Here is a 56,255-nt window from a genome sequence, read left to right on the forward strand (position 1 = left end):
AGATAGCAGCTGTTGGTGTGGCGGATCACCTTGTCGCGGATATTCTCGGCCACCACCTTGATGCCGATTTCCATCGACGAGCGTCCGACGTGGTTGACCATGGCCAGGAAAGTGACCAGCTCGCCGACGTGGATCGGCTGCTTGAACAGCACCTGGTCCACCGAGAGGGTCACCACATAGCTGCCCGAGTAGCGGCTGGCACAGGCGTAGGCCACCTCGTCGAGCTTCTTGAGAATCGCCCCGCCGTGCACCTTGCCGCTGAAATTGGCCATGTCCGGGGTCATCAGCACGGTCATGGAGAGTTCATGCTGGCCGGAAAGCGCGTGTTCGTCCATCAATAGTGTCCTTGCGAGGGTGGCTTACAGCATAACGCCTAGCTATGGCCTCACTGTAGGTTGATCATCAAGAAATCAACAGCGTTGAGAAGGAGATAGCGCTGCGACTGAAGACAAGAGGGATGGCCAGGACGTGGCTGGAGTGAAGTGGTTTTTTTTGGAACGTATATTGAATAGGCACACCCCTCTTAATCTATAGAGAAGCAAGATGGTCAATCTTCGTCAAATTGAAGCATTTCGGGCGGTCATAGAGCACAAGACGGTGACGCGTGCGGCACAGACGCTGCATGTTTCGCAGCCTGCTGTCAGCCGCCTAATTGCCGACCTTGAGTATCATGTTGGTTTCGCGCTCTTTAAACGCGTGAAGGGACGCTTGGTGCCGACCCCAGAGGCGCGGGCACTCTACGAGGATGTCGAGCGGGCCTTCGTGGGACTCAATAAAATCACCGAAACCGCAAGAGAAATTCGTGAGTTTCGTACCGGGCGCCTGTTTATTAGCTGCATGCCAGCACTGGCATTGAGCATGCTGCCAGGCATGGTTCATGACTTCTCCGCGCGGCATCCAGGCATCACCATCTCGCTTCAGGCACACAGTTCTCAGCGGGTCCTGGAGTGGGTAGGTACTCAGCAGTGCGATCTGGGCTTCATCGGTATGCACATCGACGATCCGTCAGTCACCATTCTACCCCTGGCAACAGGCTATCTTCGACTGATGATGCTGCCCTCACACCCCTTGGCGAGGAAGCGGGTGGTAGATATTCAGGACTTGGAGGATCAACCATTCGTTTCCTTGGGCCAGCAACAGGATGTCAGGCCCATCATCGATCAAGCCTTTCAAGCGGCGGGTGTCAAACGACGCATGCGCATAGAGACGCAGCTGTCCGGCGTAGCGTGCGAGTTGGTGAAAGCTGGGGCCGGTGTATCGCTGATCGATCCAGTCGCGGCAAGTTTCTACTGCGAGCAAGGGTTGGTATCGAAACCTTTTCTCCCTGCGATCGAGTTTCACTACAGCGCGGTCCTTCCTGCCTATCGACCTCCTGCACGCCTGGCAATGGAATTCCTGGAGGGAATCCAGAGACAGATAGGGCAGGTCATCGATGCACAAGACGCTCCTTCCCATAATATTAATGAATAGGCTGTCCAACAAAAGGCATTAGTCTGCATGGCTATGGGGTGCTAGCTTCAGAGGCGTGGTGTTGATATCGCAGCGCAGCAATCGCAATGAGGCTATAGCGCTGTGGGTATTGACGGGCCTCTACAACAACAAACGTAAGGACCTCAAGCATGAATAGACGGGTACTACTCACTGCATCCATGACTGGCGTGATGGGACTATCATCAGCATTGGTACAGGCAGATACCCTGTACATCGGTGCTTATGGCGGCTCTTCGGAATACGCAATGAAGGAATCAATCATTCCGGCCTTCCAAGAGAAGCATGATGTCGATGTTGTGTACGTTGCAGGTAATTCCACCGACACACTGGCGCGACTTCAAGCCCAGGCGGGACAGCAGGAACTGAACGTCGTACTGCTCGATGATGGACCCATGTATCAGGCAGTCAATCTTGGGTTTTGTGCACCAATGAATGGTCTGGCGGCGCTGGACGATGTCTATGATATCGCTCGCTTTCCGAATGATGACGCCGTAGGCGTTGGCGTGGTGGCATCTGGTTTTGCCTACAATGCTGAAATGTTCGAGCGAAATGGATGGGATGCCCCCTCATCGTGGCGTGATCTGGCCGACGAAAAGTTCCAGGGTAAAATTGTTGTTCCATCGGTCAGCAATACCTATGGGCTGCATACCTTGGTGATGGCGGCCAGGCTAAACGGGGGAGGAGAGAACGATATAGACCCAGGCTTCGAATATATTCAGGAGTCAGTCGTTCCGAATATCCTCAGCTTCGAAACGTCTGCCGGTGGAATGTCACAGCTTTTCCAGAATGAGGAAATTGCACTCTCGGTTTGGGGAAGCGGTCGTGTCCAGGCATTGGCAGATACTGGATTTCCGGTTGAATTTTCCTATCCAGAAGAGGGCGCCGTTGCCTTGATGGTGGCAGGGTGTGTTGTTGATGGAAGTGCTGAAGATGAGCTCTCCAGAGCCTTCATGGAACATCTTCTTTCTCCCGAGATTCAGGCACTCCTAGCCGACACTCAAGGTTGGGGACCCTCAAACCGATATACTGAGCTTGATGATGAACTGGCGGAGAGCTTGCCCTACGGTGAGCGAATCGATCAGCTGACCTCAGTGGACTGGGACACCATTAATCCACAGCGCATGGAATGGACAAACCGCTGGAATCGTCGCGTCGAGCGTTGATCCACGGCAAACCATCAATTCCATGACCGGTGACCCCTGCCTGGCGGCTATTGGCAGGCAGGGGAGTTGGGAGAGTCCTACCATGAGCTATCTGAGCCTGACGTCATTGACAAAATGCTATGGGCCCACCACTGCTGCTGAAGATATTTCACTGGAGATCGAGAAGGGTGAGTTCGTCTCACTTCTTGGGCCCTCCGGCTGCGGCAAGACGACCACCCTCCAGATGATCGCCGGGTTCGTAGAGCCGACCCGGGGGCGCATCCTCATGGACGGTGAAGATATCACTCACCGCAAGCCGAATGAGCGAGGTATCGGGATCGTTTTCCAATCCTATGCCCTTTTCCCGCACATGACAGTGGTCGATAACGTGCGTTTTGGGCTGGAGATGCGGCGTGTCGCTGCAGCTGAAAGTCGGCAGCGTGTTAAGGAGGTGCTGGAGCTTGTCCATCTCGAACAACTCAAGGACCGCTATCCAAGGGAGCTCTCCGGCGGACAGCGTCAACGGGTGGCACTTGCGCGTGCCCTGGTGATTCAGCCACCGCTTCTACTACTCGATGAGCCGCTGTCCAATCTTGATGCCAAGCTTCGCGAGGACATGCAGATCGAGCTGCGCAATATTCAACAGCAGGTCGGTACAACGACACTCATGGTCACCCATGACCAGTCCGAAGCCCTTTCTCTCAGTGACCGTGTCGTGGTCATGAACCAAGGGCGTGTGGTGCAGGTCGATGAACCTTTCAATGCCTATGAACGACCCAGTGACGCCTTCGTCAGCTCATTCGTCGGCAAGACTAACCTTCTTACTGGTCTGATCGGGAAGAGGCAGGGCGACCAGACTGCCATACGCTTAGGTGATGCGACGCTCGAGCTCACGCTAGAAGGGCCTCGTACCAGCAACCAGGTACAGATCTCGATTCGCCCGGAGAAGCTCGAGTTGACTGACTGTGCGAGCGGCAAGCTCAAAGGCAGGGTGAAGACCCGGTTGTTCCTTGGTAACCACTGGCTCTATCAGGTCGATAGCAGTGCCGGTGAGTTGTTCATCACCCAGCCCAACCTGGGGAAACGCGGTGTCGCGGTAGGGGATGACGTGGGTGTCAGTTGGTCTCCTGGTGCCATTCGGCTACTCGAGGAGAAGGTCCATGGCTGAACTTGCATCAACGCTGCCGGCGACAACACCACGGTTCCTACCAACGTCGCTGATTCCATGGCTATTGAGTGCGCCTGGGGCGATATTTTTCCTGATGCTGCTAGGCATGCCGTTATTGATGACCTTGGTGCTCAGTTTCAATAGTTTTGATTATGCTGACGGTATTATTGCTACTTTCAGCGCTGCGAATTATATGGAGGTCATTAAGGACGACTACTTCCACGAAATATTTTTTCGAACCTATGCCATTAGCATCGCCGTAGTAGTGCTGTGCATAGCCATTGGCGTGCCAGAAGCGTATATCCTCTCAAGAATGCGCAGCCCATGGAGGTCACTGTTTCTTGTCGTCACCTTGACGCCACTGCTTATCTCAGTGGTCGTGCGTACCCTGGGTTGGGTGCTGCTCATCGGGGGAAATGGTTTGCTGGGCAAAACCCTGGAAGCCTTGGGTATTGCCAACGCCAGTGCGGGCAACCTTATGTATACTCATACCGGCATTATTCTGGCACTGGTTCATGTATTAGTTCCCTTCATGGTGATCTCGGTATGGGCTGCTCTGCAGAAGCTCGACCCTTCTGTGGAGCATGCGGCCTTGTCGCTCGGCGCAAGTCACTCCACGGTCTTTCGTCGCGTCGTAGTGCCGCAAATCATGCCCGGCATACTCTCCGGAAGTTTGATTGTCTTTGCCCTGGCTGCCAGTGCATTTGCGACGCCGGCGATCCTAGGCGGCCGAAGGATAAAAGTCGCTGCCACCGCCGCTTATGACGAATACCTTAATACCATGAACTGGCCCCTTGGTGCTGCCATTGCCGTAATTCTACTGATTGCCAATGTGATCGTGGTGATGAGCTACAACCGCATGATGGAACGGCGCTTCCGCCGGACATTGGGCTAGAAGGAGAAACTCATATGCAGAATAATGGAAAATTAGCCCTCTGTTTTCACACTCTTTTCGTGATCTTCCTGATGGCACCGCTTGTGGTTGTCATGCTAGTCGCTTTCACCCCAAACGGTTATATCTCTTATCCCACCAGTGGCTTCTCGCTCAGGTGGTTCCGGGCGATTCTCGAGAACCGCAGCTTTATACAGGCATTCTGGAATAGCCTCTATCTTGGCATCGGCGCCGCCAGCGTATCAGCTGTACTCGCTGTGCCTGCTGCCTTGGCCATTGCGCGTTACCAGTTCCGGGGACGGGAGGCACTGGTGAGCTTGTTCCTTTCTCCGCTGATGATTCCGCATGTGGTATTGGGTGTTGCTTTCCTTAGCTTTTTCTCGCGGATCGGCGTCTATGGCAGCTTCTACGCCTTGGTTGCAGCCCATGTGATCATCATCATGCCCTATACCATGCGCTTGGTAATGGCGTCGGTATTCGGCATGGATCGTCGCGTCGAACAGGCGGCGCTGTCACTGGGAGCCAGCCAATGGACGGTCTTCAGGCGTGTCACCATGCCGATTATCTTGCCCGGTATTGCGGGCGGCTGGATTCTCGCTTTCACCACTAGCTTCGATGAGCTGTCGATGACGATTTTCGTTGCGTCACCCAGCACCACGACGCTCCCTGTCCAGATGTACAACCATATCGCTCACACCATCGACCCGCTGATCACTTCTGTGTCTACCGTGCTGATCGTGTTGACGGCCCTGCTGGTTTTCGTACTGGACCGCATCTATGGACTCGACAACGTCCTGATTGGCAAGGGGTGAGGAGATCATATGAAAACTTATGATTTTGCCATCGTCGGGGGTGGTCTAGTGGGCAGTGCGATTGCCTATGGCCTGGCCAAGGCCGGCCACCGAGTCTCTCTGCTCGATGAAGGCGATGTTGCATACCGTGCTTCACGCGGCAACTTTGGACTGGTCTGGGTCCAGGGAAAGGGGCTCGAAATCCCATGCTATTCACATTGGAGCATGAGCTCTGCATCGCTGTGGCCAAGTCTCACGGATGAGCTCCTGGAGCTCACTGGGGTGGCGACACAGCACCAAGCCCCGGGAGGCGTGCACCTCTGCTACAGCCGCAAGGAAATGGAGCTTCGTCAGGCTGATCTGGCATCGCTGGTCAAGGCAACCGGCGGGCAGTTCGATTTCACCATGCTCGATCACCAACAGCTACGCGAGATGATTCCGGAAATCGGCGAGAGCGTCACGGGGGCCTCATGGTCGCGGTGGGACGGACATGCAAACCCGCTTTATCTGTTGCGCGCACTGCATGCCGGCTTTCTTCGCTGTGGCGGCACCTTCCTTCCTGGCAGCAGGGTTCACAGAGTGCATCAGAGCGGCGGCAGCTTCGTGATCGAGCGTGATGAGGAACGAGTTCATGCGGCGCGGGTGGTGCTCGCTGCCGGTCTCGGTAACCGCCGCCTAGCCACTCAGGTGGGGCTGCATGCGCCCTTGATACCCAATCGAGGCGAGATCCTGGTCACGGAGCGTATGCGCCCCCTGTTGAACCTGCCGACCACCTATCTGCGCCAGACCGGAGAGGGATCGATCCTGATGGGGGATTCCCATGAAGACGTCGGTTTCGATGAAGGTACCGAAACCCCTGTGCTGTCGAGTATCGCCCAGCGTGCCGTGCGTGCGCTGCCAGCGCTGGCCAATACGCGTGTAGTGCGTACCTGGGGCGCACTGCGCGTGATGACGCCGGATGGCTATCCACTCTATCAGGCCTCCCTTACTCACCCTGGCGCATTCGTGGCCTGCTGCCATAGCGGTGTGACCCTGGCGGCCGCCCATGCCAAGCGTCTTGCCCCCTGGATCGCCGGTGACACCTTGCCCAGCGAAATAGCGCCTTTCACCGCGGAGAGATTCGATGTTCAAACGGTTACCCCTGCCTGATACATCTGCACAGAAGAGTGTGATGGTGTACTTCGATGGCCAGCAGGTCACCGCTCGGGATGGCGACACCATTGCGGCGGCGCTGCTGGCGGCTGGTGTTGAGGCATGCCGCACCACGCCGGTGAGCGGAGCCCCCAGGGGGCCCTATTGCATGATGGGGGTCTGCTTCGAGTGCTTGGTCGAGGTGGACGGCGTTCCCAATGTCCAAGGCTGCCAAATTCTTGTGAAGGATGGCATGCAGATTCGTTCGCAACACGGTGCAAGGAGACTCGGCTGATGACGACGCATGACCTGGTGATACTGGGTAGCGGGCCAGCCGGTATGGCCGCTGCCGCCACTGCCGTGACTCATGGCATCAAGCCGGTGGTGGTGGATGAGCAACCGGCACCTGGTGGTCAGATCTATCGCTCCATTGAGTCGACCCCTGTCAAGGAACGACGCATTCTTGGTGAAGACTACTGGCAGGGCAAGGCGCTGATAGATGGATTGGGTGATCCGCGCATCGACTATCGTCCTGGCACCACCCTGTGGCAGCTCACCCGGCGGCTCGAGGTCGGACTCCTCCGGGGTGAGCAAGCGTCGATGATACGAGCCCGGCATGTCATTCTCGCTCATGGTGCCATGGAGCGGCCCTTTCCGATTCCGGGCTGGACCCTGCCAGGGGTCATGACTGCCGGAAGTGGTCAGATCCTGCTCAAGAGTGCGGGCTTGGCACCCTCGGCACCGGTGGTCCTTGCCGGCTGTGGGCCACTTTTGTTACTGCTGGCCGTGCAATATCTGCGCGCCGGGATTCCCATTGCCGCTCTGCTCGATACCACGTCGACGGGGCATTACCGAGACGCACTACGGTTACTGCCCGGTGCGCTGCGCAGTGCGGGGACCCTGTTCAAGGGCGTAGGGCTGTTGGCTGAACTGCGCCGTGCAGGCGTCAGGCACGTGCGGCATGTGACGGCGCTGGAAGCCCAAGGCGATGAGCGACTGGAGCGCATCCGCTGGCAATGCGGCGACGGTGCAGAGTGGCACTACCTGAGCACACCGCTGCTGTTACTGCATCAGGGGGTCGTGCCCAACACCCAGGTCACACGGGCCCTCGACTGCACCCATGACTGGGACGAGCGGCAGCTCGCTTGGCATCCGAGAACAGACCCCTGGTTGGCGACAGATGTTGAGGGGGTGGCGGTCGCTGGCGATGCCGGCGGTATCGTGGGAGCCAAGGCCTCGGCGATACAGGGGCGGCTAGCAGGTCTGGGAGCCGCCATGGCGCTTGGGCGCGCGGGGGAAGAGCAAACCCGCAAGGAAGTTAAACGGCTGCGTCGAGACTTGGCACGAGAAACGGCCATTCGTCCCTTCCTGGATGTTCTCTACCGGCCGGCAGCGCATTGGCGGCTGCCTGAGGACGATACGCTGGTGTGTCGCTGCGAGGAGGTGACCGCCGGTGAATTGCGCCGCATGGCCGATCAAGGGTGCCGTGGCCCTAACCAGACAAAGTCCTTTACCCGCTGTGGGATGGGGCCCTGCCAAGGACGCATGTGTGGCCTGACGGTGAGCGAGCTGCTGGCCGATGCCAACGGGCAAAGCGTGGCCGAGACCGGCTACTACCGCCTTCGCCCCCCCTTCAAACCCATTACTCTGGGGCAGCTGGCAACGGCCGCTGAGGATGCCTCGAGATGAGCGCCCGGGTCGTCATCGTCGGTGCGGGCTTGCATGGCTGTAGTGCCGCCGTCCATCTCAGCGCCCAGGGCCATCGGGTCACGGTGATCGACAAGGCGTATGCCGGTCGGCACGCCTCGGGCGTTAACGCCGGCGGTGTACGGCGGCTAGGCAGGCATCCCGCGGAGATCCCTCTGGCAATGGCGGCTTGGGAGCGTTGGCAACGCATGGCAGAGGTGGTCGGCGACGACTGTGGTTTCCGCCCGGTGGGGCAGATCAAGGTCGCCGAGAGTGACGCCGACCTGGAGGCGCTGACTGGGCGTGAACGGCAGGTTCGTTCCCTTGGGTTCGACCACGAGTATCTCATCACTCGCGACGAGCTATGTAAGCGCGTTCCGGCCCTCTCTCCCCACTGCCCTGGCGGGCTCGCCTGCGACGGAGATGGTTATGCCAACCCCTATCGGACGGTGACAGCGTGGCGGCGCCAGGCGCAGCGGCAGGGTGTGAGCTTCCACGAGGGTGTCACTGTCACCGGTCTGGAGGCCCATGGCAGCGGCTGGCAAGTTCAGGCAGGGCGTCATCGTTTCAGCGCCGACATCCTCATCAACTGCGCGGGTGCTTGGGCCGGCACGCTATGCCAGTGGCTGGGCGAGCCGGTACCTCTTGTCGCAGAGGCGCCAATGCTGATGATTACCGAGCGACTGAAGCCATTTCTCGGACCGGTCATTGGCGCGACATCCAGGCCACTCTCCTTCAAGCAGTTTGAAAACGGCACGGTGCTGATCGGTGGTGGCGTGCGGGGAGAAGTCGACTCGCGACGCCAGGTCGCCGAGACCTGTCTGGGGGGGCTGGCGGAGAATGCCGACACCGTGGTGAGTCTATTCCCCTTTATGCATGAGGCACGCATTGTCCGAACCTGGGCCGGAATAGAAGCCGTCATGCCGGATCAGATCCCCGTATTGAGTCGGAGCAGTACCTCCGCGAGCGTTATTCACGCCTTTGGCTTCTCGGCTCACGGCTTTCAACTGAGCCCCATCTCAGGGGAGATCGTCGCTGACCTAGCGATGGAACGAGAGCCGGCTTATCCCATCAAGCCATTTTCCATCACGCGCTTTCAGGGCCATCGCTCGTCCGGCTGATGCACTGATTGGCTACATGACCCAACTTGCTCTCCTTTCGGCATGCCGAAAAGAGTGACACTACGCCTATAGACAGGCAATCAAAGGAGTTGATCAGATGATAGAACGCACTATTCGTACCCCCATCATGCACCGTGCCGTTGAGGCCCATGGTTTCGTATTCTTTGGTGGCATCATTGCGGATGATCTTAGCTTGGATATGGCCGGCCAGACTCGGCAAGTATTGGACAAGCTGGAGAGCTACCTAGGCGAAGCGGGAACCAACAAGGAGCGCATCGTGTCGGCGACGGCTTACGTGGCCGACCTGAATCTCAAGAAGGGCATGAATGATGTCTGGACGCAGTGGTTCGATCCACAGCATCTGCCTGCCAGGGCGACCTTAGGGGTCGCGGACCTGGGCGACAACGTGCTGCTGGAGTTGGTGGCCACCGCCGCCAAGTAGTGTCTCGGTGACCCCTTTGCGTTAACCCATCACCTCATTCAGTGAGGTGATGGGAGTGTACGCAAAGATCGGTCGAAACCAGCAGACTCCAGGGCAGTAAGCGCCCGAATGGTATTAGAACCAGGTCAGCCCCACCGCGATGATCGCACCGGTGATGAACAGCTGGATCAGGCAGAAGCCCATGATGTCCTTGGCCTTGAGCCCGGCGATGGCCAGCACCGGCAGGGCCCAGAACGGCTGCAGCAGGTTGGTCCAGGCATCGCCCCAGGCCACCGCCATGGCGACCCGCGAGACATCGACGCCCAGCGCTTCGGCGGCGGGCAGCATTACCGGGGCCTGTACCGCCCACTGGCCGCCGCCCGACGGCACGAACAGGTTGACGATGCCGGCGCTGATGAATGACCAGAACGGCAGCGAGGCCTCGGTGGCGAACGATACCAGCCCCTCGGACATGCTCTGGGCCAGCCCCGACTCGACCATGATCGCCATGATCCCGGCGTAGAAGGGGAACTGGATGACGATGCCGGCGCCGCCCTTGATCGCCTCGTGCAGGCAGTCGAGCAGTCGCCGCGGTGTACGGTGCAGAACGATCGCCAGGAACAGAAACAGGAAGTTGACGATATTGAGGTTGAGGCTGCCGCCGCGTAGCAGGAAGTGATCGGCGAGGAAGAGCAGTCCGGGGATACCGACCAGCCAGGCCAGCGCCTGGCTGTTCTCGAGGCGCTCGGCGGGGCGCGTGATGCGACTGCGCGCTGGCGGCGTATCGTCTAGCTGGGCAGGGTCGATATAGACGCTGTCCTTGTCGTCGGGCAGCATCATGCGGTTGACCAGCGGCACGGCCACGAACAGGCAGGCCACGATCGCCAGGTTGAAGAAGGCGAAGATGGTGCTGCCGGTGCCGACCACGCCGATCTGCTCGACGCTGAAGTGGCCGTCGGTGGCGATGGTCAGCGGGATCGAGCCGGCCAGGCCGCCGTGCCAGACCACGAACCCTGAGTAGGCGCTGGCGATCAGCAATCGATAGTCGACGCGAATCTGGCGTGCCAGCTCCTTGGCGAACAGCGCACCGACCACCAGCCCGAAGCCCCAATTGATCCAGCTGGCCGCCAGAGACACCACGGTCACCAGCAGGATGGCACCCCCGGCGCTAGTGGCCTTGCCGGCCAGCCGTTCGAGCAGCCGCTTGACCGGTGGTGAGCTGGCCAGCATGAAGCCGGTCACCAGTACCAGCAGCATCTGCATCGAGAATGCCAGCAGCCCCCAGAAGCCATCACCCCAGAAGCGCATCACCGCCAGCGGCGTCTGGCGTTCCACGGCGATGGCAGCGGTGGCGGCAATCAGGGTCAGCAAGAGGACGAAAATATACGGATCGGGCAGGTAACGCTCTACCAGCCTCACGGCTGGGCGTGACAGGAACTTGAGCATGGCACGGTCGCTTTTATTAGTTTGGGTAGATCCAAGTTAGCGCACTCAGCCTGACTTGGCCGCTCAGGCTGGGTCAACGCTGGCCCGCCAACGCTTCTGCCGGTAGCTGAGGTAGTAGCCGGTGAGCGTCGCCGAGCGCACCAGGGTGAAGACGGTAAAAGCCAGCCACAGGCCGTGGTTGCCGAGGCCCTGTGTCAACCACCATAGCGGCAGATAGGCCGCCAGGGCGATAAAGATGCTGTTGCGCATGGCGCGGGTCTCGGTGGCGCCGATAAAGACCCCATCGAGGAGGTAGCTCCACACCGCCAGCAGCGGCATGACGATCATCCAGGGCAGGTAGAGCGCGGCGGTGGCGCGTACCTCGGGGAGGTCGGTAAGCAGTGCGATCAGCGCCTGACCGCCGAGCAGGAAGGCCAGTGAAGCGCCTCCGGCGGCGATCAGTGAGAAGCGCGTGGCGGCTCGCACCGACGCGCCGAACTCGTCCCAGCGGCGACGCCCCACCGAGCGGCCCACCAGCGCTTCGGCAGCGTGGGCGAAACCGTCCAGGGCGTAGGAGGTCAGCATGATGAACTGCAGCAGCACGGCGTTGGCGGCCAGCACGGTGTCGCCCTGGCTGGCGCCCTGGGCGGTGAAGAAGGCCATGGCGAACAGCAACCCGAGGGTACGGATGAACAGGTGGCTATTGACCTGAAACAGCTCGCTGTAGGCGCCAAGCTTGAGCAGGCGCTGGCGCAGGAAACGGCCCTCGAGCAGCTTGAGCTGACGCATCACCAGCCAGCCGCCGAAGGCCAGCGCGGTGTAGTCGGCGATCACCGTGGCCCAGGCCACGCCGTCGCTGGTCATGCCCAGGCCGACCACGAACAGCAGGTCGAGCACGATGTTGACGCTGTTGGTCAGCACCAGGATGGCCAGCGTCACCCGCGCGTTCTGCTGGCCGAGGAACCAGCCGAGGATGGCGTAGTTGGCGAGCACCGCCGGCGCCGACAGGATGCGGATCTGGGCGTATTCCCGGGCCAGCTCGGTGGCCACTTCGCTGCCGTCGAGCAGCCACAGGCCGAGATCGATCAGCGGCGTCGAGAGCACGATCAGCGCCACGCCGATGCCGCCGGCCATCAGCAGCGACTGGCCGAGCAGGTTGCGCACCTCGCTGTCGTTTTCGCGGCCCGCCGCCTGGGAGGTCAGGCCGGTGGTGCCCATGCGCAGAAAGCCAAAACCCCAGTAGAGAAAGCTGAACAGGGTCGCGCCGAGGGTGACCGCGGCCAGGTAGCGCGAGTCGGGCAGGTGGCCGACCACGGCGGTATCCACCAGACCGAGCAGCGGCACCGTAATGTTGGAGAGGATGATCGGCCAGGCCAGCAGCCAGATGCGGCGGTCGGGGCTGGTCGTGGAAGCGGCGCTCATCGGCGTCCTTGCGGCGGTAGGCTCAGGCGGCGGTTATGCGCTGATACTTCTTCATCAGATCGTCGCGGCTCTCTTCGCGCTGGGGGTCGAGGGGAATGCAGTCCACCGGACACACCTGCTGGCACTGGGGCTCGTCGAAATGACCGACGCACTCGGTGCACAGGCCGGGATCGATGACGTAGATCTCCTCTCCCTGCGAAATGGCGCCGTTGGGGCATTCGGGTTCGCAGACGTCGCAGTTGATGCACTCATCGGTGATCATCAGGGCCATGGGGCTACCTCGGGATTGCCTGAGCGTAAGTCTTAGTACGTTACTCAGGTATTGTAATGCCTGTCGAGCGCCTCGACGACCATAGGGTGCACATGCTGGGAAACATCGCCTCCCAGCCGAGCGATCTCGCGCACGATGGTAGAGGAGATATAGGAGTTCTCCACCGCCGGGGTGAGGAAGACGCTCTCCACCCCGGGAGACTGGGCGCGATTCATGTTGGCCAGCTGCAGCTCGTACTCGAAGTCTGACACCGCGCGCAGGCCACGCAGGATGATCCGTGCGCCCTGCTGCTCGAGCAGCTCGGTGAGCAGGCAGGCGAAGCCGGTGACCTCGACGTTGGGCAGCGGCTTGACCACCTCACGGGCCAGCGCCACGCGGACGTCGAGGTCGAAGGCGGGGCGCTTGCCGGGGCTCGCTGCCACTGCGATCACCACCTTGTCGAACATCTTGGCGGCACGTTCGATCAGATCGTAGTGGCCGTTGGTGATGGGGTCGAAAGTGCCGGGGTAAACCACGATATTCATGCCAGCGCTGCTTCCCTAGTAGTTGTATGGATGACGCCGCCAGTGAAACGCTGCTCAGTCGTCGAGTGACCCGTAGGGGTTGGCGACGTTCAGCGACACCGGCCGCGCATAGCCGGGAATCTCGATCTGTGCAGCGCTGATGGTCAGCTCGGGCCCCTCCAGCACGCCTTCGCCGAAGCGGTAAAGCGCCTGGAAATGCCCGCGGTCGGCGACGCGCTCGTAGGTGGCGCTGATCGCCAGGGTGGCCTCGCGGCGGGTGCGCCAGGCCTCCACGGCGGCGGCGCCGTGGCGCTGGACCAGCAGGCGCTCGGTCACCGCCGGCGACAGCACCAGGCCGGTGGCGTTGTTGCCGCCGAAGCCCTTGGCATTGATGAAGCAGGCGTCGGCCTCGAAGGCCTGGGCGTCGCGGGAGAAGCGCAGCCGCTTGGCGTGGACATCGTCTGCCACCGCATCCAGGGTGGGGATGCCCGGTAGCCAGCCATGGGCAAAGCTGCCCAGGGCGCTGGCCAGCTGATCGCCAGCGGCGCTGCCCTGGGAGTGGCCGACGAAGGCCTTGACGGCCACCACTGGCCAGTCGTCGATGCCATTGGCCGCCGCGATGCGGTCGAAGACATGGGATTCGGTCACTCGGTTCTTGGGGGTGCTGGTGCCGTGGGCGTGCAGAAAGCTGCGCTCGCGCACCGCCTGGGGACCGAGTATGGCGTTGGCCAGCGCCACGGCCTTGCCCAGGGTCATGTAGTTACCAATACCCGGCGCCGAGATCGAGCGCTTCCAACCGTCGGCATTGACGAACACCCCGGGTACCGCGCCGAGAATCTGGGCGCCGACCTCCAGCGCCAGGGCGTCGTCCATCAGCAGCACGAACTGGCTGGCCTCGGCGATGGTGAAACCGCAGTTGCGGGCAAACGGCCGGCAGGCGCGCTGATAGTCGGCATCGGTGAGCAGCGCCAGGGCGTCGAGCGCCTTGAGGCTCTCGTCGTCGGCCAGCGCGCCCATGGCGCGGAAGCCCTCGATGATCTCGGGGGTGATCGGCGCATCGGCGGTACCTACCATCACCACGCGACGGCGGCCGCTGGCGATGTCATCGACGCCCAGGCGCAGGTTGTAGAGGAAACTCGCGCAGGCCCCCTGCACCGAGCCGGTAGCGCCAACGCTGCCCAGTACATAGGCGTTGAGAAAGTCGGCCGGCATCTGGCCGTAGCCCAGCGGCATCTGCTTGGAGGTGGCGCGGTTGCCGGAGACGAAGCTCTTGAGCAGCCCGCCCCAGCCCGGGTCGTCGAGCTGACCGATGGAGTTGCCGGCATACACCGCGATGTCGTCGGGATCGAGGCGGTCCTGCAGCGATTGCCAGTAGAGGCCGCTCTGACCGAGGCAGTCGGAGGCGCCGAAGATGCTCATCGACAGCCCGCGTGGGTGGTGCACGCTGCGGTAGAAGCGATTCGGTTCGAAGCCGCTGGGCAGTTGGCCGGCGGCACGCACCTGGGCCGGGCGCCGCTCGGGCAGCATCACGTCCAGGGTGCCGGCGGGCACGCTGACCTCCAACTGGTGGCGGTCGATCTCGCGGACCTGCCAGGTCTCGGGGAGGGTGTCGGGCAGCTGGCGGCGGCGCACGCGGAAGGTCATCGGCGCGTCGATGGCCAATTGAGCCTGACGATTGGCGGGAATGCCGTCTTCGTTGAAGCGCGGATCCTCGATGCGCCGGATCAGGGTGTGATCAAGGACCCGCTGGCGATAGCGCTCGACCAGCGCCGCGGCGTCCAGTGGTTCACCGCTGGCATCCTGCCAGGTGTCGTCCTCGCTGGGCTGGGCCAGGCGCATCATGGCGGCCAAGCCCAGCAGCGTCTGTTCCTGGTCATCCTTGTGCAGGGCAGCAAGCACCGTGCGACGGTAGGCCTGATGGCCCGAGGTTCTGCCGGCGGCGTTGACCCCGCCCATGCCGACAATCACCGGTAACTGTGACAAGCCGCGTTCCTCGTTGTGCTGTTGGTGTCTACGAGTCGTTTTTTCGAATGCCACGATGATAGCACCGGGTTCGGCGTGGCGTCATGCAGCCCCCGTGAGCGTTAGTCGGTCGGCGGTAAAACAAATGTTTGAAATTGACGCGATGCAGCGCTAGGATGAAACGGCTGTTTGAGTCATACGAGTTGGTAGTTGGCGCGTCCTCCGGGGGGCGCCGTTTTTTTGCGCATCGCATGGCCTGTGTCGGCGGCGGCGGGCTGCTACCATGGCCACTGATTCTGCCACCCTGCCGCTGCCATGTCCGCCTTGTACTCCCATTCGCCGTCACGCCCTATTCAGTCCCGCCAGACCGGGCCCCATGATGATCTGCCGCGTCGCGTGCAGCGTGCCCTCCAGCACCCCTGGCGCAAGCCCATCGCCGAGCACACCCGAGCCGCCTTCGACACCGCCGCGGGCTGGTTGGCCGAGCAGGGCAAGCCACTGGTGCTGGATGCCGGCTGCGGCGTGGGGCTGTCGACCCGGCGGTTGGCCCTGCACCATCCTGGGCATGCCGTGCTGGGCATCGACCGCAGCGCCGATCGTTTGTCGCGGGACCATGGCCCGCTGCCGGCCAACGCCCAACTGGTGCGCGCCGACCTGGTCGACTTCTGGCGGCTGGCGCTGGCGGCTGGCTGGCAGCCCGAGTACCACTACCTGCTCTACCCCAATCCCTATCCCAAGTCGGTGCATCTCAAGCTGCGCTGGCAGGGCCACCCGGTGTTGCCGCATCTGCTGGCCCTGGGCGGTCAGTTGGAACTGCGCTCCAATTGGGCGATCTATGTGCAGGAGTTCGGCCAGGCGCTGGGGCAGGTCACCGGCGTGTCGGCAACGATCGAGGCCTTCGATCCGGGCGGCGATCCGCTCACTCCCTTCGAGCGCAAGTACCTCGTCAGCGGCCAGACGCTGTGGCGGCTAAAGGCATCGCTTGCCTGGCGACCGGAACTGGTGCCGCGGGACAGTCTGGATCTCGAGCGCTAGACTGGCGGGCCAATTTGCAGGAGCAGGCCATGACATATCTCTTTCTGGCGCTGGCGATCATTGCCGAGGTGATCGCCACCAGCGCCCTCAAGGCGTCCAACGAGTTCACCCGGCTATGGCCCAGTGTGCTGGTGGTGGTCGGCTACGCCACGGCGTTTTACATGCTGACGCTGGTGCTGCGTACCCTGCCGGTGGGCGTCGCCTACGCCTTCTGGGCCGGGCTGGGGATCGTGCTGGTCACGCTGATCGGCATCTTACTCTACGGCGAAGTGCCCGACCTGCCGGCGCTGCTGGGTCTGGCGATGATCATCGGCGGGGTGGTGGTCATACAGGTGTTTTCCAAGGTTTCGGCCCACTGATTCAGGAGTTGTGCATGCTGCGTCGCCTTATCGCCCCGCGAGTTGCTGCCCTATTGATAGGCGGCCTGTCGCTGTCACTGCTGGCGCTGCCGGCCATGGCCGCCGGGTTCGCCAACCTCGAACGAATGACCGAGCAGGGCTTTCTGATCAGCGCCGAGGCGCGGCTGCTGGACGGCAACGGCGAGTTGCTGGGGGCAATTGCCCCGGAGCGCCAGCTATCGCCGGCCTCGGTATCGAAGATCTACCTGGCGGCGGCGGCGCTGGATCGCTGGGGGCCGCAGCACCGCTTCACCAGCGAGCTGAAGAGCGCCGCTGAGATCGACGCCGACGGTGTCCTGCAGGGGGATCTGATCTTCGAGGGCGGCGGCGACCCGGCGCTGGTCTCCGAGGAGCTGTGGAAACTGGTGCAGCTGCTGCGCCAGCGCGGCATACGCAGCATCAACGGCCAGCTGGTGGTCAGCCAGTGGCGCTTCGGCCCGGTGGCCTGCGTGACCCGTGACCGCTGCGAGACCGTCGAACGTTCGGCCAACACCTACAGTGCACTGCTCAGCTCGGCGGGAGTCAACTACGGCAGCTGGTGCATGAACGTACATCCTGCTGCCAGCGTCGGTGACTCGGCCAGGGTACTGAGCTGCGACACCGTCGAGCCGGTGATCGGTATCAACAATCAGGTCACCACCGTGGCCGCGGGCAATACCACCGAGCTCAACGCCGAGCGCGTCACCGACGGCAGCGGCGATACCATGATCCTGCGCGGCCAGATCGCCGCCAACGCCCACCCTCGCGAGGTCTACCGGGCCAGCTCCGACCCGGCCAGCCAGACCGCTCAGACGCTGCTGGCGCTGTTTGCCCAGGCCGGCATCGAGGTCGGCGGCGACGCTGCCGGGGTGCCCTATGTGACCTCCACGGAGGAGCCCAACGGCGCCGCTCGCCGGCTGGCGGCGGTGGACGGCAAACCGCTTCAGGAGCTGGTGCTGCGGACCATGAACTACTCCAACAACTTCATGGCCGACGTGCTTAACCTGGGGCTGGTGCCCACCGCCCAGACCTCGCTGGAGGAAGCCGCCCAGGCCCTCGAGGCCTATGTCACGGCGATTCCCGGCCACGGCCCGGTGACGCTGCACAGCGGTAGCGGCCTGACCACCACCAACCGCACCTCGGCGGCGGGGGTCAATGCGATGCTCGAGTACGCCTATCAGCGACCGGCGCTGTTTCCACACCTGCTGGCCAGCATGCAAACGCCGGTCAATGGCCCGTCGCGCTTCATTCGCCGCGGCAGCGAGCGCTTTCAGAACAATGTGATGCTCAAGACCGGCACCCTCAATCAGCCTTTTGCGGTGCGTTCGGTGGGCGGCTACTTCCGCACCGACAGCGGGCGCTGGGGGGTATTCACCGCGCTGGTCAACGGCACCTCGAGCACGCCCTGGCTGAACTGGACCCAGGTGCTCGACCCGCTGGCCGAGGACCTCGATGCCATGATTCGTGACCACTAAGGTGCGACGTCGCCATCGCGCGGTTTTGCTACTATCGTCACCTTTCCGCTGCGGCGGCTCCGATTCCATAGCAAGAGCGATACCATGAAACCTGGGCATACCGGCTGGCGCCATCTGGTGCACTCGACCCGCTACTCACTCAAGGGCCTCAAGGCCGCGTTTCGCAACGAGGCGGCTTTTCGCCAAGAGGTCGCGCTGTGCCTGGTGCTGCTGCCGCTGGCGATCTGGATCGGCCGTACGCCGCTGGAGTGGATTGCGCTGATCGGAAGCTGCCTGCTGGTGCTGATCGTCGAACTGCTCAATAGCGCCATCGAGAACGTGGTCGATCGCATCGGCACCGAGCACCACGAACTCTCCGGTCGCGCCAAGGATATCGGCTCGGCGGCGGTGATGCTGTCGCTGCTGTTTGCCGCTATCACCTGGCTGCTGCTGATCGGCCAGCGGCTAATAGGGTAAGCCCCCGGGTCAGATCCAAGCGGCTGTCATAGGCATCAAAGGTGACCCCCGCCGCTGGGCTTCGCTATGCTGAGGGCAACTTGCCGCTGACGAAGAGATGCCCATGGCGCTGCCCGACGATTTCCTGCCCCGCGACGACCTGCCCAGGGCGCTGCATACGCGCCTCGGCCAGCTGAGCCAGCGACTCGACGAAGCGCTGAGCCAGGCCGATAACCTGGCCGAGATGCAGCAGCAGGAGGGTCCCAGCGCCAGCTGGGAAGCGCTCTCGGCGCCGCGCCGCGTCCAGCTGGCGCGGGTGCTGAGCGTCTCCGACTTCGCTGCCGATACCCTGATGCGCTACCCCGACTGGCTGATGCAGCTCGATGCCGCCGACGAGCTCGACGCACCGCCCAGCGCCGATGCCCAGACCGAGTGGCTGGCTGAACTGCTCCAGGACGCCAAGGACGAAGCGGCCATGCAGCGTGTGGTCCGGCGCTTTCGTCGGGCGCGCATGCTGGGCATCGTCTGGCGCGACCTGACCCGCCCGCCGGGTATCGACATGTGGGCCACGGCGGGCAGCGTCTCTCGCCTCGCCGAGGTCTGTCTGGAGGGCGCCCTGGGGTGGCTCGAGGCACACCACGCCGAGCGCTGGGGGTGGCCGGCCGAGCGCGACGGCGAACCGCAGCGGCTGGTGGTGCTGGGCATGGGCAAGCTGGGCGCCGGCGAGCTCAACCTGTCGTCGGATATCGATCTGATCTTCGCCTTTCCCGACAAGGGCACCACCCAGGGCGGCAAGCGCGAGCTCGATCACCAGGAGTACTTCACCAAGCTGGGCCAGAAGCTGATCGGCGCGCTGGACGCGGTCACCGCCGACGGCTTCGCCTTTCGCGTCGACATGCGGCTGCGCCCGCTGGGCGACGGCGGCCCGCTGGTCGGCAGCTTCTCATCGCTTGCCAGCTACTACCAGGACCAGGGCCGCGAGTGGGAGCGCTACGCCATGCTCAAGGCGCGCCCGGTGGCCGGCGACCGCCAGGCCGGCGACGAGCTGCTGGCCAGCCTGCGGCCCTTTGTCTACCGCCGCTATCTCGACTTCGGCGCCATCGAGTCGCTGCGCGAAATGAAGGACATGATCAATCGCCAGGTGCGGCGCAAGGGCATGGACGACAACATCAAGCTCGGCCGCGGCGGCATTCGCGAGGTCGAGTTCGTGGTCCAGGCTTTTCAGCTGATCCGCGGTGGCCGCGACACCGAGCTGCAGATCACCTCGCTGCGCCAGGCACTGCACACCCTGCCGGCGCTGGGTCTGTTACCCCAGCCGGTGGTCGATGAGCTGGAGCCCGACTACGCCTTCCTGCGCGACCTGGAACACGCTATCCAGGCCCTCGAGGATCGCCAGACCCAGGCACTGCCGGAGGACGACGAGGAGCGCGAGCGGGTTGCCCTGGCGCTGGACCAGCCCGACTGGCCAGCGCTGATGGCGCGCCTGAACGAGGTGCGCGGGCGCATTCGCGGCCACTTCGACGCGGTGATCGCCGACCCGGAAGATGAGGTGGAAGAGGCTGCCGACGGCGACGACGAGCCCGATCTGGACGAGTGGCGCGGCCTGTGGCGCGGCATCATGGACGACGATGATATCCAGGCGCTGCTCCGCGGGGCGGGCTTCGCGGATGCCGCCGCGGCCGCCAAGCGCCTGGCGGCCCTGCGCGAGTCGCGGGCGGTGAAGAGCATGCAGCGTATCGGCTACGAGCGCCTCGATGCGCTGATGCCGATGCTGCTCGCGGCGATGGCCGACAGCGAGGCCCCGGACCTGGTGCTCGAGCGGGTGCTGCCGCTGCTCGAGGGGGTGCTGAGGCGCACCGCCTACCTGGCGCTGCTGCGTGAGAACCCCCAGGCCCTGAGCCACCTGATGCGGCTCTGCGCGGCGAGCCCGTGGATCGCCGAGCAGCTCGCCCGCCACCCGATCCTGCTCGATGAGCTGCTGACCCCGGCGACGCTCTACACCCCGGCCGACAAGCAGCACCTCGCCGACGAGCTGCGCCAGGCGCTGGGGCGTATCCCGGAAGACGACGAAGAGGCCCAGCTCGAGGCGCTGCGGGTGTTCAAGCACGCCCAGGTGCTGCACGTGGCGGCCTCGGATATCGCCGGTGCCCGCGCGCTGATGAAGGTCAGCGACTTCTTGACCTACATCGCCGAGGTGGTCCTCGAGCAGGTGCTGGCGATGGCCTGGAAGCACCTGACCCGCAAGCACGGCCGGCCGCAGCGCCGCGATGGCGTGCCCGGCGACACCGACTTCATCATCGTCGGCTACGGCAAGCTGGGCGGTATCGAACTCGGCTACGGCTCGGACCTCGACCTGGTGTTCATCCACGACGCCGCCTCCCAGGGCACCACCGACGGACCGCGGCCGATCGACAACCCGGTATTCTTCACCCGCCTCGGTCAGCGCATCATCCACCTGCTCACCGCGGTGACCCCGGCTGGTGCGCTCTACGAAGTGGACATGCGGCTGCGGCCCTCTGGTAACGCCGGGCTACTGGTCACGCCGCTGGAGGCCTTCGCCGACTACCAGCGCCACCAGGCCTGGACCTGGGAGCATCAGGCGCTGGTGCGTGCCCGGGTCGTCGCCGGCGATCGCCATCTTGGCGAGCGCTTCGACGCCGTTCGCAGCGAGATCCTCGGTGCACGCCGCGACCTCGCCTCGCTGCGCGAAGAGGTGGTCAAGATGCGCCACAAGATGCGCGACCATCTGGGCAGCACCGCCAGCGCCCGGCAAGCGGGGCGTTTCGACCTCAAGCAGGACGCCGGAGGCATGGTCGATATCGAGTTCCTGTGCCAGTTCGCGGTGCTGGCGATGAGCGCCGATACTCGCGAGCTGCTGCGCTGGAGCGACAATATGCGCCTGCTCGAGACCCTCGAGGCCTGCCAGCGGCTGCCCGCCGAAGAGGCCCAGGGGCTGCGCGACGCCTACCTGGCCTACCGCCACGCCACCCACCGCGCTGCGCTGACCAAGGGCGAGCGGATGGTCGCGGCTGATGAAGTGGCGGCGCACCGCGAGCTGGTGTGTCGGGTCTGGCAGCGCTGGATGGGCGAGGCTGAAGACGACGCGTCCGCTTAAGGCGACAGCCGTGCCATCGCCGCCTCCAGGCCGTGCAGGTCGGGGGTGGTGACCACCTCATCGGGGAAGGGCGAGGCGCTCGGGTCGGCGCAGACACCCACGAAGCGGGTGCCGTTGCCGCGGGCGGTACGGTAGTCGTTGTAGGAGTCGCCGATCATCACCGTATGCACGGCCGGGTGGCGGTAGCGCTCCAGCAGGTTGCGCATGCCGGTGACCTTGTCCGGGGGCGCGCCGATCACCGCCTCGAAATAACGTGCCAGGTCGCGCTGCTCGACGATCTCGCGCAGCTCATGGCCGGGGGTTGCCGAGAGCAGATAGAGCGGCAGTCGGCCCTGCCAGCGGCTCAGGAAGTCGAGCGCCCCGGGGATCGCCGGCGCGGCGCGGATGCGCTCGGCGACCACCGACTTGAAGCGGGCGCAGAGGGCGTCGATATCGGCCGCACCCACGTCGCGGCCGAGGATATGCGACTCGATATGGCGGAACTTGACCTCCCGCGGCTGGCCGCCGCGGCGGCCCAGGTAGGCGTGGATCGCCTCTCGCTGGTGAGCGGGATAGTCGTCGTACAGTGCGGCGAAGGCCTCGCGCTTGAGGCTCGCCGAGTCGAGGATCACCCCGTCGAAGTCGAACACCAGCGCCGCGCGCGGGTGGGTCAAGAGCGCAACCATGGGCGTGCCGCTCAGCGCCGTGACAGGCGCGTCATCAGCCAGCGCTTGGCCGGCGTATTGCCCAGCAGCACCAGCGCGATCACGCTGGTCAGCACCAGCGACAGCGGGTTGGCCACCAGTGCCAGCAGGAACTCACCGACGCTGTCACCCACCGACGACATCGCCTGGCGGTAGGTCTCGTCGAGCAGCGGGCCGAGAATCACCCCAAGAATGATCGGCCCCATCTGGAAGCCGAACACCTTGAGGAAGTAGCCGAGGATGCCGAAGCCGAGCATCCAGTAGACCTCCACCATATTGCTGTTGATTGAGTAGGTGCCGACCACGCACAGCACCAGGATCAGCGGGATCAGTATCGCCTTGGGCAGTTCGACGATCTTCGAGAACAGCTTGATGCCGGTGAGGCCGAAGACCAGCAGGAAAATATTGGCCAGCGCCAGGTTACCCACCGTGAACCAGAAGATGTGCGGCGTTTCGACCATCAGCATCGGCCCGGGATTGAGGCCGTGGATCACCAGCGCACCGATGATCACCGCGGTCACCGCGTCGCCGGGCATGCCCAGGGTCAGCATCGGCACATAGGCACCGCCCACTGCGGCGTTATTGGCGGTCTCCGGTGCCACCAGCCCCTCATAGGCACCCTCGCCGAACGGCCGCGAGGGGTTCTTGACGGTGCGCTTGGCGTGGTCGTAGGCGAACAGCGAGGCGATATCGCCGCCGGTGCCGGGCAGGGCACCGACGACGACCCCGATCACCGAGGTGCGCAGCGATAGCGGCAGGTACTTAACCACCATATTGAAGGAGGGCACGATCTTGTCGACCTTCTGCTTCACCGGCACCGTATTGAGGTGGTGCAGCTGATAGAAGGCCTCGGCGACCCCGAACAGACCGATCATCACCACCACATAGTGGATGCCGCCCATCAGGTTCATATTGCCCATGGTGAAGCGGCCCTGGGCGGTGACCGGGTCCATGCCGACCAGGCCGATGACCCCGCCCAGGGCCACGGCGAAGATCCCCCGCGCCAACGACTTGCCGGACAGCGTACTGACCAGCAGCAGGCCGAGCACGGCGATCAGGAAGTAGTCGCGGGGAGCGAAGCGCAGCGCCAGGTCGGAGAGCATCGGCGCGGTAGCGGCGAGGATCGCCACGCCGACGAAACCGCCGATCACCGACATCACGGTACTCAGGCCGATGGCGCGCCCGGCTTCGCCGCGCTGGGCCAGCGGATAGCCGTCGAAGGCGGTGGTCAGGGCCGCCGGCGAGCCGGGGATATTGAGCAGGATAGCGGTACGCGAACCGCCGTAGACCCCGCCCACATAGATCCCCACCATCAGCGCCAGGGCGTTGTTGATATCCCAGGAGAAGGTGAAGGAGATCAGGATCGAGACCGCCATGGTCACCGACAGCCCGGGAATGGCACCCACATAGATGCCGGCCAGGGTGCCGAGGGCGGTAAGGGCCAATAGCTGGGGATCGAGCCAGGCCATCAGCAGGTAAGAGAAGGTATCACTCATGCGATGCCTCGTTGAGTCAGGGAAGCCGGGCCGCCACTCATGGCAGGTAGACGCGGAACACCACGGTGAAAAGGACGTAGATCACGGCGATCGCACCCGCTGTGGTGAGCAGGGTGCTGATCGGCTTGCCGCGGCGCAGAAAGAGCATCGCCAGCATCAGGAAGATAAAGGTGCTGAGGAAGAAACTGGCCGGCTCGATGGCAATCAAATAGGCCACCGCCAGCGCCGAGAACACCAGAACGTTAAGCGGGAAGTGCTGGCGCAGGAAGGCCTTGAGCTCGTCCAGCGCGCCCTCGGTATCGGGCTTCTGCTTGCGGCGGTGGCCGGCCAGCACGGCGATCGAGGAGGCGATCAGGATCAGCGACAGGCCGATCGGGAAAGCCCCGGCCGAATTGATCGAGGAGAAACCGGTGATCTGGTAGGCGTGGTAGAAGACGGCGCCGCTGAACAGCAGCAGCAGCCAGTCGAAGACGCGTTCGCCGACCTGCAGCTTGTCGGGCTTATTATCCATGCGAGACTCCGACGGGCCGGCGCAGCCATGCTGCGTCGGCCCGGGTTACGGCGTAATGGGCGGTTACGGGCGCGGGATACCGAGCTCCTCGGGGGAGACGTCGATGGTTTCCGCTTCCGCGTCGTACATTGACCAGGCGGTCACCGATTGCCAGTTGTCGAGGTACTCCTGAGCCTCGTCGCCGGACAGGTTCAGCGACGCGCCACCGAAGTCCTCGAGGAACTGCTGGAACTCGTCCGAGGCCACGGCGTTGTAGTAGGCATCCTCGAGTACCGCCTTGACGTCATCCGGGGTGTCCTGATGGACGAACACGCCCCAGAACGGGCCCCACGGCAGAAACGCCTCGATATCCGGCAGCGCCTCGGTGATCGGCGGCACGCCGGGCAGCTCCTCGAGCTCCTCGTCGGAGAGCACCGCCAGGCCCTTGAGGCGTCCGCCGCGGATCTGCTCGGCCACCGCCGACAGGCTCAGCGGCATGAAGTCGATATGTTCGCCGAGCAATGCGGTGACGCCGGGGCCATCGCCGCCGAAGGTGACATCGCGGATATCGAGCTCGTCCACGGCGTTGATCATGGCGTGGACGGTGCTCGGCAGGCCGCCGGCGCCGGTACCGCCCATGCGCAGCTCGCCGGGATTCTCCTTGGCGTACTCGAGCAGCTCGCCGAAGTCCTCGAAGGGGCTGTCGGGATGGGTGGCGATCACCACCAGCCCCTGGCCGATGATGTTGACGGTGTGCATGTCGTCATAGGTGAAGTCGGCCAGGCCCATCAGCGGGTAGAGCTGCGGGTTCTCGGCACCGAACAGCAGGTTGTAGCCGTCGGAGCGCTGGTTCATGACGTGATTCATGCCGATCACACCGGTACCGCCGGCGCGGTTGGTCAGCACGATGGTGGTGCCGAGCTCTTCCTCGACGTGGGGCGTGAGGCTGCGAACCACGTTGTCGGTGGCGCCGCCGGCGCCCCACTGGATGGTGCCCTGGATATTGCGCGTAGGGTAGTCGGCCAGGGCGCTGCCAGCCACGCTCAGAGAGGTGATGGCGATGGCCAGGCTGGAGAGAGTGGGCTTGAGCATGATGTCCTCCGGGTGCGTCTGATTGTTGTGTTAGTGCGTTGTCGGGTTGTTCGGTTGTCGAACTTGCGTGCTAATAGCGAACAAACTAGAATTCCTTTCCAGAACTGTCAATGCATGATCAAGGCGATACGACCAAGGTCTTAGGCGTTGGCGGCGCATCTGGCGACCACGCCGCGCGTCACATCGCCATGCCAAGAGTGCCATATAAACAAATGCCGCTGGGGCGGGGCAGGGCTCCCACCACCCGCGGTTCGGAGGACACCATGCGCGCCATTGCCACCGTCTGCTTGAGCGGCGATCTGAGGTCCAAGCTGGAAGCCATTGCCCGCGCCGGCTTCGAGGGAGTGGAGATCTTCGAGAACGACCTGCTCTCCTTCGACGGCTCCCCCGCCGAGCTTCGCGAGCTGTGCGCCTCGCTGGGGCTGGCGATCATTGCCTTCCAGCCGTTTCGGGACTTCGAGGCCATGCCCGAGCCACAGCGCAGCCGCAACATGCAGCGCGCCGAGCGCAAGTTCGACCTGATGCAGGAGCTCGGCACCGACTTCCTGCTGGTCTGCAGCAATGTCTCGCCGCAGTGCCAGGACGACCTCGATCAGGCCGCCGCCGACCTGCGCGAACTGGCCGAGCGCGCCGCCAAGCGCGGCATTCGCATCGGCTTCGAGGCGCTGGCCTGGGGGCGTCATATCTCCGACTATCGCGACGCCTGGGAAGTGGTGCGGCGCGCCGATCACCCGGCGCTGGGCATCGTGCTCGACAGCTTTCATATTCTCTCCCGCGGCCACGACCTCGCGGCCATTGCCCGCATTCCCCGCGACAAGATCTTCTTCGTGCAGGTCGCCGATGCGCCACAGCTGGACATGGACGTGCTGCAGTGGAGCCGTCACTTTCGCTGCTTCCCCGGCCAGGGGCGTCTGCCGCTGCGCGACTTCATGGTCGCGCTGGCCAAGACCGGCTATGCCGGCCCGCTGTCGCTGGAGATCTTCAATGACGCCTTTCGTGCCGGGCCCACCGAGGCTACCGCCCGCGACGGCCTGCGCTCGCTGATCCTGCTCGAGAACCTGGTCGAGGACGGCCCCTGGGCGAATCGCATCCCGCCAGCGCCGCAGTATAACGGCATTCATTTCATCGAGTTCACTCTCGACGAGGAGAGCGCCGCGCCGCTTGGCGAGTTTATCGATGCGCTGGGCTTTCGCCACGTGGGGCGCCACCGCTCCAAGAACGTTGAGCTCTGGAAGCAGGGCGACATGCATCTGGTACTCAACTTCGAGACCGACAGCTTCGCCCACACCTTCCGCCTGCTCCACGGCACCGCGGTGTGTGCGGTGGGCTTTCGCGTCGACGATGTGGAGAAGGCGCTGGCGCGAGCCAAGGCCTTCAAGGCCCAGACCTTCCGTAGCCAGGTCAGTGAAGGTGAAATGGAGATACCCGCGTTGCGCGGTATAGAAGGCAGCCTGATCTATCTGGTCGATGACGAGACGGCTGGCGACCTGCAGTGGCGCACCGATTTCGAGCTGTTCGATCAGAATAGCCGCGATGAGGCCGGGCTGACCCGAGTCGACCACCTCTCCTATGTGCTGCCGGCCACCCAACTGCTCGGCTGGCAGCTGTTCTACCGCACCGTGTTCGGCTTCGATGCCGAGACCGAGCACGAGATCGTCGACCCGCGCGGACTGATGGTCAGCCAGGCGGTGACCAGCCCTGAGGGCTCGATTCGCATCCCGCTGACCGTCTCCCAGGCCAGCGACACCCTGCCGGGCCGTTTTCTGAGCCAGTACCAGGGTGGCGTGCAGCAGATCGCCTTCGCCAGCCGCGATATCTTCGCCAGCGTCGATGCGCTCAAGGCGCGGGGCCTGCCGCTGCTGCGCATCCCGCAGAACTACTACGACGACCTCGAGGCCCGCTACGACCTCGATGGCGAGCTGCTCGAGGCGATGCGCTCGCGCAACATCCTCTACGATCGCAGCGACGAAGGGGAGTTCTTGCACGCCTACACCGAGACCTTCTCGGGGCGCTTCTTCTTCGAAATCGTCGAGCGCCGCGGCGGCTATCACCAGTTCGGTGCCGCCAATGCCGGCATCCGACTTGCCGCCCAATCTGCCCAACGTTAGTGGTGCAATCAGGAGATTAGCTATGAAACTGGGTCTGATCGGCAAGGCCATCATGAACTCCAGCTCGCCGGACCTGCACGTGCGGCTCGGCCAACTGACCGGGATCCCCGCCAGCTACGATCTGTTCGACGCCAACGAGCAGCCCATCGACTCGCTGAGCAGCCAGGTCGACAAGGTACGCGCCGCCGGCTATCGCGGCGTCAACGTGACCTTCCCCTGGAAGGAGGAGGCGGTGCGCCTGGCCACCCAGGCCAGCGAAGGGGCGCGAATGGTTGGCGCGGCCAATACGCTGGTCTTCGCCGGTGACGAGATCGTCGCCGAGAACACCGACTTCACCGGCTTTATCAGCGGCTATCGTGCCACCCTGGGCGAGCGCCCGCCGGGGCGGGTGCTGCTGCTGGGGACCGGCGGGGTGGGCAAGGCGGCCGCCTTCGGCTTGGGCAAGCTCGGCGCCGAGGAGGTGGTCCTGATGGACCTCGACGACAGCAAGTCGCGCCAGCTGGCCGATGAGCTCGCCGCCCAGGGCTTCAACGCCTCGACCATCCGCCGCGACCAGATCGCCGCCACCGTGCCGCGCTGCGACGGGTTGGTCAACTGCACGCCCATCGGCCATGAGAAGAGCCCCGGCTGCCCGCTGCCCAAGGAGCTGGTGGCGGCGCACCACTGGATCTTCGATGCCGTCTACGTGCCGGCGGTCACCGAATTCGTGGCCGCGGCCCAGGCCGCCGGCGCCAGCGTGATGAGCGGCGTCAGCCTGTTCGTGTTCCAGGGCGTCGACGCCTTCAAGCTGTTCTGCGAGGATGAAGCCAAGCGCGCCGCCGCCGAAGAACAGGCTGCGACCCTCTTCGCTCACTACCGGCGTGAACTGCTCAAGGAGATCGACTGATGAGCCAAGCCAAGGTGCTGGTACTGCACGGCCCCAACCTCAACCTGCTAGGCACCCGCCAGCCGGAGATCTACGGCCACGAGACGCTGGACGACATCAATAACCGGCTCTACGAGAAGGCCGCGTTCAACGGCTGGGAGGCCAAGGCGCTGCAGAGCAACCACGAGGGTGCGCTGATCGATGCCATCCACGCCGCCAGGCTCGACGGTACCGCGGCGATCATCATCAACCCGGCGGCCTATACCCACACCTCGGTGGCGATCCTCGACGCCCTCAACGCCTTCGACGGCAAGGTCATCGAGGTGCACCTCTCCAACGTCCACAAGCGCGAGAGCTTCCGCCACCACTCCTATGTCTCGCTGCGCGCCGACGGCGTCATCGCCGGCCTCGGCAGCCAGGGCTACCTGGCTGCGCTGGACGCCCTGATCAAGGCCGCCGACGCCTGACGCTCGGCTAGCTCTAGGCCCCACCGCGAGCCCGCCCTTTGGCGGGCTCGCGGCGTTTCAGGCTTCGTACGAAAAGTCGGCGAGCGAAGGTCAGGCAAGGCAAAAATCGGCGAAAAGACGGAGTTTACGGGGTGTAAATGAGTATTTTGATCGGACTCGCGCACGAGCCGATTTTTAACGCCGCATGGCCGAGCGCAGGCAGTTTTCGAACGAAGCCTGGGGCTGTCTGGCTAAACCTTGACGCAGATCAACAGGGCGGGGGGGATCTATTAGCTAGGCTGGTGGCAAGATGCGGTGATTTGTCACACCCAGCCAGGAGAGTGCCATGAGCGACCCCGACAGCCTCCCGTCGTCGGTGCGCAAGCGGCAGGAGCTCAAGCTGTTCCTGTTCATCTGTGTGCTGCTGTTTCCGATCCTCGCCGTGGCGGTGGTCGGCAGCTACGGCTTCGCAGTATGGATCTACCAGATGATCGCGGGCCCGCCCGGCCCTCCGGGCTGAGCCGCTGCTGCCATGACCGATAATAATAAGGCACAACGCCAATCGGATCGCCGCCAGTTCTTCCGCACCATGAGCGGACGTCCCGCCGTGCGCCGCCCGCCGTGGACCGCCGACGACCTCACCCAGCGCTGTACCGGCTGTACCGACTGCCTCGACGCCTGCCCCGAGCGGGTGCTGGTGCGCGGTGCCGGCGGCTACCCCGAGATCCGCTTCGATGACGACGGCTGCTCGCTGTGCGGCGAGTGCGCCGAGGTGTGCCAGGCGGGCGTCTTCGATACCCGCCGCGAGGCGTTCCCCTGGCACGCCCAACTCAACCAGCGCTGTCTGGCGCTGGCACAGATCCACTGCCAGTCCTGCCAGGATGCCTGCGAGTGGCGGGCGATCCACTTTCCACCGGCACTTGGCCGCCCGCCGCAGCCGCATATCGACAGCGACGCCTGCCGCGGCTGCGGGGCCTGCCTGGCGGTATGTCCCACCGATGCCATCACCCTGGTCGACCACGGCCAGCGACCCGCGGGAGGGCGCCAATGAACGCCGACACGCTGCATATCGCCAGCTTTATCGTCCATGTCCGACCGCCGCAACTGGCGGCGGTCGCCGCCTGGCTGAATGCCGCCGCCGGCTGCGAGGTCCGCGGTGAGGATCCCGCGGGCAAGCTGGTGGCGGTGGTGGAGAGCCTCGAAGAGTGCCGTGCGCTCGACCTGATCGACCGCGTACAGACCCGACCGGGAGTACTGGGCGCGGCGCTGGTTTACCACCAGCTGCTCGACCCGGCGACCGCCGATGAACCACATGAGGGGGCATAATGAAGCTGACACGCCGTGAATTCGTCAAGGCCAATGCCGCCGCCGTGGCCGCGGCCAGCGCGGGGATCGCGATTCCCGCCGGGGCCACCAACCTGATCACCAACGCCGAGCTGACCCGGCTCGACTGGAACAAGGCGCCGTGCCGCTTCTGCGGGGTCGGCTGCAGCGTGATGGTGGCGACCCAGAACGACCGCATCGTCGCCACCCACGGCGATATCCACTCCGAGGTCAATCGCGGCCTCAACTGCGTCAAGGGCTACTTCCTGTCGAAGATCCTCTACGGCGAGGACCGCCTCACCCAGCCGCTGCTGCGCAAGCGCAACGGTGTCTACGCCAAGGACGGCGACTTCGAGCCGGTCTCCTGGGACGAGGCCCTCGACCTGATGGCCGACAAGTTCAAGCAGGCGATCCGCGAGCACGGCCCCGATAGCGTGGCGATGTTCGGCTCCGGGCAGTGGACGATCTGGGAGGGCTACGCCGCCAGCAAACTGTTCAAGGCCGGCCTGCGCACCAACAACATCGATCCCAACGCCCGCCACTGCATGGCCTCGGCGGTGTTCGGCTTCATGCGCAGCTTCGGCTCCGACGAGCCGATGGGCGTCTACGACGACATCGAGCACGCCGACGCCTTCGTGCTGTGGGGCTCGAACATGGCCGAGATGCATCCGGTGCTGTGGACCCGGGTCACCGACCGCCGGCTCTCCTATCCGGATACCCGGGTGGCGGTGCTCTCCACCTATGAGCACCGCAGCTTCGACCTGGCCGACATCCCCATGGTGATGACGCCCAACGCCGACGTGGTGATCCTCAACTACATCGCCAACCACATCATCCAGAGCGGCAACGTGGATAGCGACTTCGTCGACAGCCACGTCGGCTTCGCCCGGGCGGTGGACGACATCGGCTACGGCCTGCGCGACGAGCATCCGCTGCAGCAGGCGGCCGCCAACGCCGATGACCCCAACCGCTGGACGGACATGAGCTTCGACGAGTTTGCCGAGCATGTCGCCGACTTCACCCTGGAGCGCGCCGCCCGCGAGTCCGGGGTCTCGGAGCGTCGCCTGCAGCAGCTTGCCGAGCTTTACGCCGACCCCGACATCAAGGTGATGACCTTCTGGACCATGGGCGTCAACCAGCACACCCGCGGGGTGTGGGTAAACAACCTGATCTACAACCTGCACCTGCTCACCGGCAAGATCTCCGAGCCCGGCAACAGCCCCTTCTCCCTCACCGGCCAGCCCTCGGCCTGCGGTACCGCCCGCGAGGTGGGCACGTTCGCTCACCGTCTGCCCGCCGACCGCGTGGTGACCAATCCCGATCACCGCCGCGATGCGGAGGAGATCTGGCTGCTGCCCGAGGGCACCATCCCCGAGCGGGTCGGCTTTCACGCCGTGGAGCAGAGCCGCAAGCTCAAGGACGGCGAGATCAAGGTCTACTGGACCCAGGTCTGCAACAACATGCACGCCGGCCCCAATACCATGCAGGAGGTACTGCCCGGCTGGCGCAATCCCGAGGCCTTCGTGATCGTCTCGGATATCTACCCCACGGCCTCGGCGCAGTCCGCCGACCTGATCCTGCCGGCTGCTAGCTGGGTCGAGAAGGAGGGTGCCTTCGGCAACTCCGAGCGGCGCACCCAGTTCTTCCACCAGCTGGTCAGCGCCCCCGGCGACGCGCGCTCCGACCTGTGGCAACTGGTCGAGTTCTCCAAGCGGATCCGCGTCGATGAGGTGTGGCCGGAGGAACTGCTCGAGACGGCCCCCGAGCTGCGTGACAAGACGCTGTTCGAGCTGCTCTACGCCAACGGCCAGGTCGATCGCTACCCGCTGTCGGACATCGAAGAGGGCTACGCCAACCAGGAGTCCGAGGAGCTGGGCTTCTATGTCCAGAAGGGGCTGTTCGAGGAGTACGCCCGCTTCGGGCGCGGCAAGGGCAAGGATCTCGACGACTTCGACGTCTACCACCAGACCCGCGGCAAGCGCTGGCCGGTGGTGGGCGGCCGCGAGACCCTGTGGCGCTACCGTGAAGGCTACGACCCCTACGTCGAGGAGGGCCGCGGCGTGCAGTTCTACGCCAAGCCCGACGACCGCGCGCTGATCTTCGCGGTGCCCGACGAGCCGGCGCCGGAGCGACCCGACGACGACTACCCCTACTGGCTGTGCACCGGCCGCGTGCTGGAGCACTGGCACACCGGCTCGATGACCCGCCGGGTGCCGGAGCTGCACCGCGCGGTGCCCGAGGCGCTGCTCTACATGCACCCCGAGGACGCCCGCGCCGAAGGCGTGCGCCGCGGCAGCGAGGTCAAGGTCTCCAGCCGGCGCGGCGAACTCCACCTGCGGGTCGAGACCCGCGGTCGGGTGCGGCCACCCCAGGGCCTGGTCTATGTGCCCTTCTTCGATGCCAACCGCCTGGTCAACAAGCTGGTGCTCGACGCCACCGACCCGATCTCCAAGCAGACCGACTTCAAGAAGTGTGCGGTGCGCCTGGAACTGATCAACCTGGCCTAAGGCCGTCAGCAAGGAGACACGCGATGAAATGGCTTACGGTTCTCTGCCTCTGCGCCGCGCTGGCCTGGACGGGTCAGACACTCGCTGAGGAACCCCCGCGGGCCTCGGCGCCGGACGGCTTGCGCCAGGGCGGCACCATCGCCGAGACGCTGCCGGCCCCGCCGATGGCCGGCGAGTCCCGCGAGTCGGGGCGCGAGGTGCTCAACTATCCCGAGCAGCCGCCGGTGGTGCCGCACAATATCCGCGATTACCAGGTCGACCTGCGCCACAACCAGTGCCTGACCTGCCACAGCCGCGAGAACGCGGTGCGCGCCGGGGCGCCGATGGTCAGCGTTACCCACTTCATGGACCGCCATAAGCAGGTGCTGGCCGCGGTCTCCCCCGACCGCTACTTCTGCACCCAGTGCCACGTGCCCCAGACCGACGCCGCGCCGCTGGTCGGCAATCGCTTCCAGACCGTCGACCAGGTGCTCGGCGAGATGCTGCGCGAGCAGCAGGGAGGTGAGCCATGAAGCGCTGGCTGGGCCGCTACTGGCGGCTGCTCACCCGCCCCAGCGTGCACTTCAGCCTGGGCTTTCTGACCCTGGGCGGCTTTATCGCCGGGGTGATCTTCTGGGGCGGCTTCAACACCGCCATGGAGGCCACCAATACCCAGCAGTTCTGCGTCTCCTGCCACGAGATGGAGCGCAACCCGCTACGCGAGATGCAGGACACCATCCACTACACCAACCGCTCCGGGGTCAGGGCACAGTGCGCCGACTGCCATGTCCCCCACGGCTGGACGCACAAGATCGCGCGCAAGATGGAGGCCTCCAAGGAGGTATGGGGCTGGGTGTTCGGCACCATCCGCACCGAGGAGCAGTTCGAGGAGAAACGCCTGGAGCTGGCCCAACGCGAGTGGGCGCGGCTCGAGGCCAACGACTCGCTGGAGTGCCGTAACTGCCACGAGTTCGACTCCATGGACTTCACCGCCCAGAGCAGCCGCGCGGCCCGCGCTCACTCCACCTCGCTGGCCAGCGGCGAGGCGACCTGCATCGACTGCCACAAGGGCATCGCCCATGAGCTCCCCGCCGGGCATCACGGCAGCTACGAAGCCGCCGCCCTGGAATCGGGCATCCCCGACGTCATCTCCTGGGTGACGCATCTGGGCCGCGTCGAGGCGGCCGAAAAATGACTCGGCAAGGTAATGATCCATTGAGAAAGCCTTATCTGGCCCGCCCCTGGGCGGGCCAGTCACCTTATTTGGCCTGTGCTTGCTTTACCGCATTGAAGTTGGCCGAGATGCGTTGTTGAAGATAGTCGTGTGCCGTGATGGGAGGATACTTTCCGGCTGGACCTTGAATGGTGATGTTCTGATTGGCCTGACAGAAGAACGCCATGCTGTAGCGTGGTGTGCCAGCCTCCTCTGGGGTTGGCATGCGCACTCTATGCAGCGTCGATCTGAGAGCATCATCGCTCCAGCGCATCAGCATGTCGCCTATATTGCAGGTGATGATATCGTCACGCGGCGTGACGCTCGTCCAAGCGGGGCCTTTTCCATCGCCCACCTCCTGGCCAGGACATACTTGTAGGCCGCCTTGACCTTCGCGCTGGAAGACCATGGTCAAGCAGTCGAAGTCAGTATGTGCCCCGGCACGCCACAGCGAAGCATCCGACAAGGCTTCGGGAGAGAGCGGCAAGTAGTGGAGCAGGCGCAGCGTGCTCTGATACTCCGGTGTGCTACGGTCATGAGCACGCGTAAAGAAATCCTTTTCAAACCCCATCTGTTCAGCCACGCAAGAGAGCACGCGCATACCAAGCTGCCAGACTTGGTACTCGAAATCGAGCATGACGCGCTGAAACTCCGCCAGTGTGGTCTGGTTGGGCCACAGTCCTTCCATATGGGGCAGCGTGATCTGATAAGACTCTTTCTGGTCCGCGGTTTGCGTCGATGGCCTAACCTGGGACTTGAACTCCCAGCCAGCGTTCTTGCCCTGCTTCAGCGAGAAGCGTGACTTTACGTCACTGGGCAGAGAGAAAAAGGCTTCTGCCAGCGTGAATGCCTGACGAATCTTGGGTGTCGCTATCCCGTGATTGACGAGCTGGAAGAAGCCTACCTCGCTGGCCGCCTGCCACAGACTTTTCTTGATCTCTTCCCGTCTTGCATCGAAGTCGGACAGGTCGATGACAGGAATGTCACGCTCCTGCTCGTGGCCGATGCCTCCTAGTGTGCTTTCCAGCTGTAGTTCCTTGAGGGTATCGCTCATGGTGATCTCTCCAACGAAGAAGCAGCGTTGCTGCCGGGTATTGGAGCAATGCCGAACGGTTGGACGACCGCTTGCCGCTTCTACTCCGTGCGAGTGCTGGCCTACCGTTCGTCTTCGGCGGGTAGGCTCCAGCCAAAGAATGTTTTTTGTACGACTTGTACTGCCTTGAACAGCACAAGGCTGACGGCGGACAAGAAAAATAGAGCAGCAAAGGCCTGGGGGATTCTGAAATAGGAGGTGGAGAACTGTACGAAATATCCTAATCCTTTTTCGGCAGCAACGAACTCGGCGATGACGGCGCCAATAATAGCCAGCGTAATGGCGACCTTAAGACCGCTGAAGATATGCGGGACCGCATAAGGCAGTCGTATCTGCCATATCTCACGGGATGCTGATGCCTTCAGTGATCGAGAGAGCTCTAGCATCTCGCGTGGCGTAGCCAGCATCCCAGTCGTCGTGGCTACCACGATGGGGAAAAACGAAATAAGGCAGGCAATGACTGTGCGCGGAGCATCGCCAGCCCCCAGTATCACGATGATCAGGGGGGCCACCGCAACGATAGGTGTCGACTGTATGACCACGAGAAAGGGAAACAGGGTCCGAGTGAGAAACACTGAGCGCACCATGAGTATCGCCAATGGCAGACTGATGATGATAGCCAGGGCGAATCCCATCAGGGCTACGCGAAGTGTTGCCCATAAATGCCCCATCCAGCGCTGCATATCGACGTTCAAGAATGCGTTGAAGATCGACGTCGGAGCAGGTAGCACATAGTCGGGAATACCGAATAGCCGGCAGACTAGCTCCCACACTGGAAGGATGGCAAGCAGTGCCAGTACAGGTAGCAGGCGGGGCCACATATTGTCGCGTATAGCGTCACGTAGTGTCATCTTCGACTCCTCAGGAGGCCTGGCACACAGGGGTGCGGTGGCTAGGCACCGCGGTTAAGCCCGACGCCTGTTGGAGTGGACCGAAAATATGCTGACGTATCCGCTGCGTGCAGGTATTGAATTCGGGCAAGTCGATAGTTGTTGGCGTGCGAGGTCGGGGGAGATCGATGTCAATGGTGTCGATGATTTGCGCAGGACGAGGGCTCATCACCAGTACTCTATCGGCCAGCAATACGGCTTCCGATATCGAGTGGGTAATGAACAGTACTGTCTTGGGCCGTTCGCTCCAGATGCGCAGCAGCTCGAACCCCATCTGTTCACGACTCAGCGCATCCAGTGCCGAGAAGGGCTCGTCCATGATCAGGATGTCTGGATCAAGCAGTAGCGCGCGTGCGATACCAACGCGCTGCTGCATTCCCCCGGATAGCTCATCCGGCTGGCTGTTGATAAATTCCGCCAAGCCGACGGTCTCGAGTAGCGCACGAGCGCGGTCACGGTCCTGGCGCCCGATCACTCTGCCTTGGTGGCGTAAGGGAAACAGCACATTATCGAAGACGCTCAGCCACGGCAGCAGGGTCGGCTTTTGGAACACGATGCCGACCTCGCCGCCGGGTGCGGTGACGGGCTGACCGAACATCCGCACTTCGCCCTCGGTAGGCGACACTAGTCCGCTCAGAAGGCGCAGCAAAGTCGACTTGCCGCAGCCTGAGGGCCCTACCACAGCAACGAACTCATTGTGTGCAAGGTGCAAGTTGATGTCTTGTAGCGCCTGAACTGGCGGTTTGTTTTTTGAGCGATAGCTATGCCCAACTCCGATGAACTCGACATCCGGGTTCATTAGCTGCCCTCCGGTACGAAGTTGCGATCGATGACCGATTCAGGATCGAGGGAAGCGGGATCCATCTCTTGTGCCTCGGCCGTCCACTGCCAGGTGCTCGCCAGGCGCTCAGGGTCGAAGGCGCCCAGGCCATGGGTATCGCTAGCATCGTTATAGACCAGGCTGCGGATCGCCTCGATGGTGCGTGCCGCCATGTCCACTTCAACCTCTGGCACCACGGCGTTGACCGCCTCGGCAGCCTGAGTGGGATTCTCCCAGGTATAAGCGATGGACTTTTCATATGCCTGTATGAATCGCTCTGCTACATCGGGGCGCTCCTCCAGGAAACGTTCGCTGGCGACCAGCGTCGTGGCGTAGGCTTCCAGTCCCGCCTCGTGCCAGGGAATAACGTTTAGCGATACCCCCGCCTGTTGCGCATTGTCGGCATAGCGCTGGTGGTCCGTTATCCAGCTGATGACGACATCGGTGCGGCCATTGAGCAGCATTGGGCTAAGTGTTCCAGGATCACTTTGGATCAGCTCGATACTCTCTGCATCGACACCATTCAATTCGAGCAAAAGTGGTAAAAATAAATTCGATGATGTGAAAGGAGAGGTAGCAATTCGCTTGCCCTCGACGTCACTGACACTCGTGATGCCCGAGTCCTCTCGCACGTAAAAGGCGTGAGGAGCCTGGCTGAAGACTGAATAGACTCCCTTGACGGGAATTTGATCTTCGGCGCGAGCTACCATGAGAGCGGTAATGTCGGACAACCCGATATCCGCCTGTCCGGTGGCCAGCTTTGTCATGGCATCAGTTGAGCCGCGGCCTTGGGAGATTCTCACTTCCAGGTCCTGCTCAGCGAAGAAACCCTGCTCCAGGCCGACATAGATGGGCGCTTTATCGCCGCCGGGCAGCCAGTCGAGCTGGAAGGTCACGCGGTCGGCTGCTTGGGCCAAACCACAAATGGCAAACATCATGCTGCTGGCCACTATCTTGGCCAGAGTATTAGGGGGTGACAGTGCTGATTTCATTCTATTTCTCCCACGTCATCGGGTCACGAGTCGAGTATTAGCCGGTGCGCAACATACCGCGGGGTATGACGAGGAGGACGAGCGGGAGCGGGGTAAGCAGTTGCTCAATGGCTACGCTCCGATTCGTCTTCATACGACAACCGGCTAGCGCGCCTAGCAATGACCCGGGCCATGAGGCCCTGACTGCTTCTACCAGGACACAAGATGACGGAATATAGGTTTCCGTCATTGCATCCAATTCATTGCAGGTAGTGTGCCAAACTGGAAAAAAAGTTGGGTAGGAGAGGAGTTGGGAGGTATTAGGAAAACCTTAAATCTATTCTCTAAACGGCCGCCGCTTACAAATGGTGCGAGCCTGTCATGTGGAGGCGTCATAATGGTGCGTTGCAATGGCTGGAGTGCGGGCTCTGATGATGCTCGGCCTGGCTCTGAGGGTGCTTATTGCGATACTGGAAAGGAAATTGCATGGTGAATGAGCCGTCATCGAGATGTCGGTTCATATTGTCATCCAAGGAGTATAAGCGGTCAGGGGAGTGCCCCGGGACATTGCTCCAATCAGACACCACAAGGGGTATAGCCATGGGCTATCTGATTCGCAATGCCAAGGCGGTATTTTCTTCCAGTCAGCCACAGGCGACAGATATTCGTATTCATGACAATCGCATCGTCGAGATGGGGCGCTCGCTCGTTGCTGAACAGCGCGAGGATGTCATCGATGCCAGCGGCTGCGTTGTCTGGCCTGGGCTCGTCAACACGCATCATCACCTGGCGCAATCGATTCTGAAGGGGGTGCCACAAGGCCTTAATCAGCGCCTTGGAGAGTGGCTTGGCTCGGTACCGTATCGCTTCTGGCCGAAGATCACGCCAGAACTTATGTATCACTCCGCTCGACTGGGGTTATATGAAATGCTGCGCTCGGGTGTTACTACCTGTGCCGACCACCACTACCTCTATCACCGCGATACCAGTCCGGAAATCGAAGCCGCGGTCTGGCAGGCCGCTGACGAGTTTGGCATACGTCTCGTGCTTTGCAGGGGATGTGCCACCGAAGTGGGCAGCCACAAAGGGATGGCGCGCCATGCGATCGAGCCTGAATCGCTCGAGATAGTGCTCGACCGCTTGGAAGACACCCGGCGACGCTACCACCAAGCCAAGGGGGATGCGATGCGTCGCCTGGTGGTGGCGCCGACCAGCCTCATTCACGCCACGAGCCCTGACGCTTTGGCCGCCCTTGCCGACTATGCCCGACAGCATGACCTGCGTCGCCACTCGCACCTGCTCGAGGTGGCGTTCGACAACGCCCAGTCGCTCGAAAAGCATGCCATGCCAGCCATCGACTATGCCGCCGAACAGGGTTGGCTGGGCGAGGATGTCTGGTACGCCCACCTGGTCCACAGCGACGCTCATGCCATCGCTCGTTTGGCCAAGAGTGGCACGGGCATCAGTCACTGTCCGACATCGAATTGTCGGCTGGGCAGTGGCGTGGCGCCTGTGCCAGCCATGTCTGATGCGGGAGTCCCCATCAGCATAGGTGTGGATGGTTCTGCGTCATCGGAATCCGGCTCCATGTTGCAAGAACTCAACCTGGTTTGGCTGTTGCATCGTGCCCTTAGGGGCCCCGAGGCGACGACGCTGGAGCAGGTACTGGCGTGGGGCAGCGTGGGGGGCGCTCGGATCCTTGGGTTGGAGGATATTGGCGAGCTGGCAGTAGGGAAGGTGGCCGATCTGGTGCTCTACGATATCGACCAGCCGCGCTTTGCCGGTGTCCACACGCCGCTCATGGCACCTCTGATGTGCGCCGAACCTGCCCTAGTCAAGCATAGCTTCGTCAATGGCCTGCCGGTCGTTGAGTCAGGGCGTGTCAAAGGGCTGGATGAGATCGAACTGACGCAGCATGTACAGCAGAGCGTGATGGAGTTACTGGCAAGCGCATAGCCTAGCGCCGCCGCGTGGCGAGGAAGATCCCGGCGCCGATGATCAGCACGGCGCCGAGGTAGACCTGCAGCAGCGGCACGTCGCCGAACACCATATAGCCGAACAGCGAGGCCCATACGATCTGGGTGTAGAGGAACGGCGAGACCAGCGAGGCCGGCGCGCAGCGCATGGCCATGATCAGCGCCAGCTGGCTGACGGCGCCAAGCAGCCCGACCATCAGGAACAGCGGCATATCGCCCAGCGCGATGGGCGTCCAGAACAGCGGTACCACGGCGCTGCTGACCAGGGCACCGGCCAGGCCGGCGTAGAACAGCGAGGTCAGCGGGTGGTCGTGGCGGCCGAAGCGCCGCGTGGCCAACTGGTAGAGCGCGAAGCACAGCGCCATGCCGAACGGCAGCAGCGCCGCCGGCTGGGCGCGCCAGTCGATAGGTCCCACGGCGATAATCACGCCGACGAAGCCCACCAGCACCGCCATCCAGCGCGCCAGGTTGACGCGCTCCTTGAGCAGCGGAATCGCCAGCAGGGTGACCAGCAGCGGTGCACTGAAATTGACTACGTAGACCTGCAGCAGCGGCAGATCGCGCAGGGCCAGGTAGGCGAAGGTGCTGGCGGCGAACAGCAGCAGGCCGCGCAGCACCTGACCCAGCAGCGACTCGGTGCGCATCAGCTCGCGGCAGCGCGGCAGCCCCAGCCACACGAGATAGCCACCCAGCACCAGCATGTGCCCGGCGTAGCGTGCCCACACCACCTGGATGGGCGAGTAGTCCTGGCCGAGCAGCTTGACGCCGGTATCGAGCAGCACGAACAGCAGCCCGGCGGCGAGCATAAAGCCGATGCCGCGCAGCGGCCGGTCGCCGGGCAGGGCGGCGGTGAGCATGGGAGGCGTCGCCATGGGGCTCCAGGGTCGGGATGAAAGTTTATGTTAGCAGGCTATCTTTCGGCGCGCTAATCGTGGCCTGAACAAGGCAATGGCACATGACGGCACATATGGAATATTTTAGAACTTGGTTCTATTAATCTATGGCAGCCGCACGATGTTTGCAAGGCGTACAAAGGTTCGCACTGTGGTGGTTCGATGGGGCGTGCGCTAGCCCGGCAGCAGGCCGGCCAGGCTTAACAACCAGATCGCCAGACTGAGGGTGATAAAGGAGGCCAGGGTGGTCACCATCATCGCTGCGGCGGTGATATCGCCGACCCCGTAGCGTTGGCCGAACAGCGGGTAGACGCTGATCATCGGTGCGCAGGCGAACAGCAGGGCGCCGGCCATCAGCATCGGATCCATGGGCGGTAGCAGCAGGATCATCGCCAGCACCGCCAGGGGGTGCAGGATCAACTTGCCGAGCACGATCTGGCCGATGTCGCGGCCCATGCCCTTGGGCTTGAGGCCGAAGAGGGCGCCGCCGATCACGAACAGCGCTGCCGGCGCCGCCGCGGTGGCCAGCATATCCACCACGCGATACAGCGGGCCGGGCAGCGACACGCCTGTCGCCGAGAGCAGCACGCCCAGCGCCAGGCCGAGCAGGATCGGATTGCGCGCCAGGCGCTGGGCGGTCTGGCGCAACGCGGCACCGACGCTGGCGCCGCGCTGGCTGCCCATTTCGGCGAGGATCAGCGCGGCGGGAATCACCAGCAGGTTCTCGATCAGCATATTGAGTGCCAGAAACACCGCCGCCGGTGAGCCGAGCACCATCAGCGCCACCGGAAAACCGATAAAACCGCTGTTGGAGGCGGTCATGCCCAGCGCATGCAGCGCACTGGTGGTCAGCGGCTGGCGCTGCCAGCGGTAGGTGACGAGCAGTGCGAGCAGGAAGATCAGCGCCGAGCCGAGACCATAGGCGAGCAGGTAGCCAAGGTGCACGACCTCCTCCAGCGGATACTCGGTCAGCGCCCGGATCACCAGCGCCGGCAGCGCGAAGTAGAGCACGAAGGTGCTCACGCCCTGCATCTGCTCGCGGCTGGTAATGCGTAGGCGCATGGCCAGGTAGCCGAGGCCGATCAGCAGGAAGATCGGTGTGGTGATACCCAGGATCGCGAGCACTCAGGCCTCCTTGGCCACGGGCTTTAGCTGAAGACGTTGGAGGCCTGGCTGGTCTGCGACAGCTCTTCGGCAGCCTTGAGTAGCTTCGGCGCCAGGGCATGCATCTGCGCCTCGGTGAGCCGTACGCTGGGGCCGGCGATGCTCAGCACGCCGATCACGTGGCCATCCCGCGGGTGGCGAACCACCGCCGCAAGCGCCGAGGTGCCGGCGCCGGCGTTGTCGACCTGCCAGCTGTAGCCCTCGGCACGGGCGCGCTCGAGGCGTTCGAGCAGCTCGGCGTGGCTGCGCGGGGCGTTGGGCCCGTAGTCGTCGGGATTGCCGATGCCCTGGGCCTCGACCAGGGCGATGGCCTCGGCATCGCTGAGGCTGGCCAGCCAGGCATGTCCCGAGGCGGTGTAGTAGAGCGGCGCTTCGCGGCCCATGTCGGGGTCGTAGCGCAGGCCGCTGCGCGCGCCCTGGGCCTTGGCGATCCAGATCTGGCGCTGGCCCTCGATCACCCCCAGGCGCACCATCTCGCCGGACTCGGCGGCCAGATGATCGAGAATCGGCTGCACGATATCGCTGGTACCGCTGATCGCCATGTAGTGAAAGCCCATCGCCATCAGCCGCGTCGACAGCAGGTAGTAGTGGCTGGCCGGCTCCTGGCGGACGTAGCCGAGGCGAATCAGTTCATTGCAGATGCGGTGTGCGGCGCTCTTGGGAATCTCGAGCTGCTCGGCGATGCTCTGCAGCGGCAGGCCGCGGGCATCGCGGGACAGCGTTTCCAGTACGCCCAGGGTGCGCTCGATCAGGCTGCGGGCCATGGTCGGGTCCTGTCACAAAAGATGATGGGTTCAACTGACGTGGGTACGAATCAGCTCGGCCTTCTGCTGCAGCAGCGGCAGGAAACGGCTGGTCAGGGTGTCCAGGTCGATGCGCGCGGCGTTGGTGCTGATGTTGATTGCACCCAGCAGGCGGCCGTTGCCGTCGAAGGCCGGGATCGCCAGCGAGCGCAGGCCGGAGTCGAGTTCCTGATCGGAGACCGCATAGCCCTGCTGGCGCACCTTGAGCAGGCAGGCCCTGAGCTCGGCCTTGTCGGTAACGGTCTTGTCGGTATAGCGCTCCAGCACCACCCGCTCGAGATAGGCGTCGAGCTCGGCATCGGAGAGCTGGGCCAGCAGCACGCGACCCATGGAGGTGTGGGCGGCGGGCAGGCGGGTGCCCACCGACAGGGTGATCGCCATCAGCCGGTGCTTGGCCGCCGAGCGCGCCACGTAGATCACCTCGTCGCCGTCGAGCACACCCAGCGAGGAGGACTCGCCGATCTCGGCGGTGATATCCTCGAGATACTGCTGAATCACGCTGCGATAGTTGTTGGCCGACAGGAACGAGTAGCCGAGCTGCAGCACCTTGGGCGCCAGCTCGAAATAGCGCTGCTGTTTGCGCACATAGCCCAGGGCGTGCAGGGTAAGCAGGAAGCGCCGGGCGCGGGCGCGGTTCATGCCGGTACGCGCGGCCACCTCGCTGAGAGTCATGCGCGGGTTGGCGCCGTCGAAGGCGAGAATGACCTCCAGGCCGCTGGCCAGTGCGGTCACGAAATCGCGGTCGTCTGGCTGCAGCGTATCCTCTTGGATGGGAGCGTTCATGCCGTCGTTATCCTTGTCGATGTTGCTGTTAGGGCAGTCTTCAATCTAGCATATTGTTCGAAGTGCGAACAGTTGTTCGATTGATGCGTTAGTCACTACCGCCGCCCCTGCCAACGGAGATCCCCCATGCCTGCTGCCCTGATCCAGCATCCCTTCATGAGTGCCGATGGTCTGGCCGCCAGCCAAGCTCAGGCCATGGTCGAGGCCATGCTCGCCTTCGAGCTGGCGCTGGCCGAAGCCCAGGAGGCTGAAGACGCGCTACCCGCGGGCACCAGCCAGCGCCTGCGCGACTGCCTCGAGGCGCACAGCTTCGACCTCGCCGCCCTTGGGGCCGGGGTGGCCAGCGGCGGCAACGTCGCCATTCCCTTCGTCAAGCAGGCCCGCGCGGCGCTGCCCGCCGAACTCAAGCGCTACTTCCATCAGGGAGCCACCAGCCAGGATGTGGTCGACAGCGCCCTGATGCTGCTGCTCAAGCCGCGTCTGGCGCGCCTCGATGCCCTGCTGGTGCGCTGCCGTGACGCCGGCAGCGCGCTGATGCAGGCCCATGCGGCCACCCCGATGGTCGGGCGTACCCTGATGCAGCAGGCGCTGCCGACCACCTTCGGGGTCCGGGTGGCGCACTGGGCCATCGGCCTCGAGCAGGCGCGCCGCCGCCTGGCCGGGGTCGAGCTGCCGGTACAGTTCGGCGGCGCCGTGGGCGTGCACTCCGGCTGGGACAGCCTCGGCCTGACGTTCATGGACGGTATCGCCGAGCGCCTCGGCCTGGCCGCGCCGGTGCTGCCCTGGCACACCGACCGCCAGCCGGTCCACGCCCTGGGCACTGCGCTGGACGCCGCGGCCGGGGCGGCGGAGAAGCTGGCCCTGGACGTGGCGCTGCTGACCCAGACCGAGCTGGGCGAGGTCGCCGAACCCGCCGGCGAGGGCATGGGCGAGTCGTCGTCGATGCCGCACAAGCGCAACCCGGTGCGCTGCGCGCTGATTCGCGGCGCGGCGCGGCAGGTGCACGGCCACACCACGGTGCTGCTCAACGCCGCGGCCCAGCCGCTGGAGCGCGGCCTCGGCGAGTGGCACGCCGAGTGGTCGCCGCTGATCGACAGCGCGCTGCTGCTGGAGGGCGCCCTGGAGCAGGCGGCGGTGCTGCTGGAAGGCCTGGAGGTGAACCCGCAGGCCATGCAGCGCAACCTGGCGGTCACCGGCGGGGCGATCATGGCCGAGCCCGTCTCGCGGCTGCTGGCGCCCAGCGTTGGCCAGGATGCCGCCAAGCGCATCGCCGCCGAGGCCGCCGAGACGGCCCGTCGAGCAGGGCGCGGTTATGCCGAAGCGCTCGCTGAACACGACGAGATCAAAGGGCAGGTAACGGCGGATGAGCTGGCTCGCGCCTGCGACCCGGGGTTATACATTGGTAGTGCCCGAGCCCAGGTCGAGCGCGCCGTTGCCTGGCTGAATAAAGTGTAATCTTTTGTTTTTAAACTTTTTTATATTTTCTCTATCAAGGGGAAGCCGATGGCTTCCCCTTTTTGCTGGTTTGACGAGCGTGCCGATCGCCGCGATGCTGTACGTATGGCAAAACAAAATTCGCATAACGAACACTTGCCGTACAGCAAGAACCATAACAACCGCAGGTTAGGAGGACGCACATGTCATCACCCCTCAAGATGAGCCTTGCCGCGACGCTGGTCGCAGCCGCCAGTGCGGCGCCGATGGTGGCCTTCGCCGCCGAAGACTTCTACGACGGCAAGACCATTCGCATGGTCAGCACCACCGGTGCCGGCGGCACCATGGATCTCTATCTGCTGCTGACCATGAAGCACATGCAGAAGTACCTGCCGGATAGCACCGATATCGTGCTCGAGCATCGCACCGGCGGTGGCGGGGCGATCGGCGCCAACTACCTCTACCAGAACGCGCCGAAGGACGGCACCTACATCGGCATGCCGGTACCGGCGCTGGTGTCGTCGAAGTTCGCCAACCCCGAGCAGATTCGCTACGAGGCCGAAGAGTTCCAGTCCATCGGGCGCCTGGTCGACCTGCCGCGGGTGTTCGTGGCGCGGGAAGATCGCGGCATCGCGACCTTCCAGGATGCCATCGACGCCGAGGAGCCGATCACCCACTCGATCATGACCGTGGGCACCTCGCTGGACCAGTTCATGACCGTGGCCAACGACGCTCTGGGTACCAACTTCCGTCACGTACCCGGTTTCAGCGGCGGTGGCCCGGCTTTCCTGGCCATGGAGCAGGGCGAGATCGCCAGCACCACGGCGGAGCCGGCCAACCTGCTGGCCAACAAGTGGCACCTGGTCGAGAGCGGCGAGATCAACGTACTCGGCTACCTCGGCCTGGAGCCGATCCCTGGCCTGGACCAGGGTGAGAATCTGCTCGACCTGATCGACGAGGACAATCCCTACTACGGCGTGGCCGAAGCGGTGGCGCAGTCCGCGGCGCTGGGGCTGTCGCTGATCGCCCCTCCCGGTGTGCCCGAAGATCGCATCGAGTACCTGCGCGATGTGCTCGAGCAGACCGTCAACGACCCGGAGTTCATCGCCGAGGCCGAAGAGCGCGATATCCCGGTCAACTACGCCAGCGGCGAGTGGCTGGATGACCTGATCGCGGACTCTGCCAATGTCTCCGACGACGTCGAGCAGTGGTTCTTCGATCTGGCCAACTGAGCCAGCGCTTGTCGTCATTTCTTGTTGGCCGACCGCACGACAGCCCTGATTTCGTCAGGGCTGTCGTGTTAGGGGGGCTGCTACTGAGGTGGTAGTGATGGAAGTCGACTTTCTTGGGGCCATGGGCAGCGCCTTTGCGATGCTCAGCCAGCCCCAAATGCTGATGTATATGTTCATCGGGGTGGTCATCGGGACCCTGATGTCGGTGATACCCGGCGTGGGTGGCCTGATGGGCATCGCGCTGCTGCTGCCGTTCACCTTCGGCATGTCGTCTTACGAGGCGATGGCATTTCTGCTCGGGGCCATGGCGGTGATGTCGACCGCCGATACCATCCCGGCGATCCTGTTTGGGGTGCCGGGTACGCCTACCTCTATGGTAACGGTGCTCGACGGCTACCCCATGGCCAAGCGCGGCGAAGCCGGGCGCGCGCTGGGGGCGGCCTTTACCTCATCGGTGATCGGCGGGGTGTTCGGGGCGCTGGTGCTGCTGCTGGTGATCCCGGTGATCATGCCGGTGATGATGGGCGCTACCTCGGCCGAACTGCTGGCGTTCTGTTTGCTCGGCCTGGCGATGGTCGCGGCACTGGCCGGCGGGGCGATCTCCAAGGGCCTGGCGGCCGCTGGCATCGGGATCATGCTGGCCTTCATCGGCCAGGACGCCAACACCGCAACGCTGCGCTGGACCTTCGGCTCCTTCTACCTGTGGGACGGCCTGCACATCCTGGTGGTGGCGCTGGGCATCTACGCGATTCCCGAACTCGCCGACCTGGCGATTCAGTCAAAGGCGATTGCCGCTGACCGCAAGCGCTCGACCATGGACGGCGCCGCGCAGGGCTTCAAGGACACCATGCGCAATATCCTGCCGGTGACCCGCAACTCGGCGGCCAGCTCGGCGCTGGGTGTGATACCGGCGATCGGGCCGGCGGTAATTCCCTGGCTGGTCTACTCCTTCACCAGCCTCACCACCCGCGGCAAGAAGAACTTTGGCCAGGGGGACGTGCGTGGGGTGATCGCGGCGGAGTCGTCCAACAACGCCACAGTGGGCGGCTCGCTGCTGCCCACCGTGGTGCTCGGGGTGCCCGGCTCGGCGCCCATGGCGCTGCTGCTGGGGGCCTTCCTGCTCCACGGCATTGCCCCCGGGCCGGACATGCTGACCCGCAACCTCGACGTCACCTACATGATGGTGTGGACCATCGTCATTGCCAACGTGATCGGCGGGATCTTCGCCTTCGGCCTGGCCAAGCCGCTCTCCCAGGTAGTGTTCGTACGCTCGGCGATCCTGGTGCCGCTAATCGCCTCGGTGGTGTTCGTCGGTGCCCTGCAGTCGTCGCGGCAGTGGGAAGACGTGATGCTGCTGGTCGCCATCGGCGTGGTGGGCTGGCTGATGAAGCGGGTGCACTGGCCGCGTGCGCCGCTGTTCCTGGCCTTTATCCTGGCCCCGCTGGTCGAGCAGTACTTCTTCATCACCATGAACATTCATGGCTGGGCCTGGACCACGCGACCGGTGGTGATGGTACTGCTGGCGATCACCGGGCTGTTCATGGTCGGCGTGGCCATCAGCCGGGTGCGCAAGTTGTGGCTCAAGCGACGCAGCATCAGCGGCTTCCACTGGGAACTCCGGTGGGGCCTGGATGCGCTGTTCTCGCTGGCCGTCGCGGTGGTCTCGGCGCTGGCGCTATGGCAGGCGCTGGGCTGGCCGGCAGCGGCCTCGACCATGCCGGTGGCGGCCACCAGCCTGTGCCTGGTCACCAGCCTGGTGGCGCTGGTCGGCGGCTGGATTCGGCCCACCTACAAGGCCGACGCCGAACAGGCGGAGGAGCAGCACTTCGATCTGATCACTGACTTCGGCGAGCTGACGCCGACCCAGGTGCTGTGGCGCGGCCTGCGTTTCCTGCTGCTGTTCGGCGTGCTCGGGGTCGCCTCCTGGCTGATCGGGCTTATGTGGGCGCTGCCGATCTTCCTGCTCGTCTACATGCTGGTAATGGGCGAGAAGCTCAAGATGGCGGTGCCGGTGGTGCTGGGCTTCTGGGCGGTGGCCTATGTGCTGTTCGAGCACCTGCTACGCCTGGCCTGGCCCAATCCGCTGGTCGATATCTTTGCATGGCTGAACTGAGGCGCTCGCTGCAGCGCTAGACATTGGTCTAATGCCTGGCGGGCGGGGTGAGCCCCTCGCCAGGCACTCCAGGCCATTGATTAAACAATATTTTTCCCGGTTTTTTAGCCGTTTCAACGGCCCTGGCGACGGCTCGCCGGGTTTGACGGGGACCGCAACTCATCGTATTTTGTTCGTATCACAAACCTAAGTTCGCAATGCGCACAAAGCAGGGCGAACCCAAGTCGAGCACCGAGAGGCAAACATCATGGCCGAGTTCCTCAGCTTGCATGACGCGGTGGCCCGCTACGTCGAAGACGGCGCCACCGTGGCCATGGAAGGCTTTACCCATCTGATTCCCTTCGCCGCGGGCCACGAAGTGATCCGCCAGGGCAAGCGCGACCTGACCCTGATCCGCCTGACCCCGGACCTGGTCTACGACCAGCTGATCGGCGCCGGCTGCGCCAAGAAGGTGATCTTCTCGTGGGGCGGCAACCCCGGGGTGGGCTCGCTGCACCGCCTGCGCGACGCCGTGGAGAAGGGCTGGCCGCACCAGATAGAGATCCTCGAGCACAGCCACGCCGCCATGGCCTGCGCCTTCGAGGCCGGCGCGGCGGGCCTGCCGCTGGCGGTGCTGCGCGGCTACGTGGGCAGCGAGCTGCCCAGCGTCAACGACCAGATCAAGTTCATCGAATGCCCGTTCACCGGCGAGCGCCTGGCCGCGGTGCCGTCGGTGCGCCCAGACGTCTCCATCGTCCACGCCCAGCGCGCCGACCGCGCCGGCAACGTGCTGGTGGAGGGCATCATCGGGGTGCAGAAGGAGGCGGTACTGGCCGCCAAGCACAGCATCGTCACCGTCGAGGAGATCGTCGACGACCTCGGCGCCACCCCCAACGCCTGCGTGATCCCGGGCTGGGCGATCAGCGCCGTGGCGGTGGCCAAGAAGGGCGCCTACCCCTCCTACACCCACGGCTACTACGACCGCGACAACCGCTTCTACAAGGAGTGGGACGCCATCGCCCGCGACCGAGACGCCTTTACCCAGTGGCTCGATGACAACGTCTACAACGCCGGAGGCGCCGCCTGATGAGCAACGACTACACTTCCTCGGAAATGATGACCGTGACCGCGGCGCGCGCCCTGGAGAACGGCATGACCTGCTTCGTCGGTATCGGCCTGCCCTCGGAGGCGGCCAACCTGGCGCGCCTGACCCACGCCCCTGACGTGGTGCTGATCTACGAGTCCGGCACCCTGCAGACCAAGCCGGAGGTGCTGCCGCTCTCCATCGGCGACGGCGAGCTGGCCGAGACCGCCCTGACCACCGTCTCTGTGCCCGAGATGTTTCGCTACTGGCTGCAGGGCGGCAAGGTCAACGTGGGCTTCCTGGGCACCGCCCAGATCGACCGCTTCGCCAACCTCAACACCACCCTGATCGGCGACTACCGCGAGCCCAAGGTGCGCCTGCCGGGAGGCGGCGGGGCGCCGGAGATCGCCACCAACGCCGGTGAGGTCTTTATCACTCTCAAGCACTCCAAGCGCGCCTTCGTCGACAAGGTCGACTTCGTCACCACCCTGGGCTTTGGCCGCGACGGCAAGGGCCGCGACGGCGTGCCCAATATCGGCAAGGGCCCGACCCGGGTGATCACCGACCTGTGCGTGATGAAGCCCGATCCCGAGACCAAGGAGCTTACGGTGGTCTCGCTGCACCCGGGGGTGACCCGCGAGGACGTGATCGAGGCCACCGGCTGGGAGATCCGCTTCGCCGAGACCCTCGAGAGCACGCCGGTGCCGAGCGCAAAAGAGCTCGAGATCCTGCGCGATCTAAAGGACCGCACCGACCGCAAACACGCCGGCCAGTAAGCCGCACAGGAGAGCATCATGAGCGACGTCTATCTCTGTCATCCGCGGCGTAGCGCCGTTGGCCGCTTCGGCGGCACCCTGGCGAGCGTGCGCCCCGACGACCTCGCCGCTAGTCTGTTCAAGGCGGTGCTGGCTGAGGCCCCGACGCTGGACCCGGCAGCCATCGAAGAGGTCTTTATGGGCTGCGCCAACCAGGCCGGTGAAGACAATCGCAGCGTGGCGCGCATGTCGCTGCTGCTGGCCGGCATGCCGACCTCGGTGCCCGGTACCACCCTCAACCGCCTGTGCGGTTCGGGCATGGACGCCGTGGGCACCGCCTTCCGCGCCATCAAGGCCGGCGAGATGGACCTGGCCATGGCCGGCGGCGTGGAGTCGATGTCCCGCGCCCCCTACGTGATGGGCAAGGCCGACAGCGCCTTCTCCCGCGGCCAGAAGATCGAAGACACCACCATCGGCTGGCGCTTTATCAACCCGCTGATGAAGAAGGCCTACGGCGTCGACTCGATGCCCGAGACCGCCGAGAACGTTGCCGAGCAGTTCAAGATCGCCCGCGAGGACCAGGACGCCTTCGCCCTGCGCTCCCAGCAGAAGGCCGCCGCCGCTCAGCAGTCCGGCCGCTTTGCCGAAGAGATCACGCCGATCGAGATCCCGCGGCGCAAGCAGGAGCCGCTGATCTTCGATCAGGACGAGCACCTGCGCGCGACCACCCTGGAGAAGCTCGCCGGCCTGCCGACGCCGTTCCGCGATGGCGGCAGCGTCACCGCTGGCAACGCCTCCGGGGTCAACGACGGCGCCGCGGCCATGCTGGTCGCCAGCCAGGCCGCGGTGGACAAGCACGGCCTCACGCCGATGGCCAAGATCCTCGGCATGGCCACCGCCGGCGTCGAGCCGCGTATCATGGGCTACGGCCCGGTGCCCGCGGTCAATAAGCTGCTCGAGCGCAGCGGGGTGTCGCTGGATGAGATCGACGTCATCGAGCTCAACGAAGCCTTTGCCGCCCAGGCGCTGGCCTGCATGCGCGACCTGGGCATCGCCGATGACGACCCGCGGGTCAATCCCAACGGCGGCGCCATCGCCCTGGGCCACCCGCTGGGCATGTCTGGCGCGCGACTGCTGCTGACCGCCGCCCATGAGCTGCAGAAGAGCGGCAAGCGCTACGCCCTGTGCACCATGTGCGTCGGCGTGGGGCAGGGGATTGCTACGCTGATCGAAAGGGCCTGATTGCCCAGCGCCAAGGGAGAGTTCGTATGGCATTTCTAACTATCAACGGCCGCAGCGTGGCCTACCGCCTGCTCGGCGCCGAGGCGCTGCCGCTGGTGGTGCTGGCCCATCCGCTGGGCATGACCCAGGCAGTGTGGGACGACCTCCTGCCGGCGCTGCTGTCGCGTTACCGGGTGCTGACCTGGGACCTGCCCGGCCACGGTGCCAGCCAGGCCTGGGGCGAGGGCGCCATCACCCCGGCCGACCTGGCCGCCGAGGCACTGGCGCTGGTCGAGCACGCCCAGGCCTCGCGCTTTCACTTCGTCGGCACCTCCATCGGCGGGGTCGTGGGCCAGCAGCTGATCAGTGAGCACGCCGAGCGGCTGCTTACTGCCACCCTGACCAACACCGGCGCGGTGATCGGCAACGCCGAGATGTGGAACACCCGCGCCGGCCGTGTCCGCGAGGAGGGCCTGGCGGCGATGAGCGGCGAGATCGTGCCGCGCTGGTTCGCGCCCGCTCGGGTCGAAGCCAACCCGGCGCTCAAGAGCGGCTGGATGACCCAGATGGGCCGCAACGACGACGACGGCTACGCCAAGCTGTGCGAGATGCTCGGCAGCCACGTCTTTACCGGCAAGCTCTCCGGCCCTCTTTCACAACATCCTGGCGTAAAAGTACAGCTGCTGGGCGGCAGCGAGGACCTGGCCACCCCACCGGCGACCCTCGAGGCCCTGGCCGCGGAACTCGACGGCGCGGCGCTGGAGATTTTCGAGGGCGTGGGACACGTGCCCTCGGTCGAAGTGCCGGGGCAGTTCGCCGCAGCGCTGCTGAAGGTGATGGCCGCCGACCTGGGCGATGTGGCCAACAACGGGGTGGGCTACGCCACCGGCTTGCAGACCCGCAAGCAGGTGCTGGGCGAAGAGCATGTGGCGCGCTCCACCGCCAACGCCACCAGCCTGGATGCGCCCTTCCAGCAGATGATCACTCGCCTGGCCTGGGGCGAGCTGTGGAGCAACGACGACCTCACCCGGCGCGAGCGCAGCATGATCACCACCGGCATCCTTGCTGCCCTGGGCCGCGAAGAGTTGACCCTGCACCTCAAGACCGCCAAGCGCATCGGCCTCAGCGAGGCCGAGCTGCGCCAGGTGCTGATGCACGTAGCAATCTACGGCGGCGTGCCCGCCGCCAACCATGCCTTCAGCCTGGCCAAGCAGCTGGGGTGGGGGGATGGCGAAGGCTAGCGGTTAAAACAGCTTCTCGACAGCTCGGCCACCACGGCCTAGAGTAGTTACAGGTATTACCTGTGACTACGGAGGTCGGCATGGCAAAACCAACATCCATCAAACTCGACGACGACCTGAAAGGGCGGGTGCAGCATCTGGCCGACGCCCGTCAGCGTTCGGCACACTGGCTCATGCGTGAGGCCATTGAACAGTATGTGGAGCGAGAGGAAAGACGAGAGGCCTTCAGGCAGGACACGCTCGACGCTTGGGAGGATTACCAGGCGACTGGCATGCATGCGACCGCTGACGAAGTCGAGCAGTGGCTGGCTAGCTGGGGAAAGGATGACGAGATGCCGGCTCCAATATGCCACAAGTGATCTTTACCCCGGCAGCAGTCCGGGATCTAGAGCGACTGCGTGAGTTCCTACGACCTAAGAATCCAGCAGCAGCCGAGCGAGCCGCCAAGGCGATTATTCAGGGTGTTCATGAGCTTGGCAAATTCCCACATATCGGCCGCCCGACTGATGGTCTGTCCGAAGAGTACCGCGATTGGCTGATTGATTTCGGTGAAAGCGGTTACATCGCACGATATCGCTTCGATGGGGACACCGTGGTGGTGTTAGCCATCCGTCACCAGAAAGAAGCCGGCTTCTGACAGGGCAAACTCGCCTATCCCCACATTCCCATAGGCACCCGTTCGATCCATCGCCGAGGCCTTCGCCGCGATGGAGCGCTAGGCCGTCTTCGCTGCTGCAACTCAGGCCCCCGCCTTACTGCTGCCCGGCAGCCGCCCCACCCTGCGTCGCTCTACCGAGAATTATTCGCGTTTTTTGTGCCCATTGGCTGGATTACCTTTGGTGGGCAACTATGTTGATAGGGCAGTTCTTAACTCTAGGAGGGAGTGACATGAAAAGGAATATTTTGAAGAGAACACTGCTGGCTGCAGCCATCGGCGCGATTTCCGCCGGTGTTGCAGGAGGCGCCCTGGCCCAGGACGCTGAGGACGATACCGAGCTCAACGGTGATGCGGCCGTGAGCGAAGAGCAGCCTAACCACGGGACGGACACGCCCCAGAATGCGTCTGATGACGATCATGACGATGAAGATGACCTGGATGCTGACGGTGACGATGTTGAAGACTATGAAGACATCGACGCTGATGACATGGACACCGATGATGAAGGGTCGACCGAGGCCAACCTGGATGAATCGCTTGGCGCCATGCAAGTCAGCGAACTGGAAGGCATGACCGTCATCAACATGGAAGATGAGGCGATCGGTGATGTCCAGGAAGTGGTCAAGCATAACGACACCGGTGATCTGCACACGGTCATTACCGTCGGCGGCTTCTGGGGGATGGGGGGCTCGGATATTTCCCTGCCACTAGCGGAGATGCGACTGGAAGATGACCAACTGGTGTTTCAGCAGACCTACGGAGAGGATGAGCTGGAAAGTGGTAATGAATACGACGAGGATCGCTACAGCGAAGTGGATGACGATATGACCCTCTCGGAAGCCTGGGGTCGATAACGCCACGCCAAGTCCGGAAAGCCGGTCTATCGAAAAAAAGCAAGGCCTCTAAGGCTTTGCCTTCTTTTTTTGACAGGTCGATCCCCATAGAATCTATTAGAAGAAGCTGGGCGAATAGGCCAGGGGCCTGCCTAGGGACGAGGCGGTATTCGAAGACAACCCTTCAAGGAGCAAGTAATGACAGGCAGCAACGGCAAGCGGCTATTCATGGCGGTTCTGGTGGTCGCATTCGGCCTGGCCAGCCAGCTGCTCTGGGCCCATGCCCATATTACCGATACGTATCCCGACGATGGCGCGCAGCTGGAACAAGCCCCCGACACACTGGAGCTCGAGTTCGATTCGCCGATTCGAATTACCCAGATCGATGTGAACGGCCCCCAGGGCACCGTCGAGTTGAGCGAGAGTCCGATAGGCCCGCTGGCGGAGCAACATGCCGCAGTACCCGCGACTGCCCTCGACGCGGGCGACTACCATGTCGTCTGGCGCGGGATTGCCGAGGACGGGCACACCATGTCGGGTGAGTATCGCTTCATTATCCAAGAGTAGCCATGAACGGCCTGGCCTTGGTGGCCTTCGACCCCTGGACGCTGGGCCGGGTCCTGTCCCTGGCCGGGTTTTATGGCGGCGCGCTGCTGGCAATGGGGGGTGTGCTGTTCCGTTTCGCCTTTCCCTCGCTGCCACCGCATGAAACGGCCAAACTCCAGCGCAGCATCCTGTTCGCCGCCTGGATCGCTATCGGCATGCTACTGCTGCTCTGGGTGCTGCAAGCTGCCTATCTGGGCGGCGGCAACTGGGCGGCGGCCCGCAACCCGGTGCTGCTGGGCATCGTCAATGACGGCGCCCAGGGGGATCGATTGCGGCTGGCGTTGGCCGGACTCCTGCTGCTGCAAGCCAACCTATGGTCCGGTCAGTTCCAGCGTTTGCGTCACGCACTGAGCCTGGCGGGCATCGGGTTGATACTCCTGGCGTTTACCCAGGTGGGTCATACCCGTGGCGTGCCGTGGCAGAGTGCGATGCTGATGCTGCACCTTGGCCTGGCCGCCTTCTGGGCCGCGGCGCTGATGCCACTCTACCGCCTGGCCAAGAACGGTTCGCCTGTCGACTCGGCTCGACTGCTGCGGCGTTTCGGCTCCCTCGGCCTGTTGCTGGTACCGCTATTGCTCATCGTCGGCGGCACGCTGGCCATGTGGCTCCTGGGAGGGCGCCCCGCTGCGCTGAGGGACACGCCTTACGGTCAACTGCTGTCGGTGAAGCTGGCCATGGTGGCGTTGTTGCTGTGGCTGGGCGCCATCAACCGTTGGTGGCTGGTGCCCGCCGTGGCGCGAGAAGAACCGAAGGCCGCCAGACGGTTGAGATACAGCATCTCTCTCGAAGCGGGGCTGATGGTGCTGATCGTACTCACGGCATCCTTGCTGCTGACCATCTCCTCGCCGCCAGGGTAACCAGCAGCGGCCAACACACGCCTCTCTCGCTCACCTCTCATCCTTTTGGCTTGCGTTGACTGATTTTCTGGCACGGGCCAGCCGTGGCATATAGGCTGAAAGTATGTATTTGTTTGTAAGCCTAGATCGGTGGAAGTCGTCGTGGGCCATGGGTTTTGTTGGAACGGCAACTTGAGCTTGGAGATAAGGGGCGCAGTACTGTGATTAAGGCTGCAATCGACCCTAAGCCGACATTCCGCAAAAGGCGGCGAGCACGACCATTGCGGATATGTAGTATGCACGATGATTGGTGTTATACTAGCCGAACTATACTTAAGCCATCGGGTTTTCAATGGGTTGTGAGTGTTTTTGCGTGCGGTATAACATTGTTGAACGCGCGTGCTCGTTCAAGTGGAATATCGAGAGCGATATATAATACAACTGTTATATGAAATCAGAGTTCTAGCTAAGGGCCAAGTCAAATGGGAAGGGACGTAACTTTATACCCAAAGGAAGCCACAAAAAATGACTTAAAAAACTACCTGGAAAATCTCGGCTTCGAGAAATGTGGTCATTTTTGGGATTGGCCTAAAGGTACTCTTAACTACTCTTGGTTTGACTACGAAGACTTCAAATCTATAGACGGTGTTTCAGCCGATATATATCCGGTACGGGAAGATGAGCTGAAAATCACAGGCAATCAGTGGGCGTTGCATGTGCGTAACTTATATAGCGCTAGTTGGTACGACGTAAAGATGCTTAATGATGTTCTGAGAGGAGCTAGAAAGCTATTCGGTGGCACAAT

The 56,255-nt window shown here is 63.6% G+C and carries 56 protein-coding genes (2 of these 56 running past the window's edge); 38 read left to right on the top strand and 18 right to left on the bottom strand.

The genetic code is table 11. From position 1 onward, the window contains the following. On the bottom strand, positions 1-335 hold the 5' portion of the coding sequence (locus tag IEI94_RS06725; RefSeq protein ID WP_191166533.1) for an acyl-CoA thioesterase. It extends 196 nt beyond the left edge of the window; the window shows 335 of its 531 coding nt (coding positions 1-335); the start codon lies at positions 333-335; the stop codon falls past the left edge of the window. A gap of 208 nt (positions 336-543) precedes the next feature. On the opposite strand from IEI94_RS06725, the gene IEI94_RS06730 reads away from it, so the two are divergent. The 10 genes from IEI94_RS06730 to IEI94_RS06775 all read left to right on the top strand — a co-directional run bounded on the left by IEI94_RS06730 (position 544) and on the right by IEI94_RS06775 (position 9,864). Beyond that, positions 544-1,470: a LysR substrate-binding domain-containing protein gene (locus IEI94_RS06730; RefSeq protein WP_191166534.1), complete on the top strand. Its 927-nt coding sequence runs from the start codon at positions 544-546 to the stop codon at positions 1,468-1,470. A gap of 149 nt (positions 1,471-1,619) precedes the next feature. Continuing rightward, positions 1,620-2,654, top strand: a complete 1,035-nt coding sequence (locus IEI94_RS06735; protein WP_191166535.1) for an ABC transporter substrate-binding protein — start codon at positions 1,620-1,622, stop codon at positions 2,652-2,654. A gap of 82 nt (positions 2,655-2,736) precedes the next feature. Next, the gene (locus IEI94_RS06740; protein ID WP_191166536.1) at positions 2,737-3,801 is read left to right on the top strand and encodes an ABC transporter ATP-binding protein; all 1,065 of its coding nucleotides are present in this window, start codon (positions 2,737-2,739) and stop codon (positions 3,799-3,801) included. Beyond that, the gene (locus IEI94_RS06745; protein ID WP_191166537.1) at positions 3,794-4,696 is read left to right on the top strand and encodes an ABC transporter permease; all 903 of its coding nucleotides are present in this window, start codon (positions 3,794-3,796) and stop codon (positions 4,694-4,696) included. Before IEI94_RS06740 ends, IEI94_RS06745 begins: the two co-directional genes overlap by 8 nt. Before the next feature lie 14 nt (positions 4,697-4,710). Continuing rightward, complete coding sequence (locus IEI94_RS06750) at positions 4,711-5,505, top strand: ABC transporter permease (protein WP_191166538.1); 795 nt, start codon at positions 4,711-4,713, stop codon at positions 5,503-5,505. A gap of 9 nt (positions 5,506-5,514) precedes the next feature. Next, entirely contained in the window at positions 5,515-6,633 is a 1,119-nt protein-coding gene (locus IEI94_RS06755) for an NAD(P)/FAD-dependent oxidoreductase (protein WP_191166539.1), read from the top strand. After that, positions 6,608-6,910: a (2Fe-2S)-binding protein gene (locus IEI94_RS06760; RefSeq protein ID WP_191166540.1), complete on the top strand. Its 303-nt coding sequence runs from the start codon at positions 6,608-6,610 to the stop codon at positions 6,908-6,910. Before IEI94_RS06755 ends, IEI94_RS06760 begins: the two co-directional genes overlap by 26 nt. Further along, positions 6,910-8,304, top strand: coding sequence for an NAD(P)/FAD-dependent oxidoreductase (locus IEI94_RS06765; protein WP_191166541.1), 1,395 nt, complete (start codon positions 6,910-6,912; stop codon positions 8,302-8,304). Before IEI94_RS06760 ends, IEI94_RS06765 begins: the two co-directional genes overlap by 1 nt. Further along, positions 8,301-9,422 carry an NAD(P)/FAD-dependent oxidoreductase gene (locus tag IEI94_RS06770; RefSeq protein WP_191166542.1) on the top strand — a complete coding sequence of 374 codons (1,122 nt, stop codon included), beginning with the start codon at positions 8,301-8,303 and terminating at the stop codon, positions 9,420-9,422. Before IEI94_RS06765 ends, IEI94_RS06770 begins: the two co-directional genes overlap by 4 nt. A 97-nt stretch (positions 9,423-9,519) precedes the next feature. After that, complete coding sequence (locus IEI94_RS06775; RefSeq protein WP_191166543.1) at positions 9,520-9,864, top strand: RidA family protein; 345 nt, start codon at positions 9,520-9,522, stop codon at positions 9,862-9,864. A gap of 114 nt (positions 9,865-9,978) precedes the next feature. Here IEI94_RS06775 and IEI94_RS06780 read toward each other — a convergent pair whose 3' ends face one another. From IEI94_RS06780 to IEI94_RS06800, 5 genes are all read right to left on the bottom strand, one after another. Further along, positions 9,979-11,289, bottom strand: coding sequence for a short-chain fatty acid transporter (locus IEI94_RS06780; protein ID WP_191166544.1), 1,311 nt, complete (start codon positions 11,287-11,289; stop codon positions 9,979-9,981). Positions 11,290-11,352: 63 nt separating this feature from the next. Beyond that, positions 11,353-12,690 carry an MATE family efflux transporter gene (locus IEI94_RS06785; RefSeq protein ID WP_191166545.1) on the bottom strand — a complete coding sequence of 446 codons (1,338 nt, stop codon included), beginning with the start codon at positions 12,688-12,690 and terminating at the stop codon, positions 11,353-11,355. 22 nt (positions 12,691-12,712) lie between these two features. Further along, positions 12,713-12,961: a YfhL family 4Fe-4S dicluster ferredoxin gene (locus IEI94_RS06790; RefSeq protein WP_191166546.1), complete on the bottom strand. Its 249-nt coding sequence runs from the start codon at positions 12,959-12,961 to the stop codon at positions 12,713-12,715. A gap of 44 nt (positions 12,962-13,005) precedes the next feature. Then, entirely contained in the window at positions 13,006-13,485 is a 480-nt protein-coding gene (coaD, locus tag IEI94_RS06795; protein ID WP_191166547.1) for a pantetheine-phosphate adenylyltransferase, read from the bottom strand. Positions 13,486-13,539: 54 nt separating this feature from the next. After that, positions 13,540-15,420, bottom strand: coding sequence for a beta-ketoacyl synthase (locus IEI94_RS06800; protein ID WP_191166603.1), 1,881 nt, complete (start codon positions 15,418-15,420; stop codon positions 13,540-13,542). Positions 15,421-15,741: 321 nt separating this feature from the next. On the opposite strand from IEI94_RS06800, the gene trmB reads away from it, so the two are divergent. The 5 genes from trmB to glnE all read left to right on the top strand — a co-directional run bounded on the left by trmB (position 15,742) and on the right by glnE (position 21,863). After that, a complete protein-coding gene (gene trmB / locus IEI94_RS06805; RefSeq protein WP_191166548.1) occupies positions 15,742-16,461 on the top strand; it encodes a tRNA (guanine(46)-N(7))-methyltransferase TrmB in 720 nt (239 codons plus the stop codon). Between the two features lie 29 nt (positions 16,462-16,490). Then, positions 16,491-16,820, top strand: coding sequence for a DMT family transporter (locus IEI94_RS06810; protein WP_191166549.1), 330 nt, complete (start codon positions 16,491-16,493; stop codon positions 16,818-16,820). A gap of 14 nt (positions 16,821-16,834) precedes the next feature. After that, positions 16,835-18,313 (top strand): D-alanyl-D-alanine carboxypeptidase/D-alanyl-D-alanine-endopeptidase, encoded by a 1,479-nt coding sequence (gene dacB / locus IEI94_RS06815; RefSeq protein WP_191166550.1) that lies wholly within the window; start codon positions 16,835-16,837, stop codon positions 18,311-18,313. A gap of 84 nt (positions 18,314-18,397) precedes the next feature. Then, a complete protein-coding gene (locus tag IEI94_RS06820; protein WP_191166551.1) occupies positions 18,398-18,769 on the top strand; it encodes a diacylglycerol kinase in 372 nt (123 codons plus the stop codon). Positions 18,770-18,872: 103 nt separating this feature from the next. Next, on the top strand, positions 18,873-21,863 hold the full coding sequence (glnE, locus tag IEI94_RS06825) for a bifunctional [glutamate--ammonia ligase]-adenylyl-L-tyrosine phosphorylase/[glutamate--ammonia-ligase] adenylyltransferase (RefSeq protein ID WP_191166552.1): 2,991 nt from the start codon (positions 18,873-18,875) through the stop codon (positions 21,861-21,863). Here the strand turns inward: glnE and IEI94_RS06830 are convergent. The 4 genes from IEI94_RS06830 to IEI94_RS06845 all read right to left on the bottom strand — a co-directional run bounded on the left by IEI94_RS06830 (position 21,860) and on the right by IEI94_RS06845 (position 25,624). After that, entirely contained in the window at positions 21,860-22,516 is a 657-nt protein-coding gene (locus IEI94_RS06830) for an HAD family hydrolase (protein WP_224749968.1), read from the bottom strand. The two genes, glnE and IEI94_RS06830, sit on opposite strands and share 4 nt — an antisense overlap. Positions 22,517-22,539: 23 nt before the next feature. Further along, a complete protein-coding gene (locus IEI94_RS06835; protein WP_191166554.1) occupies positions 22,540-24,042 on the bottom strand; it encodes a tripartite tricarboxylate transporter permease in 1,503 nt (500 codons plus the stop codon). 37 nt (positions 24,043-24,079) lie between these two features. Next, positions 24,080-24,553, bottom strand: a complete 474-nt coding sequence (locus tag IEI94_RS06840) for a tripartite tricarboxylate transporter TctB family protein (RefSeq protein ID WP_191166555.1) — start codon at positions 24,551-24,553, stop codon at positions 24,080-24,082. 63 nt (positions 24,554-24,616) lie between these two features. Further along, positions 24,617-25,624 (bottom strand): tripartite tricarboxylate transporter substrate binding protein, encoded by a 1,008-nt coding sequence (locus IEI94_RS06845; RefSeq protein ID WP_191166556.1) that lies wholly within the window; start codon positions 25,622-25,624, stop codon positions 24,617-24,619. Positions 25,625-25,887: 263 nt separating this feature from the next. Here IEI94_RS06845 and IEI94_RS06850 point away from each other — a divergent pair, with 263 nt between their 5' ends. The 9 genes from IEI94_RS06850 (at position 25,888) to IEI94_RS06890 (ending at position 34,047) form a co-directional block, all read left to right on the top strand. Beyond that, complete coding sequence (locus IEI94_RS06850; protein ID WP_191166557.1) at positions 25,888-27,732, top strand: bifunctional sugar phosphate isomerase/epimerase/4-hydroxyphenylpyruvate dioxygenase family protein; 1,845 nt, start codon at positions 25,888-25,890, stop codon at positions 27,730-27,732. 22 nt (positions 27,733-27,754) lie between these two features. Then, positions 27,755-28,618, top strand: a complete 864-nt coding sequence (locus IEI94_RS06855) for a shikimate dehydrogenase family protein (protein WP_191166558.1) — start codon at positions 27,755-27,757, stop codon at positions 28,616-28,618. Next, positions 28,618-29,064: a type II 3-dehydroquinate dehydratase gene (gene aroQ / locus IEI94_RS06860; protein ID WP_191166559.1), complete on the top strand. Its 447-nt coding sequence runs from the start codon at positions 28,618-28,620 to the stop codon at positions 29,062-29,064. The genes IEI94_RS06855 and aroQ overlap by 1 nt, the downstream gene beginning before the upstream one ends. Positions 29,065-29,389: 325 nt before the next feature. Further along, positions 29,390-29,563 (top strand): periplasmic nitrate reductase, NapE protein, encoded by a 174-nt coding sequence (gene napE, locus IEI94_RS06865; protein WP_191166560.1) that lies wholly within the window; start codon positions 29,390-29,392, stop codon positions 29,561-29,563. 12 nt (positions 29,564-29,575) lie between these two features. Beyond that, positions 29,576-30,094, top strand: a complete 519-nt coding sequence (gene napF / locus IEI94_RS06870; protein WP_191166561.1) for a ferredoxin-type protein NapF — start codon at positions 29,576-29,578, stop codon at positions 30,092-30,094. Continuing rightward, a complete protein-coding gene (locus IEI94_RS06875; RefSeq protein WP_191166562.1) occupies positions 30,091-30,369 on the top strand; it encodes a chaperone NapD in 279 nt (92 codons plus the stop codon). Before napF ends, IEI94_RS06875 begins: the two co-directional genes overlap by 4 nt. After that, on the top strand, positions 30,369-32,873 hold the full coding sequence (gene napA, locus IEI94_RS06880) for a nitrate reductase catalytic subunit NapA (RefSeq protein ID WP_191166563.1): 2,505 nt from the start codon (positions 30,369-30,371) through the stop codon (positions 32,871-32,873). The genes IEI94_RS06875 and napA overlap by 1 nt, the downstream gene beginning before the upstream one ends. A 23-nt stretch (positions 32,874-32,896) precedes the next feature. Beyond that, entirely contained in the window at positions 32,897-33,385 is a 489-nt protein-coding gene (locus IEI94_RS06885; protein ID WP_191166564.1) for a nitrate reductase cytochrome c-type subunit, read from the top strand. Further along, positions 33,382-34,047: a NapC/NirT family cytochrome c gene (locus IEI94_RS06890; RefSeq protein ID WP_191166565.1), complete on the top strand. Its 666-nt coding sequence runs from the start codon at positions 33,382-33,384 to the stop codon at positions 34,045-34,047. Before IEI94_RS06885 ends, IEI94_RS06890 begins: the two co-directional genes overlap by 4 nt. Before the next feature lie 64 nt (positions 34,048-34,111). Here IEI94_RS06890 and IEI94_RS06895 read toward each other — a convergent pair whose 3' ends face one another. The 4 genes from IEI94_RS06895 to IEI94_RS06910 all read right to left on the bottom strand — a co-directional run bounded on the left by IEI94_RS06895 (position 34,112) and on the right by IEI94_RS06910 (position 37,860). Next, positions 34,112-35,119: an isopenicillin N synthase family dioxygenase gene (locus tag IEI94_RS06895; RefSeq protein ID WP_191166566.1), complete on the bottom strand. Its 1,008-nt coding sequence runs from the start codon at positions 35,117-35,119 to the stop codon at positions 34,112-34,114. Positions 35,120-35,220: 101 nt separating this feature from the next. Continuing rightward, the gene (locus IEI94_RS06900; RefSeq protein ID WP_191166567.1) at positions 35,221-36,009 is read right to left on the bottom strand and encodes an ABC transporter permease; all 789 of its coding nucleotides are present in this window, start codon (positions 36,007-36,009) and stop codon (positions 35,221-35,223) included. A 10-nt stretch (positions 36,010-36,019) separates the two neighbouring features. Next, complete coding sequence (locus IEI94_RS06905) at positions 36,020-36,847, bottom strand: ABC transporter ATP-binding protein (RefSeq protein WP_191166568.1); 828 nt, start codon at positions 36,845-36,847, stop codon at positions 36,020-36,022. After that, the gene (locus tag IEI94_RS06910; RefSeq protein ID WP_191166569.1) at positions 36,847-37,860 is read right to left on the bottom strand and encodes an ABC transporter substrate-binding protein; all 1,014 of its coding nucleotides are present in this window, start codon (positions 37,858-37,860) and stop codon (positions 36,847-36,849) included. The genes IEI94_RS06905 and IEI94_RS06910 overlap by 1 nt, the downstream gene beginning before the upstream one ends. Positions 37,861-38,439: 579 nt before the next feature. On the opposite strand from IEI94_RS06910, the gene IEI94_RS06915 reads away from it, so the two are divergent. Beyond that, a complete protein-coding gene (locus IEI94_RS06915; RefSeq protein ID WP_191166570.1) occupies positions 38,440-39,795 on the top strand; it encodes an amidohydrolase family protein in 1,356 nt (451 codons plus the stop codon). A gap of 1 nt (position 39,796) precedes the next feature. Here IEI94_RS06915 and IEI94_RS06920 read toward each other — a convergent pair whose 3' ends face one another. The 4 genes from IEI94_RS06920 to IEI94_RS06935 all read right to left on the bottom strand — a co-directional run bounded on the left by IEI94_RS06920 (position 39,797) and on the right by IEI94_RS06935 (position 43,458). Beyond that, positions 39,797-40,687 (bottom strand): DMT family transporter, encoded by an 891-nt coding sequence (locus tag IEI94_RS06920; RefSeq protein ID WP_191166571.1) that lies wholly within the window; start codon positions 40,685-40,687, stop codon positions 39,797-39,799. Positions 40,688-40,882: 195 nt separating this feature from the next. Then, positions 40,883-41,833, bottom strand: a complete 951-nt coding sequence (locus IEI94_RS06925) for an AEC family transporter (protein ID WP_191166572.1) — start codon at positions 41,831-41,833, stop codon at positions 40,883-40,885. 23 nt (positions 41,834-41,856) lie between these two features. After that, positions 41,857-42,636: an IclR family transcriptional regulator gene (locus IEI94_RS06930; protein ID WP_191166573.1), complete on the bottom strand. Its 780-nt coding sequence runs from the start codon at positions 42,634-42,636 to the stop codon at positions 41,857-41,859. 30 nt (positions 42,637-42,666) lie between these two features. Beyond that, the gene (locus IEI94_RS06935) at positions 42,667-43,458 is read right to left on the bottom strand and encodes an IclR family transcriptional regulator C-terminal domain-containing protein (RefSeq protein ID WP_191166574.1); all 792 of its coding nucleotides are present in this window, start codon (positions 43,456-43,458) and stop codon (positions 42,667-42,669) included. A gap of 126 nt (positions 43,459-43,584) precedes the next feature. Between IEI94_RS06935 and IEI94_RS06940 the strand changes: the two genes are divergently transcribed. The 13 genes from IEI94_RS06940 to IEI94_RS07000 all read left to right on the top strand — a co-directional run. Beyond that, a complete protein-coding gene (locus IEI94_RS06940) occupies positions 43,585-44,913 on the top strand; it encodes an adenylosuccinate lyase family protein (RefSeq protein WP_191166575.1) in 1,329 nt (442 codons plus the stop codon). 182 nt (positions 44,914-45,095) lie between these two features. Beyond that, a complete protein-coding gene (locus IEI94_RS06945; RefSeq protein ID WP_191166576.1) occupies positions 45,096-46,124 on the top strand; it encodes a Bug family tripartite tricarboxylate transporter substrate binding protein in 1,029 nt (342 codons plus the stop codon). A gap of 97 nt (positions 46,125-46,221) precedes the next feature. Further along, entirely contained in the window at positions 46,222-48,237 is a 2,016-nt protein-coding gene (locus IEI94_RS06950; RefSeq protein WP_191166577.1) for a tripartite tricarboxylate transporter permease, read from the top strand. Positions 48,238-48,484: 247 nt separating this feature from the next. Next, the gene (locus IEI94_RS06955) at positions 48,485-49,303 is read left to right on the top strand and encodes a CoA transferase subunit A (RefSeq protein ID WP_191166578.1); all 819 of its coding nucleotides are present in this window, start codon (positions 48,485-48,487) and stop codon (positions 49,301-49,303) included. Continuing rightward, positions 49,303-50,076: a CoA-transferase subunit beta gene (locus tag IEI94_RS06960; RefSeq protein WP_191166579.1), complete on the top strand. Its 774-nt coding sequence runs from the start codon at positions 49,303-49,305 to the stop codon at positions 50,074-50,076. The genes IEI94_RS06955 and IEI94_RS06960 overlap by 1 nt, the downstream gene beginning before the upstream one ends. 18 nt (positions 50,077-50,094) lie before the next feature. Then, positions 50,095-51,297, top strand: a complete 1,203-nt coding sequence (gene pcaF, locus IEI94_RS06965) for a 3-oxoadipyl-CoA thiolase (protein WP_191166580.1) — start codon at positions 50,095-50,097, stop codon at positions 51,295-51,297. A gap of 26 nt (positions 51,298-51,323) precedes the next feature. Further along, on the top strand, positions 51,324-52,517 hold the full coding sequence (locus IEI94_RS06970; protein WP_191166581.1) for an alpha/beta fold hydrolase: 1,194 nt from the start codon (positions 51,324-51,326) through the stop codon (positions 52,515-52,517). Between the two features lie 80 nt (positions 52,518-52,597). Further along, the gene (locus tag IEI94_RS06975; RefSeq protein ID WP_191166582.1) at positions 52,598-52,876 is read left to right on the top strand and encodes a CopG family ribbon-helix-helix protein; all 279 of its coding nucleotides are present in this window, start codon (positions 52,598-52,600) and stop codon (positions 52,874-52,876) included. After that, positions 52,864-53,154, top strand: coding sequence for a type II toxin-antitoxin system RelE/ParE family toxin (locus tag IEI94_RS06980; RefSeq protein ID WP_191166583.1), 291 nt, complete (start codon positions 52,864-52,866; stop codon positions 53,152-53,154). Before IEI94_RS06975 ends, IEI94_RS06980 begins: the two co-directional genes overlap by 13 nt. Before the next feature lie 251 nt (positions 53,155-53,405). Next, a complete protein-coding gene (locus IEI94_RS06985; protein ID WP_191166584.1) occupies positions 53,406-54,029 on the top strand; it encodes a PRC-barrel domain-containing protein in 624 nt (207 codons plus the stop codon). Positions 54,030-54,206: 177 nt separating this feature from the next. Next, positions 54,207-54,575: a copper resistance protein CopC gene (locus IEI94_RS06990; RefSeq protein WP_191166585.1), complete on the top strand. Its 369-nt coding sequence runs from the start codon at positions 54,207-54,209 to the stop codon at positions 54,573-54,575. A 2-nt stretch (positions 54,576-54,577) separates the two neighbouring features. Then, positions 54,578-55,471, top strand: a complete 894-nt coding sequence (locus IEI94_RS06995) for a copper resistance D family protein (protein WP_191166586.1) — start codon at positions 54,578-54,580, stop codon at positions 55,469-55,471. A gap of 461 nt (positions 55,472-55,932) precedes the next feature. Continuing rightward, a protein-coding gene (locus tag IEI94_RS07000) for a hypothetical protein (protein ID WP_191166587.1) crosses the window boundary here: on the top strand, positions 55,933-56,255 show its beginning. It continues 703 nt past the right edge of the window; 323 of the gene's 1,026 nt are visible here — the first part of the coding sequence; the start codon lies at positions 55,933-55,935; its stop codon lies beyond the right edge, outside the window.

The sequence above is a fragment of the Halomonas sp. ML-15 genome (assembly GCF_014779595.1).
GTDB lineage: Bacteria > Pseudomonadota > Gammaproteobacteria > Pseudomonadales > Halomonadaceae > Franzmannia.

Coding starts and splice junctions, on each gene's coding strand:
- IEI94_RS06885 (WP_191166564.1), top strand. CDS start 32,897: ATGAAATGGCTTACGGTTCTCTGCCTCTGCGCCGCGCTGGCCTGGACG.
- IEI94_RS06750 (WP_191166538.1), top strand. CDS start 4,711: ATGCAGAATAATGGAAAATTAGCCCTCTGTTTTCACACTCTTTTCGTG.
- IEI94_RS06745 (WP_191166537.1), top strand. CDS start 3,794: ATGGCTGAACTTGCATCAACGCTGCCGGCGACAACACCACGGTTCCTA.
- IEI94_RS06890 (WP_191166565.1), top strand. CDS start 33,382: ATGAAGCGCTGGCTGGGCCGCTACTGGCGGCTGCTCACCCGCCCCAGC.
- IEI94_RS06850 (WP_191166557.1), top strand. CDS start 25,888: ATGCGCGCCATTGCCACCGTCTGCTTGAGCGGCGATCTGAGGTCCAAG.
- IEI94_RS06935 (WP_191166574.1), bottom strand. CDS start 43,458: ATGAACGCTCCCATCCAAGAGGATACGCTGCAGCCAGACGACCGCGAT.
- glnE (WP_191166552.1), top strand. CDS start 18,873: ATGGCGCTGCCCGACGATTTCCTGCCCCGCGACGACCTGCCCAGGGCG.
- dacB (WP_191166550.1), top strand. CDS start 16,835: ATGCTGCGTCGCCTTATCGCCCCGCGAGTTGCTGCCCTATTGATAGGC.
- IEI94_RS06970 (WP_191166581.1), top strand. CDS start 51,324: ATGGCATTTCTAACTATCAACGGCCGCAGCGTGGCCTACCGCCTGCTC.
- IEI94_RS06820 (WP_191166551.1), top strand. CDS start 18,398: ATGAAACCTGGGCATACCGGCTGGCGCCATCTGGTGCACTCGACCCGC.
- IEI94_RS06845 (WP_191166556.1), bottom strand. CDS start 25,624: ATGCTCAAGCCCACTCTCTCCAGCCTGGCCATCGCCATCACCTCTCTG.
- aroQ (WP_191166559.1), top strand. CDS start 28,618: ATGAGCCAAGCCAAGGTGCTGGTACTGCACGGCCCCAACCTCAACCTG.
- IEI94_RS06915 (WP_191166570.1), top strand. CDS start 38,440: ATGGGCTATCTGATTCGCAATGCCAAGGCGGTATTTTCTTCCAGTCAG.
- IEI94_RS06855 (WP_191166558.1), top strand. CDS start 27,755: ATGAAACTGGGTCTGATCGGCAAGGCCATCATGAACTCCAGCTCGCCG.
- napA (WP_191166563.1), top strand. CDS start 30,369: ATGAAGCTGACACGCCGTGAATTCGTCAAGGCCAATGCCGCCGCCGTG.
- coaD (WP_191166547.1), bottom strand. CDS start 13,485: ATGAATATCGTGGTTTACCCCGGCACTTTCGACCCCATCACCAACGGC.
- trmB (WP_191166548.1), top strand. CDS start 15,742: ATGTCCGCCTTGTACTCCCATTCGCCGTCACGCCCTATTCAGTCCCGC.
- IEI94_RS06990 (WP_191166585.1), top strand. CDS start 54,207: ATGACAGGCAGCAACGGCAAGCGGCTATTCATGGCGGTTCTGGTGGTC.
- IEI94_RS06910 (WP_191166569.1), bottom strand. CDS start 37,860: ATGAAATCAGCACTGTCACCCCCTAATACTCTGGCCAAGATAGTGGCC.
- pcaF (WP_191166580.1), top strand. CDS start 50,095: ATGAGCGACGTCTATCTCTGTCATCCGCGGCGTAGCGCCGTTGGCCGC.
- IEI94_RS06875 (WP_191166562.1), top strand. CDS start 30,091: ATGAACGCCGACACGCTGCATATCGCCAGCTTTATCGTCCATGTCCGA.
- IEI94_RS06790 (WP_191166546.1), bottom strand. CDS start 12,961: ATGGCCCTGATGATCACCGATGAGTGCATCAACTGCGACGTCTGCGAA.
- IEI94_RS06940 (WP_191166575.1), top strand. CDS start 43,585: ATGCCTGCTGCCCTGATCCAGCATCCCTTCATGAGTGCCGATGGTCTG.
- IEI94_RS06905 (WP_191166568.1), bottom strand. CDS start 36,847: ATGAACCCGGATGTCGAGTTCATCGGAGTTGGGCATAGCTATCGCTCA.
- napE (WP_191166560.1), top strand. CDS start 29,390: ATGAGCGACCCCGACAGCCTCCCGTCGTCGGTGCGCAAGCGGCAGGAG.
- IEI94_RS06945 (WP_191166576.1), top strand. CDS start 45,096: ATGTCATCACCCCTCAAGATGAGCCTTGCCGCGACGCTGGTCGCAGCC.
- IEI94_RS06835 (WP_191166554.1), bottom strand. CDS start 24,042: ATGAGTGATACCTTCTCTTACCTGCTGATGGCCTGGCTCGATCCCCAG.
- IEI94_RS06755 (WP_191166539.1), top strand. CDS start 5,515: ATGAAAACTTATGATTTTGCCATCGTCGGGGGTGGTCTAGTGGGCAGT.
- IEI94_RS06950 (WP_191166577.1), top strand. CDS start 46,222: ATGGAAGTCGACTTTCTTGGGGCCATGGGCAGCGCCTTTGCGATGCTC.
- IEI94_RS06895 (WP_191166566.1), bottom strand. CDS start 35,119: ATGAGCGATACCCTCAAGGAACTACAGCTGGAAAGCACACTAGGAGGC.
- IEI94_RS06920 (WP_191166571.1), bottom strand. CDS start 40,687: ATGGCGACGCCTCCCATGCTCACCGCCGCCCTGCCCGGCGACCGGCCG.
- IEI94_RS06995 (WP_191166586.1), top strand. CDS start 54,578: ATGAACGGCCTGGCCTTGGTGGCCTTCGACCCCTGGACGCTGGGCCGG.
- IEI94_RS06740 (WP_191166536.1), top strand. CDS start 2,737: ATGAGCTATCTGAGCCTGACGTCATTGACAAAATGCTATGGGCCCACC.
- IEI94_RS06765 (WP_191166541.1), top strand. CDS start 6,910: ATGACGACGCATGACCTGGTGATACTGGGTAGCGGGCCAGCCGGTATG.
- IEI94_RS06775 (WP_191166543.1), top strand. CDS start 9,520: ATGATAGAACGCACTATTCGTACCCCCATCATGCACCGTGCCGTTGAG.
- napF (WP_191166561.1), top strand. CDS start 29,576: ATGACCGATAATAATAAGGCACAACGCCAATCGGATCGCCGCCAGTTC.
- IEI94_RS06980 (WP_191166583.1), top strand. CDS start 52,864: ATGCCACAAGTGATCTTTACCCCGGCAGCAGTCCGGGATCTAGAGCGA.
- IEI94_RS06800 (WP_191166603.1), bottom strand. CDS start 15,420: ATGGGCGGGGTCAACGCCGCCGGCAGAACCTCGGGCCATCAGGCCTAC.
- IEI94_RS06735 (WP_191166535.1), top strand. CDS start 1,620: ATGAATAGACGGGTACTACTCACTGCATCCATGACTGGCGTGATGGGA.
- IEI94_RS06730 (WP_191166534.1), top strand. CDS start 544: ATGGTCAATCTTCGTCAAATTGAAGCATTTCGGGCGGTCATAGAGCAC.
- IEI94_RS06960 (WP_191166579.1), top strand. CDS start 49,303: ATGAGCAACGACTACACTTCCTCGGAAATGATGACCGTGACCGCGGCG.
- IEI94_RS06900 (WP_191166567.1), bottom strand. CDS start 36,009: ATGACACTACGTGACGCTATACGCGACAATATGTGGCCCCGCCTGCTA.
- IEI94_RS06770 (WP_191166542.1), top strand. CDS start 8,301: ATGAGCGCCCGGGTCGTCATCGTCGGTGCGGGCTTGCATGGCTGTAGT.
- IEI94_RS06785 (WP_191166545.1), bottom strand. CDS start 12,690: ATGAGCGCCGCTTCCACGACCAGCCCCGACCGCCGCATCTGGCTGCTG.
- IEI94_RS06985 (WP_191166584.1), top strand. CDS start 53,406: ATGAAAAGGAATATTTTGAAGAGAACACTGCTGGCTGCAGCCATCGGC.
- IEI94_RS06930 (WP_191166573.1), bottom strand. CDS start 42,636: ATGGCCCGCAGCCTGATCGAGCGCACCCTGGGCGTACTGGAAACGCTG.
- IEI94_RS06955 (WP_191166578.1), top strand. CDS start 48,485: ATGGCCGAGTTCCTCAGCTTGCATGACGCGGTGGCCCGCTACGTCGAA.
- IEI94_RS06975 (WP_191166582.1), top strand. CDS start 52,598: ATGGCAAAACCAACATCCATCAAACTCGACGACGACCTGAAAGGGCGG.
- IEI94_RS06780 (WP_191166544.1), bottom strand. CDS start 11,289: ATGCTCAAGTTCCTGTCACGCCCAGCCGTGAGGCTGGTAGAGCGTTAC.
- IEI94_RS06810 (WP_191166549.1), top strand. CDS start 16,491: ATGACATATCTCTTTCTGGCGCTGGCGATCATTGCCGAGGTGATCGCC.
- IEI94_RS06840 (WP_191166555.1), bottom strand. CDS start 24,553: ATGGATAATAAGCCCGACAAGCTGCAGGTCGGCGAACGCGTCTTCGAC.
- IEI94_RS06760 (WP_191166540.1), top strand. CDS start 6,608: ATGTTCAAACGGTTACCCCTGCCTGATACATCTGCACAGAAGAGTGTG.